This is a genomic window from Isoptericola sp. NPDC055063 (genome assembly GCF_053608125.1).
Map to the genome: position 1 here is coordinate 273,094 of NZ_JBSGUW010000003.1, position 54,125 is coordinate 327,218.

The window sequence follows — 54,125 nt, forward strand, 5'->3', positions numbered from 1 at the left end:
GCGTGCGCGCCGTGTGCGTCGATTATTCCCACTATCTCGCGCGACACCCGTCCGGTTAAGACCATACCCACCCCCTCCACCGCCCGGCCCCCCCCCCCCCCCCGCTCCCGGGTTCCGACCGGTCATCGTCGGGTCCGACATCGGCGTGTACGCCCTCGCCCGGGCGTTCCACGAGCGGTACGGCGTGCGCACCACCGTGGTCGCGTTCGCCGAGCCCGGCCCGATCGCGCACTCCCGCATCATCGACGTCGTCCTGTCCGGCAGCGAGCCCGAGCAGATCGTCGCGACCCTGCGCGACCTCGCCGCCGCGCAGGCGGGCTCCGGCGACCGGCTCGTCGCGCTCACCAACATGGACTGGGCCGTCCGCACGCTCGTGCACCACCGCGCGGAGCTCGAGGGCGCGGGGTACGTCGTGCCCTTCGCCGACGTCGCGCTCATCGACCGCATCTCCGACAAGGCGGAGTTCGCGGCCGCGTGCGCCGAGCTCGGCATCCCCACGCCGGCCACCGTGATCCAGGACTTCGCGCGGGCCGACGACGCGGGCTGGCAGCCGGCGCCCGTCGCCTTCGACTTCCCGGTGATCGCGAAGCCGGCGAGCAGCGCCGACTACCACGGCGTGACGTTCCCCGGGAAGAAGAAGATCTTCGAGATCGCCACCCCGGCCGAGCTCGACCGGCTGATGATCTCGCTGCGCGAGGCCGGCTTCCGCGGCCGGTTCCTCGTCCAGGAGATGATCCCGGGCGACGACACGCAGATGCGCTCGGTCACCGCGTACGCGGACAGCAGCGGGCGGGTGACGCTGCGCGCGTCGGCCCACGTGCTCCTCGAGGAGCGCACCCCGGCCACCCGCGGCAACCCGTCGGCGATGATCGTCGAGCGGATCGACCCGATCCTCGACGCCGCGCAGCGGCTGCTCGAGCACACCGGCTGGCGCGGCTTCGCGAACTTCGACGTGAAGCTCGACCCGCGCGACGGCGTGTTCAAGTTCTTCGAGCAGAACCCTCGCATCGGTCGGAACAACTACTACGTCACCGCGGGCGGCCAGAACGTGGCCGAGGTGCTCGTGGACGACGTGGTGCACGGCGTGCGCCGCGAGCCGGTGACGGCCGAGCGCGAGATGCTCTACGCCGTCGTGCCGCACCGCCTGCTGCGCCAGTACGTGCTGGACCCGGCGCTGCGCGCCCGGGTGGTCGGGCTCATGCGGGCACGCCGCACCGTGCACCCGCTGCGCTACTCCGCGGACGCCTCACCCCGCCGCCGGCTGTACGTGCTCACCGCGCTGGTCAACCACTGGCGCAAGTACCGCCAGCACTACCCGCTGGACGAGCTGCGGCGCGTGCACGCCACCAACACGCCGGATGGTGCGCCCGGCCGGGTGAGTGCATGAGCCGCTCCACCGCGCCCGAGCCCCGGCCCGAGCTCGCCCCGGTCATCCTCGGCGGCGACATCGGCGTGTACGCCCTCGGGCGGGCCTTCCACGAGCTGTACGGCGTGACGTCGACGGTGATCTCGGGCCTCGTGCCCGGGCCCATCGCCGACTCCCGCATCCTGCGCACCGTGCAGGTCGAGGACAGCCACGACGCGCGCGGGCTCGTGGACGCCGCGCTCAAGGTGGCCGCCGAGACGCTGGCGGCCGACCCCGGCCGCCGCCTGCTGCTCCTGGCCAACTCCGACTGGCTCGTGCGCACGGTGGTGCGCCACCGTGGTGAGCTCGAGGCCGCGGGGTACGTCGTGCCGTTCCTCGACGAGGAGCTGCTGGACGACATCAGCGACAAGGCGACCTTCGCCGAGCTCGCCGAGAAGGTCGGCATCGCCGTGCCGCGCACGATCGTGCAGGACTTCGCCGGCGCCGACGACCCGTCGTGGCAGCCCGTGCCGGTCGACGTCGGCTGGCCGCTCATCGCCAAGGCGGCGAGCAGCGCGGACTACCAGGACGTCGAGTTCCCCGGCAAGCGCAAAGTGTTCGAGATCGGCACGCAGGCCGAGCTCGACGACCTGTGGCGCCGCCTGCGAGAGGCCGGGTTCCGCGGCCGGTTCGTGGCCCAGGAGCTGGTGCCCGGCGACGACACGCAGATGCGTTCCATCACCGCGTACGTCGACGGGCGGGGCGTCGCCACCCTCATGGCCGGCGCGCACGTGCTGCTCGAGGAGCACACCCCGAACGGCCTCGGGAACCCGGCGGCCATGATCACCGGCGACCTCGGCACGATGTTCGACCAGGCGCGCGCGTTCCTGGCGGCCACCGGCTACCGCGGCTTCGCCAACTTCGACATCAAGGTGGACCCGCGCGACGGGAGCTTCGCCTTCTTCGAGGTGAACCCCCGCATCGGCCGCAACAACTACTACGTGACCGCGGCGGGCGCGAACGTCGCGCGGTTCGTCGTGGCCGACCACGTGGACGGGGTGGCCCTCGAGCCGGTCGTCGTGACCCGCGAGGTGCTCTACTCCATCCTGCCGACCAGCCTGCTGCTGCGGTACGTCCGCGAGGACGGGCTGCGGGCGAAGGTGCGCCGGCTCGCCCCGGACACCGCGCACCCCCTGGCCTACTGGGCTGCCGACGGCGGCGCCAAGCGACGCGCGTACGTCGCGGCCGCGAAGGTCAACCAGGTGCGCAAGTTCCGGCAGTGGTACCCGGAGCCCACCGGCACGGGCTTCTGAGGCAGCACCCGTCCTGACACGGCCCGGTCCTGGCGCGCCGACGGGCCCGCACCCCCATGGGTGCGGGCCCGTCGTGCGTCGTCAGTCGCCGATCTCGCTGGTGCCGGCGTACAGGTGCAGCACCGGCGCCCGCAGCTTCTGCCGGGCGCGCGACGCCCAGTCCCTGCGCAGCGTGTCCGCGACCACGTGGGGGTACGTGACCACGACGACCCCCTGCACGCCGTCCGGCCCTCCCTCGGCGGTGACCGCCGCGGCGAGCGCGGGCACGGGGTCCTCCGCGGTCACCTCGCCGTCGGCGGCGACCCCGGTGGCGCGCAGCAGCGCGAGCGACCGCTCGAGCCGGTCGGCCGCGGTGACCTTCGCCTCGTCCTGCGTGGGCTCCCGGCCGACGAGGTCCTCGCCGGCCTCGCGCAGCTCGCCGCTCCACAGGTGGTCGATGATCGCGGAGACGACGTCGGAGTCGGTGTCCTCGGGCACGAGGACCCGGTACCTCTCCGGCTGCTCGGCCTGCAGGTCCGCGATGTGCTGCACATCGGCGTCGGTGAGCGCGTCCTCGGTGAGGATGATGGTCGTCGGCATGCCAGCACCGTAGTCATCCGGGGCCCCGTCCGCGAGGTCAGGACGGCCCTTCCCGTGCGGTGGTGACGAGCGCCTCAGCGCAGCAGCCAGCGCGCCACCAGCGTGCCCGTGCCCGGCGCGTGCAGCAGGTGCGCGAGACGTGCGGGCACGGGCGGCGTCGACGGGATCCCGGCTGGCGGCGGCGGCTCGCCGGATGCCCCGGCAGGGGAGGCGGCGACGATGCGCGACGGGCCCGGCCCGACGACGCTCGGGCTGGTGGTGACGCAGAGCTCGTCGACGAGGCTGTCCGCGAGCATCGCGGCGAGCAGCGTCGGGCCGCCCTCGCACAGCACGCGGGCCAGCCCGCGCCCCGCGAGGGCGGCGAGCCCGGCGCGCACGTCGACGTCGTCCGGGTCGCCGGCGGCCGGCACCTCGACCACGCGGTCGGCGGGCACCATGCGCGCGGCCGTCCGGGCGCCGGCGGCACCCGTGAGGATCAGGGGCGGCCGGTCGCCGTCGGCGAGCAGCTGGGGCACGCGGCCCGACCGCGAGACGAGCGCGAGCTCCAGGGGCCGGTCGCTCGCGGCGGGCAGCCCCGGCGGCCGGTCGAGGGCGGTGTAACCCTCGTGCCGGGCGGTGCCGGCGCCGATCAGCACGACGTCCGCCGCGGCGCGCAGCACGCGGAAGACGCGCCAGTCCGCGTCGTCGTTGATGGAGCCGGAGCGGTGGTCGGAGCCCCAGGCCGCACCGTCGACGGTGGCGACCATGTTGGCCCGGACGTGCGGCACGCCGGCGGGCAGCGCGTGGAGGGCGGTGAGCCGCGGCTCGGCCGGGTCCGCGGGCAGGTGCTCGGGTCCGGGGACGAGCAGGTCGAGCGGCGTCGTGGCAGATCTCACAGCGGCCAGCGTACTGACGCGGCGTAGCCTTGACGGTCGTGACGCTCACGCAGGACACCCCCGCGACGCCCCCGACCTCCGACGCCCGGGAGGGCGCGGTGCCCTCCCTGTCGGCCGTGCGTCCGACCGTCTCGCCGGACCGGCTGCTCGCCGACCTCGTGCCCCCGCGCCACTTCGCGCAGGCCCGGTTCTCGACCTACCGCGCCGACCCGGCGCACCCGAGCCAGACGACGGTGCCCGCCCGGCTGCAGGAGGTGGCGGGGGAGATCACGGCGGCGCGCGCGTCCGGCCTCAAGGCGCTGTTCGGCCGGCGCAAGGCCGTCCCCGCGGTGTACATGGACGGCGGCTTCGGCGTCGGCAAGACGCACCTGCTCACCTCCCTGGCGCACGAGGTCACGGCCGCGCTCGGCGAGGAGTCGGTCGCGTACGGCACGTTCGTGGAGTACACGAACCTCGTGGGCGCCCTCGGCTTCCTGCCCACCGTGGAGGCGCTCGCCACCCGCCGGCTCGTGTGCATCGACGAGTTCGAGCTGGACGACCCGGGCGACACGGTGCTGATGTCCCGGCTGCTGCGCGAGCTCGCGGACCGCGACGTCGCCCTCGCCGCGACGTCGAACACCCTGCCCGAGGCCCTCGGCGAGGGCCGGTTCGCCGCCGAGGACTTCCTCCGCGAGATCCAGGCGCTCTCCTCGCGGTTCGAGGTGCTGCGGGTGGACGGCGAGGACTACCGGCACCGCGCGGTCGTCACCGAGGCCGCCCCGCTGGCCGAGGACGTGGTGGCCCGTGCGGCGGCCGCGCACCCGGGCGCCGTCCTCGACGGGTTCGAGGACCTGCTCGCCCACCTGGCCACCGTGCACCCGAGCCGGTACGGCGCCCTGCTCGACGGCGTCGAGCTCGTGGCGCTCACCGGCGTGCGGCCCGTGCTGCGCCAGGAGGTGGCGCTGCGCCTCGTCGTGCTGGTGGACCGGCTCTACGACCGCGACGTGCCGGTGCTGCTGGCTGGCGACTCCGCGCAGCACCTGTTCACCGACGAGATGCTCCGCGGCGGCTACCGCAAGAAGTACTTCCGGGCGTTGTCGCGCCTGGGAGCCCTCGCCGAGGAGGGGCGCCGCCTCGCCGCGTAGCACCACCGCGTAGCGTCCCGGGCGCCGTCCGCCCGGGCTACCGGTCGACCGGCCCCGTGTGCAGCACGGCCGGCGACCGCGGCGGCAGCGTCAGCGTGCCGTCCTCGTAGGTGGTCCCGGCCGGGTCCCACGCGGCGACGAGCCGGGTGCCGTCGGGCAGCCCGGAGACGTCGACGGTGGCCCGCTCCGTCCCGGTGACCAGCGCGACGGCGGTGCGGCCGCGGTGACCCAGCAGCGTGGTGCCGTCGGTGCGCACCTCCACGGGCAGGTCCCGGTCCGCCGACGCGGCGGGGCGGAGGCCGGCCAGCGTCCTGGTCCACGCGACGAGGCGGCGCGACCGGGCGTCCCGCGCCGGGACGGGGACGTGCTCGGTGTCGAGCACGGGCGGCGTGCCGGCGAGGATCGCGAACGTGAGCAGGCAGGCGCGGTCGTCGTCGGTGACGGCCGCCTCGGCACCGCCGCTCGCGTCGGTCGCGTCGGGGGTCCAGGGCACGGAGCGGTTCGCCGCGGGCAGCCGCGTGAGGTCGCGCACCAGCACCGAGGACGCGCGCTGGGTGGCGCGGTGGGCGCGCCGGAGGCTCGGCGGGCGCCAGGGCGCCGTCGTGGGCGGGAAGACCTCGTTCGCCAGGCGACGCAGGTCCTGGGCGCGGTCGTCGTCGCCGGGGGCGGCGAGGATGTGGTGCACGACGGTGGTCAGCCGGTCGCTGCGACCGGGCCCGTCCACGAGGAGCGCGACGCGGCGCCCGAGCTGCTCGCCGAGCCGGTGGACGTCCTCGGCGAGCTCCCCCAGGAAGGGCATCGCGGACCGGTCCACGAGGGCCTCGACGTCGAGGAGCAGCCCGTCGACGTGGAAGTCCCGCAGCCACCGCTCGGCGTCCGCGACGAGGAAGTCGCGCGGGCCGCGGCTGCCGCTGCCGTCGAGGTTGAGCCGGGGGCTGTCCGAGCCGGCGGGCCCGGGCCGGGCCCCGGTGCGCGGGCCGATCCGCGAGCCCGTCGCGTAGGGGCCGAACGCGTGCAGGCCGAGCCGGTCGGCGACGGCCCACCGGTGGGGGGCGTCGAGCACGACGGCGAGGCCGTGCGCGTGCGCACGGTCGACGAAGCGCTGCAGCGCCCGGGGGCCGCCGTACGGCTCGTGGACGGCGAACAGCCGGACGCCCGCGGCGGGCCCGAGGGCCGGGTCGAAGGCGGCGACGGGGGAGAGCTCCACGCCGACGACGCCGGCGTCCGCGACCGCGGCCAGGCGGTCGGCGGCGGCGTCGAGCGTGCCCTCGGGGGTGAACGTGGGGACGTCGACGCGCAGAAGGGCGCCGACGTCGAGGTCCGCGCCGTGCCACGCATCGTCGGTCCAGGGGAAGTCGGGGTCGAGCACGCGGGAGGGCCCGTCCAGGCCGCCGGGGAGGGAGGTGCTGCACGGGTCGGGCACCGGGTCCGCGCCGTCGATCGAGAACGCGTAGTCCGTGCCCGCGGAGAGCTCGGCGTCCGCGCGCCAGTAGCCGGGCTCGTGCGCGCCCACGAGGCGCAGCGGGAGCCGGTCGCCCGTGGCGGGCAGGACGACCTCGACGGTGTGCGCCCGCGGCGCCCACACGAACGGGCGCGGCCCCGGCCACCGGTCCCGGGTCCGCGGGAGCGGGGGAGGAGGGCCGGTCGCCGCCCTGTCGGCAAGACCTGGATCGGCAGCGGTCACGGCGGACACTCTAGCCACGGGCACCGACCTTCGCGGCCTCAGTCCAGCGGGCCGGACGTGACGTCGCCGACGGGTCGCGCGGTGCGGGACCGACGCCCGCCGCGATGGTGGTGAAGCCGTGCCGACACGGTGCGCGGCACGGAAAAATACTGTGCCAAGCACGGGCACCCAGCGACGGCTGCTGCTAGACCTGGGCCTATGAGCACGCACGACACGGAGGCGCACACCCCGGCGCCGGTGGACATGCTGGACGAGTCGAACGCCTCGCAGGCGAGGCTGGCACCCCGGCGCCGCCCGCTGGACGAGCGACCCGGTGACCCGCGGGCGGGCGGGGACGCGGCGAAGGCGCCGGCGTCCCTCTCGGCCGCCGAGATCGGCCCGATCGAGGGGGCCTCGAGCGGGGTGTCCTGGGACGACCCCGACGAGCTCTGATCGCGACCGTCGTCCCGCGGCCGGTCGGGCCCGTCGGCCCGCCCGGCTCAGCGGGGGAGGCGGTCCGCCCCGACCGGCACGAGGCGGGGCATCCCGGCGGGGGCGACGCGGCTCACCGCCAGGTAGCGGGCCTCGGCGCGGTGCAGGCGGATGTGCTCGTCGAGGGACCAGTCGGGCCCGTTGGTGAGCACCATCCCGCACGAGCAGTCGATCTCGACGATGCCGCCGGCCGCGTGCCGCACCTGCCCCACCGTGACGTGCGACGCCCTGGCCCGCGCCTTGGCCCGGTGCATCGTCGCGGAGACGGGGTCGGCCGGGCCGTCGAGGGGGTCGTCGACAGGGGCGGGGGAGGCGTGATCCACGCGGGCGAGCCTAGTGGCTGTGCGCGATGCCGAGCTCGTGCATCCGCTCGTGCTCCTCGCGGGCGGCCTGGCGCGCGGCGATCCGTGTCTGCACCTCCTCGCGGCGCAGCGGGGGCACGGTCTTCGGCGGCTGGCGACGGGCGGGGAGCTCGCCGAGCAGGCGGGTGACGATCTCGGCGATCTGGTCGGTGGCCTCCTCGCACGGCTCGCGCGTGGCGGCGACGGCGGAGCGCTGGACCCCGGTGACCTTGCGGACGAACTGCTCCGCCGCGGCCCGGATCTCGTCATCGGTGGCGGGCGGCTCGAGCCCCCGCAGGGTCGTGATGTTGCGGCACATGGTCTCGACGCTACGCCGCGGGGGTGACGAGGGCGACGGGTCGGGCGTACGAGAGAGGCCGCCCCGGTGTTCCGGGACGGCCTCGTTCTGGTGGGCGATACTGGGATCGAACCAGTGACCTCTTCCGTGTCAGGGAAGCGCGCTACCGCTGCGCCAATCGCCCAAACGGCTGCTGCGCCCCCGTCAGGGAATGCAGAGCTCGGAGCGGATGACGGGACTCGAACCCGCGACCCTCACCTTGGCAAGGTGATGCTCTACCAACTGAGCCACATCCGCACGACCGAGTCTTCCGGGGCTTCCCCCGGGCCTCTCGGCGCCAGAGGAACATTACCCGGCCGGGGCCGCGTTGGTCCAATCGCGGCCGTGTGACCTGCGACGCCGCCCGGGCCTCCATGCCGCGACCTCATCCTGCGGCCGGCGGATCCGGGACGGGTGACGAGAGGAACGCGGCGCCCACGGCGGCGCCGTCGCGGTGCCGAGCACCGGGAGGGCGAGCAACGCGCCGAACAGCAGGCCCCAGAGCGTGCCCCAGCCCGCGCCGAGCGCCGGGTCGCGCCGGCGGTGCCAGGTGGTGGGGGCCTCGCTGGCCGGCCACGGCCGTCGTCCGTGCGGGGATCGCTGTCGCGGGGAGGGGACGACGAAGCCCCCTGACCGGGACCCGGTCAGGGGGCTTCGTCGTGCTGGTGGGCGATACTGGGATCGAACCAGTGACCTCTTCCGTGTCAGGGAAGCGCGCTACCGCTGCGCCAATCGCCCGTGCTGCGAGGTGGGTACGGGATTCGAACCCGTGTATACGGCTTTGCAGGCCGCTGCCTCGCCTCTCGGCCAACCCACCTTGAGACGTGCTCTCCCGACGCTCATGGTGAGTCGATCAGAGAGTGGGCCTCCGAGCGGATGACGGGACTCGAACCCGCGACCCTCACCTTGGCAAGGTGATGCTCTACCAACTGAGCCACATCCGCGCGACCAGGACCAGGACACCCTGCGGTGCCCGCCGTTCTGGCGCGCCCCAAACATTAGTGGACCCTCGACGGTCCGTCCAATCGCCCCCGCCGGGGTGTGCCGGGAAGCCGTTAGCGTGCTCCTGTGACCGCGCCGACCTCCTGGGCCACGTTCGCCGGACGCCGCGCCACCCGCGCCGTCGAGTGCGTCGACCTCGCCGAGCAGCCCGAGCGGCTGGACGACGGGCTGTGGTTCGTCGTCGTCGACTTCGAGGCCGACCTCGGCCGTGACGGTGCCTCCCGCCCGGGTGGCCGGGCGCGCGCGTGGCGGTTCGCCGAGGTGGCCCCGGAGCCTTCTGCTCCGCCCGGCGGCGGCGACGCCTGGCGGGGCCCCGAGCCGTCCTCTTGGCGGACGTCGATGACGCGGCAGGAGTACGTGCGCGCGGTCGGCACGGTCCGCGAGCGGGTGCGCCGGGGCGACGTCTACCAGGTGAACGTCTGCCGGGTGCTGTCCGCGCCGCTGCCCGCCGGCACGTCGGGCGGCGGCGCGTCCGAGCCCGACGCCTCGGCCCTCGCCGCCCGGCTCGCGGCCGGGAACCCCGCCCCGTACGCGGCCGCCGTGCACGTCCCCGCGGCGAGCGGGCTCGACCCCGTGTGGGTGGTGAGCGCGTCGCCGGAGCTCTACCTGTCGCTCGACGACGCGCGGGGTGCCGTGGGAGACGGCGCGGCGGTGCTCGGCTCGGGCCCGATCAAGGGGACGGCGCGCACGCCGGACGGGCTCACCGCCAAGGATCGCGCCGAGAACGTCATGATCACCGACCTCGTGCGCAACGACCTGCAGCGCGTGTGCCGTCCCGGCACCGTGGACGTCACCGACCTCCTCGCCGTCGAGGAGCACCCGGGCCTCGCCCACCTCGTCTCCCGGGTGCGCGGCGAGCTGGACCCCGCCGCGGCCGGGCCCGGTCGCTGGGGACGGGTGCTGGAGGCCACGTTCCCGCCGGGGTCCGTGTCGGGGGCGCCCAAGTCGTCGGCGCTGCGGCTCGTCGCCGAGCTCGAGACCGCGCCGCGCGGCCCCTACTGCGGCGCCGTCGGCTGGGTGGACGGCGCCGCCGGTCGGGCCGAGCTGGCCGTCGGGATCCGCACCTTCTGGTGGGCCGACGAGCCCGGCGGCGGCGTGCTGCGGTTCGGCACAGGCGCCGGGATCACGTGGGGGAGCGACCCCGAGCGGGAGTGGGAGGAGACCGAGCTCAAGGCCGCGCGGCTCGTCGGCCTGGCGTCGTCCGGCGGGGGTCGGGCGAGCGTCGACCGATGAGTCCGGCGCCTCGCCGCCGTCGGACCGGCATGACACAGGTGACGTGCGACATCGGGATCTCCCTGGACGGGTACTCGGCGGGGATCAACCAGCGGGAGGACCAGCCCTTCGGGGACGGGGTCGGAGACGGCGAGCAGATCCACGCGTGGATGTTCGAGCACGCCGACGCGCACCGCGCCGAGCTCGACGCGATCACGGCGGCGGGCGCGTTCGTCATGGGGCGCAACATGTTCACCCCCGGCCGCGGGGAGTGGGACCTGGCCTGGCGCGGCTGGTGGGGCGACGACCCGCCGTACCACGCACCCGTCTTCGTGCTCACCCATCACGAGCGCGAGCCGCTGGAGATGGACGGCGGCACCACGTTCCACTTCGTCACCGGCGGCCCGCAGGAGGCGCTCGCGCGGGCGCGCGAGGCCGCGGGCGCCCGGGACGTCTCCGTCGCGGGCGGGGCCACGACCGTCAACCAGTTCCTCGCCGCCGACCTCGTCGACGAGCTGCGGCTGCACATCGCGCCGGTCGTCCTCGACGTCGAGGGCGTGCGCCTGTTCGACGGCGTCGGGAACCACGCGCTGCGCGCCGTCGGGGGCCGGGTCACGCCCGAGGTGACGCACGTGGTGCTGCGCCGCTGACCGGCCGCCCCCGGGGGCAGGGTCAGGGCGTCACTCGGGCACGTTGCCCGAGTCGTGGCCCAGCAGGTACGGCGTGGTGACCCCCTCGTACATGAGGTGCGCGACGAGGCCCTCGGTCGCGTGGGGGAGGTTGTGGCAGTGGTCCATCCAGATCCCGGGGTTGTCGGCGACGAAGGCCACGTCGTAGACCTCGCCGTCGCCGACCTCGAGGGAGTCCACCCACCACGGGCTGCCGGTGGCGGGCACGCCGTCGCGGGACAGCACGACGACGTGGTGGCCGTGCAGGTGCATCGGGTGCGGCTCGCCGCTGCGGTTGTCGATCCGCATCCGCACGACGTCGCCCTCCGCGACCGTGAACATCGGCACGTCCGGGTAGGTGTGCCCGTTGACCGTCCAGTGCATGCCCGGCTTGCCGTCCAGGAACCCCGGCGCGCGCCCGATGACGTAGTCGAACGACCGGTCGGCGTCGGCCGGGTCGAACGCGAGCGGTGCCGGCGTGCCGTAGGAGAGCGCGTCCAGCGAGGTCGCGGGGCGCCGTGTGCGGGGAGCGTCGGCGCCGCGCGGCCCGAGGACGACCGCCGCCGACCCGCCCAGCTCGACGCGCGCGGCCGACCCGTCGGGCGGTGCGACGACGAGGAGGTCCGCGCGGCCGCCGGCCGGGACGGTCACGGCCTGGCCGGTCACCTCGGCGGGTGCGTGCACGTCCGTGCCGTCGATCGCCAGGAGGCGGAACGGGGCCCCGCTCACCCACACCGACAGGGTGCCGTTGTCGGTGTTGACGACGCGCACGCGCGCCGCGCGGCCGGGCGACAGCTCGACCGGAAGGTCCCCGACGACGCCCTGCACTGTCCGCCGCGAGCCGTACTGGTGCACGACCGCGGGCACGTCCACGGCGTCGTCGAGCAGCCGGGCCACGGCCGGCCCACCCGCGGGCCGGGCTCCCGGGGCCGGCTCGACCACCAGCGCCCCCAGCAGCCCTCTGCGGACCTGCTCGTGCGACACCTGGTGCGAGTGGTACCAGTACGTGCCCGCGTCCTTCGTGACGAACCGGTAGCTGAACGACCCGCCGACCGGCACCGCGTCCTGCGTCACTCCCGCCACGCCGTCCGCGGCGCCCGGCACGTCCACGCCATGCCAGTGCAGCGTGGCGCCGCCGGGCACGCCGGCGTTGACGAACCGCACCTCGACGAGGTCGCCCTGGACGGCGCGGACCGTCGGGCCGGGCGTCGTGCCGTTCACGGTGTACGCGTCCGTGGTGGCGCCCGGCGCGATCTCGACGCGCTCGGCGCGGGCGGTGAGCGTGACGCTCACGTCCGGTGGGCCGGGAGGGGCCACCAGGGAGTCGACGCTCATCCCGGCGGCGGCGTGCGCGCCCTGCCCGCCGTGCCCCGCGTGGCCGTCGAGGCTCGTCACGCGAGGCCCGCTGCCCGCGGGAAAGCCCCGCTCGGCGGTGCTCGCCCCGGTCACGGAGAACTGCCCTGGCACCCGGCTCGTCTGCCACAGCAGCAGCACGGGGACGAGGACGGCCGCCGCCACCACGCCCGCGACCACGCGGCGCAGCACCGGCGACGTGCGTCCGGTCATCGAACGACTCCTCGGGACGCCCCGGGACGCCTCAGGACGCCAGGCCCTCGGCGGGCGTCGCGCCGACCGACGCCGTCGTGCTGACCGCGCGGCCCCGCGCCGCGACCCGCCAGCCCGTGTACAGCGAGACGCCGAACAGCAGGAGCGCGTTGACGCCGTGCAGGCCGCCGAGGAAGGGGACGCTGTGCCCGGCGATGCCGAGGGTGGCCTGGAGGGCCACGAGCAGCAGGATCGCCAGCCCCCACCGCCACGCACCGCGCACGCCGGCGAAGAAGGAGGCGACGAAGGTCAGGAGGGCGACGATCGGCAGGACCATCATCCCGTTCATCCCGTGCAGGACCATCCCGTTCTGCTCGGGGAACACCTGCTCGCCGGCGAACACCTGCTCCATCGCCGCCTGGTCGAGCACACCGCCGTCGTCGATGTAGAGGCCCATGCCCGCGACCGCGTAGACGATCACGGCGGCCTGGACGACGACGCCCGCGGCGACGACGTAGGCGAGCGTGCGGAAGACCTGTCTCATCGGGATCACCTCGAGAACGTGGGGCCGCGCCGTCGCGGCCCGTCTTCCGATGGTGAGCCGCCCGCGGCCCGCGCTGCTACGCACCGCCGGGGTGAACACGGGGGTGAAGTCGGCGGGGCGCGCGGCCCGTGAGGTCGGGCACACTGGCCCCATGAGTCTGGTGATCTGGGCGGAGGGCCGCCTCGTCGGTCAGGGAGAGGCGGCGCTCAGCGCCGTCGACCACGGCATCACGGTGGGGGACGGTGTCTTCGAGACGTGCACCGTCTTCGACGGGCAGGCGTTCGCGCTGACGCGACACCTGCGCCGCCTCGCGCGGTCGGCGCAGGGCCTCGGCCTCGCCGCCCCCGACGAGGAGAAGGTGCGCGACGGCGTCGCCGCCGTGCTCGCCGAGGCCGTGCGGGCCGACGGGCCCTTCGACGGCCGCTTGCGCATCACCGTGACCGGCGGGATCGGCCCGCTCGGCTCCGGCCGCGTCGACGCCCCGGAGACCGTCGTCGTCGCCGTGCAGGACTCGACCATGGCCCCGACCTCGCGATCCGCACGCTCGCCGTGGCCCCGTAACGAGCGGTCCGCCGTCGCCGGCCTCAAGACCACCTCGTACGCCGAGAACGTGGTGGCGCTCGCGGACGCGGTGCGCAAGGGCGGCGACGAGTCGATCCTGCCCAACACGGTCGGCGACCTGTGCGAGGGCACCGGGTCCAACGTCTTCGTCGAGCGCGACGGCGAGCTGGTCACGCCCACCCTCGAGTCCGGGTGCCTCGCCGGCATCACCCGCGCCCTCGCGCTCGAGTGGGCCGCGGAGGAAGGGCTGCCCGTCCGCGAGGCCAAGGAGGGCGAGCTGCCGTTCACCGTGCTCGACGAGGTGACGCAGGGCCGCGCCCAGCTCACCCTCACGTCGTCGGGACGCAACGTGCAGCCCGTCGTCTGGCTCGACGGCGCGGACGTCGCCGTGGGCGAGGTCTCGCGCGCGGTGCGCGAGGTGTTCGAGCGCAACTGCCGCGAGCGCCTCGACCCCTGACACGCCTGCGGCGCCGGTTTGGTCAGCCGCCCGATCTGTGGCTAATATCGTCCACGCACCGGGCGATTGGCGCAGTGGTAGCGCGCTTCGTTCACACCGAAGAGGTCACTGGTTCGAACCCAGTATCGCCCACCCGTGAGCAAAGGCCCCTGACCAGCGGAAGCGCTGGTCAGGGGCCTTTGTCATGCGCTGCGCGCGAGCGGGGGATGATGGCCCGGTGTCCCGTGACCTGTGCCCCGGCCTCCGGGTGAGCTCTGCGCTCGTCGTGCCCGAGGCGGAGCTGTCGTGGCGGTTCTCGCGGTCGTCGGGGCCGGGCGGCCAGGGCGTGAACACGGCGGACTCGCGGGTCGAGCTGTCGTGGGACGTCGCCGCGTCGGCGGTGCTGTCCGACGCGCAGCGCGCACGGCTGGTCGAGCGGCTGGGCGGCCGCCTGGTGGACGGCGTGCTCACGGTGGCGGCGTCGGAGCACCGGGCGCAGCTGCGGAACCGGGAGGCCGCGCGGGTGCGGCTGGCCGCGCTCGTCGCGGACGCGCTCGCACCGCCCGGGCCGCGCCGTCGGGCGACCCGGCCCACCCGCGGCTCCGTGACGCGCCGGCTCGACGCGAAGAAGCAGCGGTCGGGCGTCAAGAAGCTGCGCCGGCCGCCGTCGGACTGACCGCTCGGGCCGGTCGACCCGCCCAGCGAGTTGTCAGGGGCAGGGCGCGGTACACCCGGCGCGCGTCCTGACAGCTGTTCGGGACTACCGGGGCGCGGGGCCGCTGCTCTGCCGCACGGCCAGGCGCACGGGCACGGTCTCGTGCGTGCCGCTGAGGTCGACGCCGTCGCGCACCTGGCGCAGCAGCAGGTCGACCAGGCTGCTGCCGATGCGCGCGAAGTCCTGCTCCACGGTGGTGAGCGGGGGCCACAGGTGCTCGGCGAGCGTGATGCCGTCGAAGCCGACGACGGACACGTCCTCGGGCACGCGGCGGCCCGCCTCGTGCAGGGCGTGCAGCACGCCGGCGGCGGTCTCGTCGTTGGCGCAGAACACGGCGGTGACGTCGGGGTCGGCGGCGAGGAGGGCGCCGGCGGCGCACCCGGCGCGGGCGCTCCAGTCGCCGTGCAGCGGGTCGGGGACGGGGCGCCCGGCCGCCTCGAGCGTGGCCCGCCAGGCGTCGATGCGGCTCCGGGCGGGCAGCGAGTCGTCGGGGCCGGCGACGTGGTGCACGGTGTGGTGGCCGAGGTCGAGCAGGTGCTGCACGGCCAGGCGCGCGCCCTCGGTCTGGTCGGCGCGGACGGCGGGGTGCGTCCCGACGAACCGCGAGTCCGACACGACGACGGGCAGCTGCGCGGGCAGCGCCAGGGTGTCCGGCGTGGCGGACTCGGCGCGCACGATGACGAGGCCGTCGATGGCCTGGTGGGACAGCCGGGCGACGGCGGCGGAGACGTCGTCGGGGGAGGGGCTCTCGACGTCGACGATCGTCACGGTGTAGCCCTCGGCGCGGGCCGCCTCGACGACGGCCTCGACGGTGCGGGACTCGCCGGTGCGCGCCAGGCGGTGGGCGATGACGCCGATGGTGCGGAAGCTGCCGTAGCGCAGGGCCCGGGCCGCGGTGTTGGGCGCGTACCCGAGCTCCGCCATCGCCGCGAGGACACGCTCCCGGGTGGCGGGCCTGACGTTGTCCAGCCCCATGGAGACACGCGAGACGGTCTGCGAGGAGACCCCGGCCAACGCCGCGACCTCCGCCATCGACGGCGCCGTCCGCGAGCGCCCGCGTCCCTGGGGGCGCGCCTGCGGCGCACCGTTCGTCTCGACCATCCCTGCCCTCTCGTGACCTCGGCCGTCGGCCCGCGACGGCGACGTCGCGGGCCGGGTGCGACGGCGGGGCTTGACATCTCCCGCCGCCTCGCGACACTCTAATGCCGCCAGGATGTTTACGTAAACATTCGGCCTGTCCCCTGGGAGTTGATCCGTGACCGCTGTCGCTCCGGCATCCTCGCCGCCCACCGTGCCCGCGCTGCGCCGCAGCGGCCGGCGCTGGACCGGGTGGGCGTTCGTCGGCCCGTTCATGCTGGTGTTCGCGCTGGTGTTCCTGGCGCCGATCGCCTACTCGCTGTACCTGTCCGTGTTCCGCACGCAGATGGTGGGCGGCACCACGTTCGTCGGCCTCGAGAACTACTCGCAGGCCCTCGCCGACCCGCAGTTCTGGGAGGGGCTGGGCCGCGTCGCCCTGTTCCTCGTGGTGCAGGTGCCGATCATGCTCGGCATCGCGCTGCTCGTGGCCCTCGCGATCGACAGCGGCCGGCTCTACGGCAAGAGCTTCTTCCGCATCTCGATCTTCATGCCCTACGCGGTGCCCGCCGTCGTCGCCTCGCTCATGTGGGGCTTCATGTACGGCACGCGCTTCGGCCTGGTCGGCAACATCAACGACGCGCTCGGCATCAGCCTGCCGAACCCGCTGTCGCCGGACCTCGTCCTGGCCTCGATCGGCAACATCGTGACCTGGGAGTTCGTCGGCTACAACATGCTGATCTTCTACGCCGCGCTGCGCGTGGTGCCGCACTCGCTGTACGAGGCGGCGGAGATCGACGGTGCCGGCCAGTGGCGCGTCATCGGCGCCATCAAGCTGCCCGCCATCCGCGGCGCGCTCGTCATCGCCACGATCTTCTCGATCATCGGCAGCTTCCAGCTCTTCAACGAGCCCAGCATCCTCAAGTCGCTCGCTCCGAACGCCATCACGACGTCGTACACGCCCAACCTGTACGCCTACTCGCTGTCGTTCTCCGGGCAGCAGTACAACTACTCCGCGACCGTCGCCATCATCATGGGCCTGATCACCATGGTGATCGCCTACGTGGTGCAGCTGCGCGGCATGCGCAAGGAGCCGTGACCCGTGTCGACGCTGACCGCCACCCCCGCCCGCCCCGCCGTGCGCCTGCGGACCCCGCGCCACCACTCCGTGGCCCAGCCCCGCCGCAGCACCCTGCTCACCGTGCTCACCACGGTGGTGCTCGTCTACTCGCTGGTGCCGCTCGCGTGGCTGCTCATCAACACCACCAAGACGCAGGCCGACCTGTTCTCCTCGTTCGGCCTCTGGTTCGGCGACTCGTTCTCCCTGTGGGACAACATCACCGCCACGCTGACCTACGACGGCGGCGTCTTCGTGCGGTGGTTCGCCAACACCGTGCTGTACGTCGTGGTGGGCGCCGGCGGGGCGACGTTCCTCGCCGTGCTCGGCGGCTACGCCCTGGCGAAGTTCGACTTCCCCGGCAGGCGCGGCGTGTTCGCGCTCGTCATCGGCGCCGTCGCCGTGCCCGGCACGGCGCTCGCCGTCCCGACGTTCCTCATGTTCAGCCAGATGGGCCTGACCAACACGCCGTGGGCGGTGATCATCCCGTCGCTCATCTCGCCGTTCGGGCTCTACCTCATGTGGACGTTCGCGTCCGAGGCGGTGCCCGGCGAGCTCCTCGAGGCCGCGCGGATCGACGGCGCGGGGGAGTTCCGCACCTTCTTCCGGGTGAGCCTGCCGCTGCTCGGCCCCGGCATCGTCACCGTGCTGCTCTTCACGATGGTCGCGACGTGGAACAACTACTTCCTGCCGCTGATCATGCTGCGCGACTCGTCCTGGTACCCGCTGACGCTCGGCCTCAACGCGTGGAACGCGCAGGCCGCCACCGCCGGCGGCGAGGCGATCTTCAACCTCGTGATCACCGGAGCCCTGCTCACCATCCTGCCGCTCGTGGCCGCCTTCCTGCTGCTGCAGCGCTACTGGCAGTCCGGCCTCGCGGCCGGGTCCGTCAAGGAGTGACCGGGAGCGACCCCGCACTCCCGAACCTGCACTCCCACCCGCAGTCCCCGACACGCTCCACCCCGTCTGACGATGAAGTGAGGACACCCATGAACGCACGACCCCGCCACCTGGTGCGCGGCACCGCCCTCGCCGGCGTGCTGGCGCTCGGCCTGGCCGCCTGCGGCTCCGCCGACGACAGTGGCTCCGGCGGCGGCGACGCCGCGCCCGTCGACACCGCCTCCGTCCTCGACAAGGGCGGCGAGATCACCGTCTGGGCGTGGGAGCCCACGCTCGAGGGCGTCGTGAAGGACTTCGAGTCGACGTACCCGAACGTCACGGTGAACCTGGAGAACGTCGGCACGGCCAACGACGAGTACACCGCGCTGCAGAACGCGATCGCCGCCGGCGACGGCGTCCCCGACGTCGCGCAGATCGAGTACTACGCGGTGCCGCAGTTCGCCATCTCCGAGGCCCTGACCGACCTGGGCCCGCTCGGTGCCGCCGACCTGGACGGCACGTTCAGCACCGGCCCGTGGAACGCGGTGCACAGCGGCGACGGCGTGTACGGCCTGCCGATGGACTCCGGCCCGATGGCCCTCTTCTACAACAAGGACGTCTTCGACAAGTACGGCGTCGACGTGCCCACGACGTGGCAGGAGTACCTCGAGGCCGCGCGGACCATCCACGAGAAGGACCCGAAGGCGTACATCGCCAACGACATCGGCGACGCCGGGTTCACCACCAGCATGATCTGGCAGGCCGGCGGCCACCCCTACCAGGTGGACGGCACGGACGTGACGATCGACTTCGCCGGAGACCAGGGCACGAAGGCGTTCACCGACGTCTGGCAGCAGCTCGTCGACGAGGACCTCCTCGCGCCCGTGGGCTCGTGGAGCGACGAGTGGTACCAGGGCCTCGGCAACGGCACCATCGCGTCGCTGACCATCGGCGCCTGGATGCCGGCCAACCTCGAGTCCGGCGTCCCGCAGGGCAAGGGCAAGTGGCGCGTCGCCGAGATGCCGCAGTGGGAGGCCGGGCAGCACGCCTCGGCCGAGAACGGCGGCTCGTCGCTGACCGTGCCCGCCGCGAGCACGAACGCCGAGCTCGCCTACGCGTTCGTCGACTTCGCCACGCACGGGGACGGCGTGCAGACGCGCATCGACGGCGGCGCGTTCCCCGCGACGACGGCCGACCTCGAGTCGGACGACTTCCGCGGCACGGAGTCGGAGTACTTCGGGGACCAGAAGATCAACGAGGTGCTCGCCGACTCCGCCGCGAACGTCGTGGAAGGCTGGCAGTACCTGCCGTTCCAGGTCTACGCGAACTCGATCTTCAACGACACGGTGGGCCAGGCGTACGTGTCCGGCACCACGCTGACCGACGGCCTCGGTGCGTGGCAGGAGCAGTCCGTCACGTACGGCAACGGCCAGGGCTTCACCGTCAACAAGTGAGCGCGGCCGCGTGACGCGGCGGCGGGGCGTACCGCCCAGCCGCCCGTCGCGCGCCGTCCCGCGCCCACGACTCCCCGCACCACATCGCGACCGAAAGGCCCGACACCCCATGCCCACGTTCGAGATCGGCGAGCGGGACTTCCTGCTCGACGGCCGCCCCGTCCAGGTGATCAGCGGAGCGCTGCACTACTTCCGCGTGCACCCCGACCAGTGGGCCGACCGGATCCGCAAGGCGCGGCTGATGGGGCTCACCACGATCGAGACGTACGTGCCGTGGAACTTCCACGCCCCCGAGCCGGACGTCTTCGACCTCACCGGGCGGCGCGACCTCGGCCGGTTCCTCGACCTCGTCGCCGCCGAGGGCCTGCACGCGATCGTGCGCCCCGGCCCGTACATCTGCGCGGAGTGGGACGGCGGCGGGCTGCCGGCGTGGCTGTTCGCCGACGGACGCGCCGCGGTGCGCCGGCACGACCCGGCGTTCCTCGACGCGATCGGCACCTACTTCGCGCACCTGCTGCCCGTCGTGGCCGAGCGCCAGGTGACCCGCGGCGGACCGGTGCTCATGGTCCAGGTCGAGAACGAGTACGGCGCGTACCCGGGCGTCCCCGCCGACGAGCGCGAGCGGTACCTGCGCGCGCTGGTCGACCTCACGCGCGCCCAGGGCATCGACGTGCCGCTGTTCACGTGCGACCAGGCCGACGACGAGCACCTGTCCCTCGGCGGCCTGCCCGAGATGCACAGGACGGCGAACTTCGGGTCCCGCTCCCTGGAGCGGCTCGCCGTGCTGCGCCGCCACCAGCCGACCGGGCCGCTGATGTGCATGGAGTTCTGGGACGGCTGGTTCGACTCCTGGGGGCTGGAGCACCACGTCACCACCCCGGAGGCCACGGCGGCCGACCTCGACGAGCTGCTCGGCGCCGGCGCGTCGGTCAACCTCTACATGTTCCACGGCGGCACGAACCTCGGCCTGACCAACGGGGCGAACGACAAGGGCACCTACCTGCCCATCACCACCTCGTACGACTACGACGCCCCGCTGTCCGAGCACGGCGCCCCGACGGCCAAGTTCCAGGCGCTGCGGGCCGTCATCGCCAAGCACGCGCCGGTGCCCGACGAGGTGCCGGCCGAGCCGGCTCCCGCGCCCGAGCTCGACGTCGTCCTCGACCGGCGCGTGGCGCTCGACGGCGTCCTGGACCTGGTGGCCGGGCGGAGGTGGCGGACGTCGGCCCCGCAGCCCCCGACGATGGACGACCTGCGCCAGTGGTCCGGCTTCGTGCTGTACGGCACGCGGGTCGACGCCGACGACGTGGTGCTCGTGGCCGACGAGGTGCGCGACCGCGCCGTCGTGGCGCTCGACGGCGACCCGGTGGGTGTGCTCGACCGGAGCACCCACGTCCGGACGCTGCCCCTGCCCCGGCGGGCGGGCACGCTGACCCTGCTGGTCGAGGACCGCGGCCGCGTGAACTACGGCGCCCGCATCGGCGAGCCCAAGGGGCTCGTCGGGACGGTCCGCACCGCCACCCGTGAGCTCACCGACTGGGAGGCCGTCCCGCTGCGGCTCGAGGACGCCCCGGCGCGCCTGCCCGACGCCGTGTGGGGGACCGGCGGCGCCCACACGGCACCGGTCGGCGGGCCGTCGTTCCACCGCGGCACGTTCGCCTCCGTCGCGGGCGCCGACCACTTCCTGCGCCTGGACGGCTGGACCCGCGGCCTCGCGTGGGTGAACGGCGAGCTGCTCGGTCGGTACTCCAGCCAGGGCCCCACCGGCACGCTCTACGTGCCCGGCCCGCTGGTCCGCGCCGAGGGCAACGAGCTGGTGCTGCTCGAGCTGCACGGGGCGGCCGCCCCGCGCGCGCGGTTCGTGGCGGGCCCCGACCTCGGGCCGACGGAGGCCTGACCGCCACTCGCTCCGGCCGTCACAGGCGGAGCGGGGGGGGGCGGGCCGGAGCGGAGCCGGCCGGGCCCGCCGCAGCGAAGGCGTCGACGAGGTCGGGGTCCGCGAACACCGTGATGCCCGCGATGCCGTCGCGGCGCGCGTCGAGCACGGCGACCCCGTACGGCTTGCCGCGGCGGTGCACCACGGCCGCGGGCTGACCGTTCGCGACGGCGCGGCCCATCCGCCATCCGCCGGGCTCGCGCGCCGCGGCGTGGAGGACGGCAGCGCACCTGGCCTTCCCCTCGAACCGGGCGCCCACCGGCCGGAGCTCGAGGGTCGCGTCGGTGCGCAGCGTGGCGACGAGCTCCGTGACGTCGCCTGTCTCGAACGCGCGCAGGTAGACCCCGAGCTGGTGCGCGGCCACGGCGCCGCGCGGCTCGACGACGTCGTAGGGGACCAGGGCGGCGCTGCCGAGCCGGGCCCGGGCGCGCTGCAGGCTGCTTTTCACCGCGGGGACCGACGTGCCGAGCATCCGCGCCACCTCGGCCGCGCGGAAGCCGAGCACCTCACGCAGCAGCAGCGCGGCGCGCTGCGTGGGCGGCAGCAGGCGCAGACCCGCGACGAGGGCGAGGCGCACGTCGGCGCGGTCGTCCGGGAAGGGCTGCACAGGGTGTCCGCCGAGGGCCTCGGCGGGGGACCCGGCGTCGGCGTCGACGGGCACGGGTGTGTGACGCCGCGTACGCGCGGCGTCGATGCAGGCGCGCGTCGCGACCGTGTACAGCCACGTGCGTACGGACGAGCGCCCCTCGAAGCCCTCCCAGCCGCGCCAGGCGTGCAGCAGCGCCTCCTGCAGGGCGTCCTCGCCGTCCTGGCGCGAGCCGAGCATGCGGGAGCAGTGCGCCAACAGCTCGCCGCGCAGGGGTGCCACCTCGTCCTCGAAGCGGGTCATGGTGCCATTGTCGCCGTGGCCGCCAGGGTCGACCGCAGCCAGGCCGCCCCGCCGCGCACGGCCCGGTCGGCCGCGGGCGACCGGCCCACGGCCTGCTGGAACGTATGGAGGGCGCCCGCCGTCTCCTCCAGCCGCACGGCGACACCCGCCGCGCGCAGCCGGGTGACGAGGGCACGGGCGTCGTCGAGCAGGGCTTCGTCCCCGCCGACCTGCACCAGCGTGGACGGCAGGCCGTCGAGCCGCGCGTGCAGCGGCGCGGCACGCGGGTCCCAGGGGTCGGTGCCCGCGAGGTAGCCGGCCGCGAGCGAGCGCACCAGCTCCCGGGTGAAGAACGGGTCGCGGCCCGAGTCGTACGACGCGCCGTGGGCCTCCAGGTCCGCCCACGGCGACATCAGCAGCAGGGCGGCCGGGCCCGGGGCGCCCGCGTCGCGCAGCCGCACTGCGAGGGTCAGGGCCAGCGTGGCACCGCACGAATCGCCCACGACGGCCACGGTGCGGTGGCGACGCCGCAGCCACCGGAACGCCTCCACCGCCTCCTCGACCTGGCTCGGGTAGACGTGGTCCGGCACGAGGCCGTACTCGAGCGCGAAGACGGGCACGCGGGTCGCGAGCGCCAGGTGGCCGAACAAGCGCCGGTGCGTCGCGACGTACCCGCTGACGAACCCGCCCCCGTGGATCGCCAGGACCGCCCCGGAACCGTGGACCGGCGACCGCAGCCACCGCCCCGGGGGCGCCGCCGACGGTTCCTCCTCGACGCCCGGGGCCTCGGTGGCGAGGTCACCCCAGGTCGTCGGACCCCCGGCGCGGGCGCCCTCCTCCCACCACCAGCGGTTCGGGTCGGTCGTGGCAGCCGAAGGCAGCGGCGTCGTGCGTGCGGGCGGGCGCGGTGCGGTCGTCATACCTGGTGAGACGTACCGGGGAACGCGAAGGAATCGGTGGTGTGCAGCGGTGAGGCCAGGGCGCTCTCGGGGTCGTACCGGGCCGCTGTCGCGCGCAGGTCGTCGAGCGCTGCGGGCGGGAAGCAGTCGGCGAGGGCGCTCGTGCCTCCGGTGAGGTCGGCCTCGCCGACGTACCGGCCGGTCCGGACGTCGTCGAGGGCCGCGATCGTGCCCCGGGCCCAGGCCACGGGGCTCCCCGGGCGCTGGTGCGCGGGGTCCCAGTGTGCGTACGCCGACACGCTCAGCGTGCCGCCGGGAGCGTAGAGCGCAGCGTCGGGGGCCGTGCCGTCGGCACGACGGGCCGCGGGCGTCACCAGCACGCTGGAGCACGGCGACAGGTCGGGGTCGCGGCGGGGGAGCAGCGGCAGCACCTCGGCGAACCCGGCCCGGGTCCAGGCGTGGTCGGAGAACATCGCCTCGCCCGGGTGCCGGGGGATCGGCCCGAGCAGCGCCGCGAGCGAACCGGCGACGGCGACGTCCGCAGGCATGCCGGAGGGGACGGCGCGCAGCAGGTCCGGCGCGTCGGCGTCGTCGAGCCCGAACGCGGTCGCCGAGACGACGGCGTGCGGCGGGTCGCCGGCCCCGCGCGCCGGACGCCAGAACACCGTGAGCTCGAGATGCGGGGGCGACGCTGCGACGACGTCGTCGAGGGCGGCGCCGAGCGCGGCGGGGTCGCGCGCGTCGACGACGACCGTGACCCGCGTCGACGGGGCGTCACCCGGCACGAGGGCCAGGCGGAAGGCGGTGACGATCCCGGGGAACGCCGGCCCGGCCCCGCGCAGCGCGCGGAACAGGTCCGGGTGCGAGCCGGCGTCGACGCGCAGCGCGGTCGCGTCGGGCAGGACGACGTCGGCGGCCAGCACGCGCTCGCACGCATGGCCCCACACCGGCGTGTTCCAGCCGTTCCCGCCGGCGAGGAGGTAGCCGCCGAGGCCGACGGTGGGCGCGTGTCCCAGCGGGAAGGAGAACCCCGCGGCCCCGAGGGCGCGGGCAGCCCGCTCCACCGTGGCGCCCGGGCCGACCCACGCGGTCGCCGTCTCCGGGTCGACCGCGACGTGGTGCAGGGCGCCGAGGTCGACGGTCACGGCGCCGTCGAGCAGGTGCGTGGCGCTGAGGGAGTGCCCGCCGCTGCGCACGGCGACGCGCCGGCCCTCCTCCCGGGCGCGCGCCAGGGCGGCGCGCACCCCGGCGGCGTCGCGCGGCCGCGCCACTGCCGCGGGCGACCGGTCGGGCTGCCACGCCGAGGCGGACAGCGCGGCGACCGCCTCCCCGAACGCGGGGGAGCCGCGACCCACCCACGCGACGGGCGCCGGTTTCACGCGGGGCTCACGCGAGGATCGCGGCGTCGATGGCGGCCGGGTCGTAGACGAGGTCGACGACCTTGCGCGTCAGCCCGACGACGGCGCCGTCCGCTCCGAGGTGGGCGGCGCCGACGCTCAGGTGGTGCCGGGCGCGCTCGGTGACGTCCTCGCGGATCGCGGCGTCGATCCGCGACACGACGCGGGGGATCCGGCCCAGGGCGCCGCCCAGCACCAAGTCGTCGGGGTTGGCGACCGCCACGACGGTGGCGAGCACGCGCGAGAGGCGCGCAGTGGCGTCGTCGACGGCGTCGCAGACCGCGGGGTCGCCCGCCGCGACGCGGTCGACGATGTCTTGCAGGTGCCGCACGCCCGTGTCCGCGAGCCGGCGGATCAGGGCGTGTCCCGACGCCCAGGCGGCCAGGCAGCCACGCCGCCCGCACGTGCACACCGGCCCGTCGTCGGTGATGCGCACGTGCCCGATGTCGCCCGCGGCGCCGTCGGCTCCCTCCAGCACGTGCCCGGCGTCGACGATGCCGGCGCCGATCCCCGTCGCGTACTTCACGGCGAGCACCGTGCGGTCCGCGCCGATCACGCTGGACTCGCCGAGGGCGAAGGCGCGGGCGTCGTTCTCGATGACGGTCGGAACCTGCCAGCGGTCGCGGACGGCCTCGAGGACCGGGTAGGCCTCCCAGCGCGGCATCGTCGTCGACGTGCCGAGGACGCCGGTGGCCGGGTCGACCGGCCCGGGGATGCCGAGGGCGACGCCGATGAGGGTCTCGTCCTGGCCGGCGTCCACGAGCCGCTGCGAGATCTCGGACATCTCGGCGAGGTAGGCGGGTGCCTCGGTGTCGATGTCGACCGCGACGTCGCGCATGCGCAGGATGCGACCGTCGACGCCCGTGACGCAGAGGCGTGCGTGGGTCTGGCCGAGGTCGAGCACGAGCACCACCCGGCCGCGGGTGTCCCAGCGCAGCAGCTCCGAGCGCCGGCCCGGCCCGCGGCCGCCCGTCCCCGGTGGCGCGGAGCCGTCCTGGTACACGTACCCGTGCTGGAACAGGGCCTCGAGGCGCTCGAACAGGGTGGTGCGGGACATGCCCGTCGCGGCCAGGAGCTGCTGGCGCGTCATCCCGGGCCGCGAGCGGATGAAGCTCACCAGCGCGCCGTAGGAGGCCGCGGGGAGCACCGCGGGGAGCGTGGTGCGCACGGGCGGGAGCGGCACCGCGACGGGGGGCCCGCCGCCGTCGTCGCGCGCGTCGCGGGTCCGGGCCGTCTCGGTCACCACAGGTCGTCCTCCTCGACTCGGCGCTGCGGGTGACGTTTCACGCCACCGGGCGCAGCAGTCCGCGGCTGGTTCGTCCGGGCTCATCTTGACACGTTGACGGGCGTCGCACTAGCCGTTACGTTCAGCCATTGGACGCAAAAGCCCAACGACGGGCGACGGGACCTAAGGACGAAGATGACCGAAGTCGCGATCTCGCTGCCGCAGGCGGCCGCCGAGGTGCTGCGCGCCAACGACCGTGGCCGCCGCACCGTCGCGGCCCCCGCGCTGTACCCGCACCAGTGGTCCTGGGACGCCGCGTTCGTGGCCATCGGCTGGGCGACGATCTCGGTGCCGCGGGCGCTCGAGGAGATGCGTCACCTGCTGCGCGGGCAGTGGGCGACGGGCATGATCCCGCACATCGTGTTCTCCGCGGAGCCGGGGTACTTCCCCGGCCCCGACCGGTGGCGCACGGAGGGGCTGGCCCAGGCGCCGGACGTGCCGACCTCGGGAATATGTCAACCAGCCATACACAGTCTGGCGCTCTTCGTGATCGGGGAGCAGGCCCGCCGCAACGGCGGCGCGGACGCCGAGCTCTTCCGCGACTTCCTCGCCGAGACGTTCGACGGCTGGCTCGCCTGGCACCGGTGGCTGGAGACCACCCGCAGCACCCATCCCACCGGGCTCGTGGAGATCCACCACCCGTGGGAGTCGGGGATGGACAACTCGCCCCGCTGGGACGCGCCCTGCGCGCGCATCCGGGTCGGGGCGATGGCGCCGTACCAGCGCGAGGACGTCCGGCACGTCGCGGGCGCGGACGAGCGCCCGGCGGACGCCGACTACGACCGGTACCTGTGGCTGGTCGAGCAGCTCGTGTCCGTCGGGTACGACGACGCCACCGCCCGGGGCACCGTGGACTTCCGCGTCGGGGACGTGTTCTTCACCGCGACCCACGCGATGTCGGCCGGCCTCCTCGCCGAGCTCGGCGACCAGATCGGCCGCGCCGCCGAGGCGGGGGAGCTGCGGGCGATGGCGGCGCGCGCGCGCGACGCGGTGGGCCGCACGGCCGACCCGGTCACCGGGCGGTCACGCGACTACGACATGCTCGCGGGCGAGTGGCTCGACTCCGCGACGGTGGGTGGCTTCGCCCCGCTGGTCTGCGGCGCCGCCGCTGACGCGTACGACTCCCTGGTGGAGCAGCTCCTCGGGCCGTCGTGGTGCGGGCACCCCGCCCTCGCGCACCCCGTGCCGCCGACCGTGACGCCCGACAGCGTGGCGTTCGCCGGCCGCACCTACTGGCGGGGCCCGCAGTGGCCGGTGCTCGTGTGGCTCCTGTCCTGGTCCCTGCGCCACCACGGGCGCGTCGAGGCCGCGGAGTCGATCGGCCGCGCCGGGCGGGAGCAGCTCGGCGACCACACCTTCGCCGAGTACTACGACAGCCTCACCGGGCAGGCGCTCGGCAGCCAGAACCAGTCGTGGACGGCGGCCGTCGCCCTCGCCTGGACGTGGGGGGAGGGACGATGAGCGCGCCCACGGCCTGGGTGGGGCGGTCGCGTCCCGCGGTCGAGGGCGGCGACATCGTCACCGGCGACCTCGTGTACGTCACCGACCGCCGCGCGCCCGGGATGCTGTACGGGCACGTGCTGCGCTCCGCCGTCCCGCACGCCCGCATCGACGCGCTCGACACCGCGGACGCCCTCGCCCTGCCGGGGGTGGAGGTCGTCCTGACCGCGGCGGACGTGCCGGTGAACGCGCTGGGCCCCCGAGACGTCGACGGACCCGTGCTGGCCGACGGCGTCGTCCGGCAGGTGGGCGAGGCGATCGCCCTCGTCGCGGCGCGCGACGCGCGCACGGCGGAGCGGGCCGCCGCGCTCGTGCGCGTAGAGCTCACCCCGCTGCCCGTGGTCGACGGCCCGGAGGCCGCGGCCGCCGAGGGCGCGCCCGCGCTGCACGCGGGCGGCAACGTCTCCGGCCGCATCGCGTTCGCCTCCGGCGACGTGGCGCCGGCCCTGGACGCCGCGCACCTGGTGCTGCGCCGCCAGGTGCGCACCCCCGCGCAGGAGCACGTCGCGATCGAGACTCCGGGCGGCGTCGCGGAGGCCGACGAGGACGGCGTGACGATCTGGTGCGGCTCCCAGAACCCCGGTCTGCACCAGCGCAAGGTGGCGCGCGCCCTCGGCGTCGACCCCGCCGCCGTGCGGATGGTCGCGGGCCCGGTGGGCGGCGCCTTCGGGTCCCGCAACGACGACCCGATGCCCGTGTACCTGGCGCTGCTCGCCCGGGCCACCGGGCGGCCGGTCCACCTGCACATGACGCGCGAGGACGTGATGGCCGCGGGCGCGAAGCGGCACCCCTTCGTCACGGACATCGAGATCGGCTTCGACCGCGACGGCCGGATCCTCGGGTCCGCCGTACGGGCCGTGGCCGACACCGGGCCGGTGATCACCTCGGGCCCCAACGTCATGAAGACGTCCGCCGAGATGTCGACCGGCCCCTACCGGTTCGACTTGGCGTCGTTCAACGGCACCGTCTACTACACGAACAACGCGAACGCGGGCGCGTTCCGCGGGTACGGGGTGCCGCAGGTCGCGTTCGCCGTCGAGAACGCCATGACCGAGGCCGCGCACCGGCTCGGGATCGACCCGATCGAGATCCGGCTGCGCAACGCGCTCGACGGCGGCGACCGGCACAGCCTGTACCGGCACGCCACGACCCGGAGCCTCGCCGTGCGCGAGACGCTCCGCACTGCCGCCGCGCATCCCCTGTGGGCTGACCGCGAGCACTGGCGTGCGGGCGCGACCGGGCCCTGGCGCCGTGGCACGGGCGTCGCGACCGCGATGAAGGGCGTGGGGATGGGCAGCGGCACGGGCGACACGGCCCGGGCGCGCCTGCGGATCGACACCGACGGGCACGTGACGATCTGGGCCGGGCCGAACCACACCGGGCAGTCCATCCAGACCACCTACGAGCAGGTCGCCGCCGACGCGCTCGGGCTGCCGATCGAGCAGGTCGAGGTGCGCGTCGGGGACACGGGCGAGGTGCCCGAGTCCGGGCCGACCGCGGCGAGCCGCTCCACCTACGCCGGCGGGAACGCCGTGCGGGCCGTGTGCGCCGAGCTGCTCGGCCGGTGCGAGCGCCTCTCGCTGCCGCTCGCGACCGACGCCCCCGGGGCGGGGACCAAGCTGGTCGACCTGGGCGAGGCCGAGATGGTCGCGGAGTTCCGCCTCCCGGACACCGAGGACATCGGCCTGGTGCCGCCCGAGCAGCTCGCCACCTTCGCGCCCCACCGCGTGTACGGCACCTGCACCCAGGTGGTGCGGGTGGAGGTCAACGTGCACACGGGGGAGCTGCGCGTGCCCGAGCTGCTGTGCGTGCTCGACTGCGGCACGCCCATCAACCCGGCGGCCACGGTCGGACAGGCGGAGGGCGGCATCCTCCAGGGTCTCGGGCTCGCCGTCATGGAGGACCACCAGGTGGTGGGCGGCGTGCCCCGGACCACGAGCCTGGAGAACTACCTCGCGCCGACCATCGCGGACACGCCGGCCATGACGACGCTCTTCGTCCCGGGCAGCGAGGCCTCCGGGCCGTTCGGCGCCAAGGGGATGTCCGAGGTCGTCGTCGTGCCGACCCCGCCCGCAATCACCGCCGCCGTGCTCGACGCCGTCGGCGTCCTGCCACGTCGGCTGCCCGTCACGCCCGAGCGGCTCCTCGACCTGCTCGACGAGCCCGGCACCGGCGACGGGGACCAGGGCCAGGACGACCGCGGACAGCGGGAGGCGTCGTGCGACTGAACGGCACGGAGACGGGCGCCGTCCCCGAGGAGCTCCACGGCCTGCGCCTGCTCGACTACCTGCGCGACGTCGCCGGGCTCACCGGCGCCAAGGAGGGCTGCGGCATGGGGGAGTGCGGCAGCTGCACCGTCACGGTGGACGGGCGCGCGACGACGTCGTGCCTCGTCCTGGTGGGGCAGGTGCTCGACGCCGACGTCCGCACCGTGGAGGGTCTGGCCGCGGCGGGGCACGGCGCGCTGCAGGCGGCGTTCGTGGAGCGGCAGGCCGTGCAGTGCGGCTACTGCATCCCCGGGGTGCTCAACTCGTGCGCCGCGCTGCTGGACCGCGACCCCGACCCGGACGACGCCGCCGTGCGGCGGGCGCTGGACGGCAACCTGTGCCGCTGCACGGGCTACCAGCGCTTCGTCGACGCCGTGCACGACGCCGCCTGCGCCCGCCGCGGAGCCGGCGCGGGGACGGAGGGCGACGCATGATCACCGCACCCCCGCGCCTGCTGCGCCCGGCGAGCGTCGCCGCCGTGTCCGCGCTGCTCACGAGCGAGAGGCCCGCGCGACCGGTCGCCGGCGGCACGGACCTCCTCGTGCAGCGCCGCGCCGGTCTCGACGTGCCCGTGCTGGTGGACCTCACGGCGCTCGCGGGCGCCGCTCCTGCGGCGGCTCGAACGACCGACGGTGGCGCGCTGCGCGTGTCCGCGCTGCGCCCGCTGAGCGACGTGTCCGCGGCGCTGGGCGACGACGTGCCGCCCCTGGCCGCGGCGATCCGCGAGTTCGCGTCGACCACGATCCGCCACCGCGCGACGATCGGCGGCAACCTCGTCACCGGGTCGCCCGCCGCGGACACCGTGCCGGCACTGTTGGCGGCGGACGCGGTCGTGGAGGTCGTGACGCCCGACGGCTCCGGCCGGGCGGTGCCCCTCGCCGCGTTCCTGCTCGGGCCGCGCCGCGTGGACCTCGCGCCCGGCGAGTGGGTCGCGTCCGTCACCGTGCCCGACCCGCGACCCGGGGTTGGCGCCCTGGAGGGCGGCTTCCGCAAGATCGGCGGTCGTCGCGCCCAGGCGATCTCGCTGCTCAGCCTCGCCTGGCAGTGGCGCCGCGACGTCGACGGCCGCCTCGCGGACGTGCGGCTCGCCGCGGGTGCGGTCGCCCCCACCGTGGTGCGGCTGGCGCGGGCCGAGGCGCTCCTCGAGGGCGCGGTGCCGACGCCGGCCCTCGTCGAGGAGGCCACGCGGGCCGTGGCCACCGACATCAGCCCCATCGACGACCTGCGCGCGACCGCCGCCTACCGGCGGCGGTGCGCGGCGGGCCTGCTCCGCGAGGTGGTCCCCGTCCCGGGACGGGCCCCGACACCGATCTCCAGCACGACCTCCAGCACGACCACGAGAGGGAACGACCAGTGAACGTAGGCGTCACCGTGCGGCTGGACCAGCCGATCACCGAGGCGGCCCGCTGGGCCCGTCGGGCCGAGGACCTGGGCTTCTCCAGCGTCTGGCTGGCCGACCACTACTTCCACCGCGACGCGTCGGCGGCCCTGGCCCTGATGATGACCGCGACGCGGCACGTCCGGCTGGGCACCGCCGTGGTGTCGCCGTTCCTGCGGCACCCGACGCTGCTGGCGAGCCTCGCGGCGACCCTGCGCGAGATCGGCCCGGGCCGCTTCGTGCTGGGCCTCGGCGCCGGCGGCTACGAGATCGCGGGCGAGATGGGCATCGCGATGCGCCGCCCGCTGCGGCTCACGGCCGAGGCGGTCGACATCGTGCGCGAGCTCACCGCGGGCACCGCGCACGTGACCGGCGAGACGTTCAGCGCCGAGGGCTCGGCCCTGCGGTGGCAGGCGGAGGACGGGCCGCTGTACCTGGCGGCGCGGGGCCCGAAGATGCTCGAGCTCGCGGGCCGGTGCGCCGACGGGGTCATCACCCACGGCATCGCGGACAGCCACATCGCCTTCGTCCAGGAGCGGGTGGCGGCCGGCGCCGTCGGCCGCGAGAGCGGCAGCGCCGCCGTCTGCCTCATGCTCGACGTCGAGATCGGCGACGACGCCGACGCCTCGCTGCGCGCCCTTGCCCCGCGCTGCGTCACCATGGCCGGCGGCGCCTACGCCGACGAGCTCATCGAGGTCTACGGCCTCGACCGCGACGAGGTCGCATCCCTGCGCGCCACCGTCCGCAGCGGCGACCGCGCGCTGGCCGCGCGCCAGGTCACCCCGGACATGGCCCGCGCGTTCGGCCTCGCCGGGCCCGCGGCCGAGGTGGCCGACGGCCTGCGCCGGCTCGCCGACCAGGGCGTCGACGAGGTCATCGTGTCCGTGGGCGGCGCCGACCCCGACGCCGTCGACCGCCAGCTGTCCGCCCTCGCCCAGGAGGTCTTCGCATGAGCCCGCTCCCGTCCGCCGTCACCGTCCTCGGCTCCGGGGCCGGCGCGCTGTCCAGCGCGACGGAGCTGTCGCTGGCCGGGGTCGACGTCACCGTCGCCGACTTCGAGCGGTTCCGTGCCAGCATCGACGCGATCGCCGAGACCGGCGTCGTGCGGCTGCGGTCCCCGTGGCACGGGGTCACGGAGACGCCCGCCCGCGCGAGCCTGGACCCCGCGGCGGCCGCCGCCGCGGCCGACGTCGTCGTCGTGTCGGTGCCCGCGTTCGGGCACGACACCTTCGCGACCCTCCTGGCCGAGCACCTCCGCCCGGGGACGCAGGTGATCTTCGCGGGGGAGGGCGGCGGCAGCCTCGCCCTGGTCGCCGCGATGCGCCACGCGGGGCGCCCGCTGGACGTGGACGTCGCGGAGCTGAACAGCCTCCCGTACGGCGCGCGGGTACGGGCCCCCGGGCTCATCACGGCGTCCCGCAAGGTGGGCGGCACGGTCGCGGCGGGGATGCCCGCCGGCAACGCCGCCGTCGAGACCGCCTGCGCGATCTGGCCCTCGGTGACCGCGGGCGAGAGCGTGCTCGAGACCGTGCTGCTCAACTTCAACGCCATCGACCACGTGCCGCCGATCCTGGCGAACCTCGGCGCGATCGAGGGCGGCCCCGGCAAGTTCCTGCTGTGGGGCGTGGGCGCCAGCCCCGCCGTGGCGCGCTTCATCGGCGCGATCGACGCCGAGCTGGTCTCGATCCGCCGCGCGCTGGGGTTCGCGAACCTCCAGGGCTACGAGGAGTACCTGGTGGAGCAGGGGTTCGCCCCCGAGGTGAAAGGGGACCTGCACGCCACCCTCGCGTCGTCGGCGTTCGCGGACTCGACCTTCGCGACCGGTCCGACGGCGCTCGAGAGCCGCTACATCACCGAGGACGTGCCCTACGCGCTGTGCCTCATGGCGTCGATCGGCCGGGAGGTGGGCGTCGCGACGCCGACGATCGACGCGATGATCCACCTCGCGGGCGTGGCCACGGGCACCGACTACCGCGCCCGCGGCCGCACCCTGGAGACCTTCGGCCTCGCCGGCCTGGGGCGCGACGGGCTGCTCGAGGCGACGAGGACGGGCCGATGGTGACCGACCCCGCCGCGCCGGGCGCGGTGACCGTGCCCGGCCTCGTGAACATGCACGACCACCTGCGGTCGTTCGTGCCCGGCTCCACGGCGTCGGAGGGCGCGTCGCTCGCCCAGGCGATCAGCGCGGGCAACGCGCGCCAGGCGGTCGCGGGCCCGGCCGAGTACCGCGCCCTCACCGCGCTCGGGGCGGCCCGCCAGGTCGTGGCCGGGACCACCACCGTGGTGGACCACGTCTACCCGCTGCACCGCCCGGGGCTGCTGGACGCCGTGGTCGCGGGGCACGCCGCCGTCGGGGTCCGGGGCTATGTCGCGCTCGGCATCATGACCCGCGGGGCGCCCGGCCTCGCGACGTCCGTCGCGGACGTCGTCGCCCTCGCCGAGCGGGCCGCGGACGTCCTGCTCCCGCGCGACCGGCTCTTCCTGGCGCCGGTGTCCGTGCGGCAGAACGTGCCGGCGGACTACGCCGAGGCGGCGGCCGCCGCGGACCGGCTCGGGCTGCGCCTGTACACCCACGTCTCCGAGAACGCTGCCGAGGTGGACGCGTGCCTCGCGGAGCACGGGGTGCGCCCGATCGGCCTGCTCGACCGGGCGGGCTTCCTGCGGCCCGGGACCGTCCTGGTGCACGGCGTCGAGCTCATCGACGACGAGATCGACCTGCTGGCCCGGCGCGGGGCCGCACTCGTGTACTGCCCGACGAACCACCTGCGGTTCGCGAAGGGCGTCGCCCGCGTCCTCGACCTCCTGGAGGCCGGGGTGCCCGTCACGCTCGGCGTGGACGGGATGGAGAGCCTGTTCCACGAGATGCGGCAGGCCGTCTACACCCAGGGGCAGGCGGCCGGCGACCCCGCCGCCCTCTCCTCCGAGGCCGCGTACGCGATGGCGACGACGACCGCGTCGGCCGTCCTCGGGCTGCCCGCCGACGCAGGCGACGTCGTCCGGCTCGACACCGGCGGGCCGGCGTGGCAGCCGCTGGTCGACCCGCGGTGGGCCCTCGTCCACCGTGCGGGCCCCGCCCACGTGCGCGACGTGGTCGCGGCGGGCCGCACCCTCCTGCGCGACGGGGAGCTGGTGTCGGCCGACGCCGCCGAGCTCGCCGCCGACGCCGACTCCGCCCTCCGTGCGCTCGCCGCACGGTCCGGCCACCGCCCACCCGCCCCGGTGGGCCCCCTTCCCTGAGCTGTTCCGCCTCGATGCAGAGACCTCGATGAAGAGACAAGGAACCGACATGGCTGCACGTACTCCCTCCCTCACCCGGCGTCAGATGCTCGCCCTCACCGGCGGGCTCTCGGCGGGGTTCGTCCTGTCCGCGTGCGGCACGGGCACCGGTGGCGGCGCGGCGCCGACCGGCGGCTCGTCCGGCGGCGGGGGCGGCACCCTCGAGCTGTGGGCCAACGCCGCGACGGCCGGCGACACCGGCTCGCCCCTGCACCAGGCCGCCGAGGCCTTCGGCAAGGCGAACGGCGTCACGATCAACATCCAGGGCATCCCGACCGAGGACCTCGTGCCCAAGCTGACCACCACGAGCAGCGGCGGCGAGGGGCCCGACGTCGCGATCGTGGACGTCTCCTCGGTGCCGCAGCTCGCGGCGGCGCAGGTGCTGGCCGACGTCACGTCCCAGAGCAAGGAGGTGGCCGACGCCTTCGGCACCGAGCTGCTCGCAGGCGCCGGCTACGACGGCAAGCAGTACGGCCTGCCGTACACGACCAACAACGTGGCGCTCTACTACAACAAGGGCATGCTCTCGAAGGCCGGGATCGAGGTCCCGACCACGTGGGACGACCTGCGCTCCGCGGCCGTCGAGCTCACCGGCGGTGACCAGTACGGCTACATGATGGGCGCCTCGGGCTTCGGGTCGTTCCTGTTCTGGCCGTGGCTGTGGCAGAACGGCGGCGAGATCCTCAGCGACGACCTCACGAAGGCGACGTTCGCCGACGGCCCGGGCATGGAGGCCTGGGAGTTCTACGCGAACCTCGCGGTCAAGGACAAGGTGGCGCCGCAGGAGTTCGTCGCCGCGAACTCGTCGTGGGACCAGTACGTGGCGCCGTTCGTCCAGGGCAGGGTCGCGATGATGGCGATCGGCCCCTGGGGCACCGGGCCGATCACGGACGGCAACCCGGACCTCGACTGGGCGGCCGCGCCGCTGCCCGGCAGGACGGCGAAGGGGACGGTGCTCGGCGGCACCGCGGTCGGCGTCGGGGCCAACAGCGCCCACGCCGACGTCGCCTGGGACTTCGTCAGGTGGGTCACGGACTCGGCGCAGATGCCGTACATCCAGGACACCGGCAACATCCCCGCGCGCCTCGACGTCGTCGAGTCCGACTGGGCCGCCGAGGACCCGGTGCGGAAGGTCTTCATCGACCAGATCGCCGTCACCCGCGCCCGCCCGGCGCTGCCGAGCTGGGGCGACATCGAGTGGGGCGTCATGGCGGACGCGTGGGACTCCGTCATCCAGGGCCAGAAGGAGCCCGCCGCCGCTCTCACCGCCGCCGCGAAGGCGGCGGACGCGAAGCTCTCCAGCTAGTCCGGACCGACCGGCGGGGCGCCACCGTGGCGGCCCGCCGCAGGACACGAGCCAGGGACCACCATGTCAACCATCACCTCCACCCGCCCCGAGACCGCTCCCGCGGCTCCCGCGGCCCGGCGCCCCCGGCGGCGCCTCGCCCGGCGCCTCGAGCCGGTCGCGTACATCGCGCCCGCCTTCGTCGCGCTCGCGCTCATCGTGGGCTACCCGGTGTTCAACGCCATCGGCACGAGCTTCCTGCACGCCAACCTGACGCGGCCGGGGCAGGACACGTTCGCCGGGCTGGCGAACTACACCGACCTGTTCACGAGCGCCACGTTCTGGACGGTCACCGCGCGCACGCTCCTGTGGGCGGCGTCGGCGCTCGTCGTGCAGGTCGGGCTCGGCCTGGTCATCGCGACCACGCTGAACAAGCGCCTCGTCGCGCGGGGCGCGATCCGCACCACCCTGATCGTCCCGTGGGTCGTGCCCACGGTGCTCGTGGCCCTCATCTGGCGGTTCCTGCTGGACCCCGTCTCCGGCCCGATCAACGGCCTGCTGCGCAGCAGCGGCCTGCTGGAGAACCCGCCGATCTGGCTCGCCGACCCCACGTGGGCCATGCCCGTGCTGGTGCTGATCAGCGCGTGGAAGTGGACGCCGTTCACCGCGGTCATCCTCCTCGCCGGCATGCAGCAGATCCCCGGCGAGCAGTACGAGGCGGCGATGGTCGACGGCGCCAGCGCGTGGCAGCGGTTCCTCCACGTGACGATCCCCGGCATCCGCGCGTCGCTGGCGCTCGTCGCTCTCACGACGATCTCCGGCGCGATCAACAACTTCAACGGGATCTGGATGTTCACGCGCGGCGGCCCCGTCGGCGCCACCGAGATCCTCACCACCTACGCCTACAGGACGGCCTTCATGGAGTTCGACTTCGGCAAGGCGTCGGCCATCTCGGTCGTCATCTTCGCGATCATGATGGTCCTCGCCGTCACGTACTTCTACGTCGTCGAGGGCCGCAAGGGGGACCGGCGATGAGGCGCTCCCGCACCCGCGCGTCGGTCGGCGCGCACGTCGTGGCCACGGTCCTCGTGCTCGGCACGGTGCTGCCGTTCCTGTGGATGCTCGTGTCGTCGTTCAAGACGCCGGCGGAGCTCAACGGCGTCGACAAGCGGCTCCTGCCGTCGGCGCTGTTCCTCGGCAACTACGCCAGCCTGCTCGACACGAACTTCGTGACCTACTTCCGCAACTCCGTCGTGGTGGCGGCGGCGACCACGACGGTCGCCCTGCTGCTCGCGATCCTCGCCGGCTACGGCTTCGCGCGGTTCACGTTCGTGGGCAACCGGGGGATGCTGCTCATCGTCGTGGCGGCGCAGATGTTCCCCGCCGTGATGCTCGCGACGCCCCTGTTCGTCACAGTGAAGACCCTGGGGCTGCTCGACTCGCTCACCGGCCTCGTGGTCGTCTACGTCTCCTTCGCGCTGCCGTTCTGCATCTGGCTGATGCGCAACTACTTCCTGGCGGTGCCGGTCGAGACGGAGGAGGCCGCGCTCATCGACGGCTGCACCCGGTTCCGGGCCCTGTGGCGGGTGGTGCTGCCGCCGGCGCTGCCGGGCGTCATGGCCGCCGCCGTGTTCACGATCATCCAGGTGTGGGAGGAGTTCTTGTACGCGAACACGTTCATCGACACGGACGCCAAGCGGACGCTGTCGGTGGGCCTGAACTCCCTCATCGGCGAGTTCACGACCGACTGGGGGCGGCTGCTCGCCGCGGGCGTGCTCGTCATGATCCCGGTGCTGCTCGTGTTCGGGTACCTGCAGCGGTACGTCACCCAGATCGCCGGGGGCGGGGTGAAGGGCTGAATGTCCGCCCAGATCCTGCGCGGCGCGCGCCTGGCCGGCGGCGAGGTCGTGGACGTCCGGCTCGACGGCGCCGTGGTGGCCGCCGTCGAGCCGGCGGGCGGCCCGCCCCGACCCGGTGACGCCGGCCTGCCGGAGACCGACCTGACCGGCTACCTGCTGTGCGGGGCGTTCGTCGAACCGCACACCCACCTCGACAAGGCGTTCACCGCGGACCGTGTCACCGGCGCGGACGGCACCCTGCGCGGCGCCATGGAGCGCTACGGCGCGGTGCTGGCGGACATGGACGAGGAGGACGTGCACCGTCGCGCCGCCCGGGCCCTGGGGCTCCTGGTGGCGCACGGCGCGACGGCCGTGCGCACCCACGTCGGCTGCGGGAGGCTGCTCGGGGTGCGGGCCGTGCGCGCCCTCGCGCGGCTGCGCCACGAGCTGGCCGACGTCGTCGACCTCCAGGTCGTCGCGCACGTCGGCGGGCCCGGGCCGGGCGAGACGTGGCGCACCCACCGGACGCGCCTGGTCGACGCTCTCGACGCCGGGGCCGACGTCGTGGGCGGCAACCCGTCGATCGAGCAGGACCCGGTGGCCGCGATGGAGGAGTGCGTCGGCGTCGCCGTCGAGCGCGGCGTCCCGGTGGACCTGCACGTCGACGAGACCACCGACCCGGCCGTGCTCACGCTGCGCCACCTCGCGCGCCTCGCCGCCGGGGCGGGCGTGCCGGTCACGGCGAGCCACTGCGTGTCGCTCGGCCAGCAGGATGCCGGGCTCGCGGCCGAGGTGGCGGCCGAGGTGGCGGCGGCAGGCGTGCGCGTGGTCGCCCTGCCGGCCACCAACCTGTACCTCCAGGGCCGCGGGGCCGTGCCCCGGACCCGTGGCCTCACGGCGCTCGACGCGCTGCGGGACGCCGGAGTGCGGGTCGCCGCCGGGGGCGACAACGTCCGCGACCCGTTCAACCCCGCCGGGAGGCTGGACCCGCTGGAGACGGCCTCGCTCGCGGTGACCGCCGGGCACCAGCCGCCGCGGGTCGCCTGGGACCTGGTCGGCCCGGACGCCCGGGACGTCCTCGGCCTGCCGCCGGCCGGCCCCGTGCCCGGGGCGCGGGCGGACCTCGTGGCCGTGCGGGCGGGCTCCCTGGAGGACGCCCTCGCGCTCGCCCCCGCCGACCGGAGGGTGTGGCGCGCAGGCCGGCTCGTGTCCCGGACGCTCGTCGAGCGCCACGGGCCCCTCGCGGGCCTCGTGACCGGGCTGACCCCGGAGGCGGTCCGATGAGCGTCGCCGCCGCGCCCCGCGCCGGCTCCCTGTGGCGGGTTCGCCAGATCCGGGCCGTGTTCGTCCTGAGCTTCGCCGGTCTCACCAGCTTCTCGGTGACCCTGGCGGCGCTGCCCGCCTGGGCCCGGCAGCTCGGGCACCCCGAGGGGGTCGTCGGGACCATCACGGGCGTGATGCTCGCCGCCACCGTGGTCACCCAGCTCCTGACCGCGGGCCTCCTGCGCCGGTGGAGCGTGCGGACGCTGCTCGTGGCGGGCTCGTTGCTGCTCGGCCTCCCGACGCCGCTGTACCTGCTCGCGCACGACCTCTGGGCCTTCTACGCGCTCTCCGCGGTGCGGGGCGTCGGCTTCGCCGTCGTCACGGTGGTCGCGGCGCTCGCGATCCCGCGCGCCGCGCCGCCCGAACGCCGCGGTGAGGCGATCGGGCTCTTCGGCCTGTCCGCGGCCGTGCCGATGATGGTCGGGATCTCCGGCGGCGCCGCGCTCACCCTCGGCGGCTCGTTCGCCGCCGTCGCGGTGCTCGGAGCGCTGCCGGTGGTCGCGCTGGTCTTGGTGCCCGGGGTGCCTGCCGAGATCGTGGGGACGACCGGCTCGACCGCGATCACGCGCGTCCTGTCGACGCTCGCGCTGCCCGCCGGTCTCCTGCTGGTGACCACGGCCGCCGGCGGCGGGCTCGTCACGCTCCTGCCGCTGCAGCGCCCCGACGGGTCCGTCGCGGCCGCGGCCCTGCTCGCGTTCGGGGCCGTGGGCATGGTGACGCGGTGGAAGGTGGGTCCGGTGCTCGACCGGGCCGGACCCCGCGTGGTGCTGCCCGTGCTCGTGGCGTGCGGGGTCGCGGGCCTGGCCGTCGTGGCCGCGGGCCTCGCCGGGACGGCGGGGGTGCTCGTCGCCGGGGCCGCGCTGTTCGGCGTCGCTTACGGCGGCCTCCAGACGGTGACGCTCGACCTGAGCTACCGCGCCGTCCCCGACCGCGACGCGCCCGCCGCGAGCGCCGTCTGGAACGCGGCTTTCGACGCCGGCACCGGCGCGGGCTCGGCGATGCTGGGCTTCGTGGGCGGCACCGCCTGGGGCGGCGCGGGGGCGCTGGTGGCCGGGGCGGTCGCCGTGGCGCTCGTGGGCGCGGCCGCCGCGCTCACGGCGCGCCGCGCGCCCGCCCGCGGTGGGGCCCACGACCTGGTGGCAGAGGACACGACCGCCCGCACGACCGACCGCACGACCGACCGCACGACCGACCGCACTGCCGACCCGGAGGGGACCGCATGAGGATCACCGACGTCACGTGCGTGGAGTACGTGGGCCACGTCGACGCGCCGGAGCCGATCTTCGCCGACCGGCTGCGTCGCCCCACCGACGTCTACCCGGAGCTGCGCGCGCAGGGGCCGCAGGTGTTCCCCGAGGTGACGCCCGGAGTGGCCGAGGTGCGCTCGGTGTTCCTGCACGTCGACACCGACACGGGGCTGCGGGGCAGCACCGCGCAGCTCTCGCCCGAGCAGGCCTTCATCGTGACCAGCGTGCTGCGGCCGCTGCTGCTGGGCGCGGACCCGCTGGCGACCGAGCGGCTGTGGGACGTGCTGTACCGCTCGGCGATCCACGGCCGCGCGGGCGCCGGGATGACGGCGCTGTCCGCCGTCGACTGCGCGTTGTGGGACCTCCGCGCCCAGCACCTCGGCGTCCCGGCGCACGTGCTGCTCGGCGGGCCCACGCGGGACGCGGTGCCCGCGTACGCCTCGACGCTCGGGGACAGCCTGGAGCCGGCGGCCGTCGCGGCGCGCACCCGCGAGCTCGTGGCCCGCGGCTTCCGCGGGCTGAAGTGGTTCCCGCGCTGGGGGCCCGAGGACGGCGCGGCGGGGGTGGACCGCGTGGTCGAGCTGGTCGGCACCGTGCGCGACGCGGCCGGGCCGGGTGTCGCGATCATGCTCGACGCGTGGAGCGGGTGGGACGTGCCCTTCACCCTGGACGTCGCACTGGCCACCCGGGACCTCGGCGTGGCGTGGATCGAGGAGCCGCTGCTGGCCGACCAGGCCGAGGGCTACCGGGCGCTGCGGCGCCGCCTGCCCGACGGCGTGCGGATCGCGGGCGGCGAGCACGAGTACACCCGGTGGGGCTACCGGGAGCTCCTCGCGGCGGACGTGCTCGACCTGTACCAGCCCGACCCGCACTGGGCCGGCGGGATCTCCGAGCTGACCAAGGTCATGGCGCTCGTCAGCGCGGCCGGCGCCCAGCTCGTGCCGCACGGGCAGTCGCTCCAGTGCAACGCCGCCCTGACCTTCGCGGCGTCCCCGGCGCTCGTCCCGCAGATGGAGTACCTCACGCGGCTCATGCCGATGTACCAGCACTTCCTCGCCGAGGCGATCGTGCCCGCCGACGGGGCGATCCACGCCCCGACGGGCCCGGGTCTGGGCATGGCGGTGGACCCCGCGAAGGTCGTGGCGACGCGGGTGCTCGGGGGCGGGGGAGCCGCGTGAGTGCCGTCCTGCTGTGCCTGTCGGACTACCCGCGCGACCTCGTCGAGGGCTGGGTCGCCGGCGCGGACGTCGAGGTGGTCCTCGCCCCGGGCGGCGCGGGCGTGCCCGACCTGCCCGGCGCGCTGGCCCGCGCCGACGTGGTGGTCGGCGACGCCGCGCGCCGGGTCCCGCTCGACGCCGCCGCCCTCGCGGGCATGGGCCGGTGCCGGCTGGTCGTCCACCCCGCCGTCGGGCTGGACGGCGTCGTCGACCTCGACGCCGCCCGCGCCCGCGGGATCCGCGTCGTCAACGCGCCCGGGTACAACGCCGACGCGGTCGCCGACTGGGCGCTGATGGCCATGCTCCTGCTGCTGCGCGACGGCGTCGCCGCCGACCGCGACCTGCGCGCCCGTGGCTGGCACCCGAGGCCGCTGGGCCGGGAGCTCGGGGCGCTGACGGTCGGGATCGTCGGCTACGGCGCGATCGGCCGGGCCGTGCACCGCCGGCTCCGCGGGTTCGGCGCCCGGGTGGTCGTGACCAGCGGGCACCCCACCGACGACGTCGCCGCCGCGGGCGGGACGCAGACGGACCTCCCCACGCTGCTCGAGGGGTCCGACGTCGTCACCCTGCACGCCCCCCTGACCGCCGCCACGCGTCACCTGCTGGACGCGCCCCGCCTGGCCGCCATGCGGCCCGGCAGCGTGCTCGTGAACGCCGCCCGCGGCGAGCTCGTGGACGAGGCGGCCCTCGTCGCCGCGCTGCGCGCGGGCCGACCGGCCGCCGCCGCGCTCGACGTGTTCGCCACCGAGCCGTTGTTGCCGGACAGCCCGCTGCTCGCGCTGGACAACGCGTACCTCTCGCCGCACGTGGCCGCCGGCACCGTGCAGGCGCGCGAGCGCGTGCGGGCCCTCGTGGGGCAGGCCGTCCGCGCGGCGCTCGCGGACGCGGGCGCCCCCGCCCCGCGACCCCACCCGCCCGCGCGGGCCTGACCGGCCCGCGCACGTCACGTCACGTGACGTGACGTGGAAACGTTCGAGGAAGGACACCATGCTGCAGCTCGGCTACAAGGCGTCGGCGGAGCAGTTCTCGCCGCGCGACCTGCTCGCCTCCACCGTCCTGGCCGAGGAGGCCGGGTTCGACTCCGTCTTCGTCAGCGACCACCTGCAGCCCTGGCGGCACACCGGCGGGCACGCGCCCGCAGCCCTGCCGTGGCTGGGCGCCGCCGCGGCGAGCACGTCCCGCGTGCGGCTGGGCACGAGCGTGCTCACCCCCACGCTGCGCTACCACCCCGGCGTGGTGGCCCAGGCGTTCGCCACGCTCGGCTGCCTCGCGCCCGGTCGCGTCATCCTCGGCGTCGGCTCGGGGGAGTCCCTCAACGAGGCGCCGCTCGGGCTGCCGTGGCCCGACGGCAAGGAGCGGTACGCCCGGTTCCGGGAGGCGATCTCCCTCATCCAGGCGCTGTGGGCCGGGGAGCGGGTCACGATCGACGGCACGTACTACAGCGCCCGCGACGCGACGATCTACGACCGCCCGGACACGCCCGTGCCGCTCTACGTCGCCGCGTCGGGGCCGTCCGCCACCCGCCTGGCGGGGCGCGTCGGCGACGGCTTCATCTGCACCAGCGGCAAGGGGCGCGAGCTGTACACCGAGACGCTGCTCCCGGCCCTCGCCGAGGGCGCCGCGAAGGGCGGGCGCACGCTCGCCGACCTCGACCTCATGATCGAGATGAAGGTCTCCTACGACCCGGACCTCGACCGGGCGCGGCAGGCCACCCGGGCGTGGGGTGCGTTGGCCCTGACCCCGGAGGAGAAGGTCGGCGTCGAGGACCCGGTCGAGATGGAGCGGCTGGCCGACGCGCTGCCCGTGGAGCGCACCGCGAGCCGGTGGATCGTGTCCGACGACCCGGACGAGCACGTCGAGCGCATCTGGTCGTACGTCGAGATGGGCTTCACCCACCTCGTCTTCCACGACCCGCGCGCCGACCAGCAGGCGTTCCTCGAGCGGTACGCCGAGGAGATCCTGCCGCGCCTGCGGGCCCGGGAGCGGGAGCGGCAGGAGGCCTGATGGATCCCGTCCTCGACGCCGTGCTCGCCGGGTCGTCCACCGGGTCGTCCACCGGGTCGTCCACCGGGTCGTCCACCGGGTCGTCCACCGCGCCGTTCGCGCTCGCGACGGTCGTGGCGACGTGGAGCTCGGCTCCCCGCGGCCCGGGCGCCCGCATGCTGGTGCGCGCGGACGGGACCGCCGTCGGGTCGCTCACCGGCGGGTGCGTGGAGGCCGACGTCCACGCCCGCGCCCTCGAGGTGCTGGGCGACGGCGTGCCCCAGCTCGTGCGCTACGGCGTGAGCGACGACGTCGCGGGCGCGGTCGGCCTGACCTGCGGCGGCACCGTCGAGATCCTCGTGCAGCGGGTGGACGACGCGGCGGCGCTGCGGGCGTTCGCGCGCCGCGTCGCGCACGGGGACCCGGCGGCCCTCGCGACGGTGGTCGCGCACGACGGCGGCGTCCCCGGGGCCTCCGTCGCCGTTGGTCCCGCCGGGGTGGTCGCGGGCCGGACCGGGTCGGCGCGGCTCGACGACGCCCTCGCGCACGACGCCGCCGCGCTCGTCGCGGCCGGCCGCACCGGGGAGTTGACGTACGGGCCCGACGGCAGCCGCCAGGGCGTGGGCATGCGCGTGCTGGTCGACGTCGCCGCACCCCCGCCGCGGATGATCGTCGCGGGCGTCACGGACTTCGCGGCCGCCGTCACCTCCCTGGCGGTCTTCCTGGGCTACCGGGTCACGCTGTGCGACGCGCGCCCCGCGTTCGCCACCCGTGAGCGGTTCCCGGACGCGCACGAGATCGTCGTGGACCGGCCGGACCGGTACCTGGCCGCGGAGCTCGCGGCCGGCCGGGCGGACGGGCGCACCGCCGTCCTCGTCCTCACGCACGACCCGAAGTTCGACGAGCCGCTGCTCGAGGTCGCGCTCGGCGCCGACCTCGCCTTCGTGGGCGCGATGGGGTCGCGCCGCACGCACGCCGACCGGCTGGACCGGTTGCGGGACCGGGGCGTGCCCGCGGAGGCGCTGGCCCGGCTGCGCTCGCCCGTCGGTCTCGACCTCGGCGGGCGCAGCCCCCGCGAGACCGCGCTGTCCGTGCTCGCCGAGGTGGTCGCCGTCCGCGCCCGCGGCACCGGTGCACCGCTCACGGCGACGGCCGGGCCGCTGCACCACGACCGCCGCCCCGACGAGGTGGCGCACCGCGGGTACTCCCGCCGGCCCTGACCCCCCCTGCCCTGACCCCCTGCCCTGACCGCTGCCCCGGTCCGTCGCCCGGGGTCGGCCGGGCCCCGTCCCGCGAGCCCCGCGGCGCGGACGTACGCTCTCGACGCCGGGAGGCGCCCGGCGAGCCCGGCCTCGACGTGGGGTGGTGCGCGATGGGGACCAGCACGCAGGGCACCCGCGAGCGCCGCCTGCGCCGCGAGGCGTGGGGCTTCGCCGCGGGGTCGGTGTGCTTCCTCGTCGGCGCGCTGCCCGCCTACGCGGCGTGGGCGGGCCCGGTCGGCACGGGCATCACGTTCGTGGTGGGGGCGGTGCTGTTCACCGCGGCGGCGGTGGTGCAGCTCGCGCTGAGCGGCCGCCGTCCGCCCGGCCCCGGGGCGGTGGTGGCGGACCGATGGGACTGGTGGTCGGCGGCGGTGCAGCTGCTCGGCACGCTGCTGTTCAACGTGAGCACCACCGTGGCGCTGACCGCCGCCGTGGTGGACCCGGGCGACGTGGGCGCGGGGTGGCGGCCGGACGCCTACGGCTCGGCCGCGTTCCTCGTGTCGAGCGCGCTGGCGCTGGTCGCGACGGCGGACCGGGGGCGGCTGTGGGACACGGACGCCCGGACCTGGCACGGCACCTGGCTGAACATGGCGGGCTCGGTCGCCTTCGCCGCCTCAGCCGTCGGCGCCTACGTCGCGCCGGGCACCGACGCCGACCTCAGCCCGTGGTGGTCGACGGTGGGGACGCTGGTCGGCGCGGCCTGCTTCCTCGTCGCGGCGCTCCTGTCCCGGCGGGCGGTCGAGGCGGCGCCCTGACCGGGTCGCTCGGGGTCCGTCGCCGGCTCGGTGTCGCCGGCTCAGTCGTCGCGGGCCGAGCGCATCGCGATGCCCTCGGCGCGGGCCGCGCCCCAGAAGTTGTGGAACAGCTCCTCGGGGGTGAGTCGGTCGTCGCGGTGCTCGACGGGATCGGCCTCGCCGGCGATCGCCTTGACCTCCTCGTGGATGCGCTCCATGGAGCTGTCGAGGGAGGAGGCGACGTCGGCGGCGAGCTTGAGCGAGTCGGTGAGGTGGCGCGGCACGTCGCGCGCGTACTTGTAGTAGATCTTGTGCTCGAGGCTCGCCCAGAAGTCCATCGCGATGGTGCGCAGCTGGATCTCGACGACGACGTCCTCCACCCGGTCGGACAGGTAGACCGGCACCTGCACGATGAGGTGCAGCGACTTGTACCCGTTCGCCTTGGGATGGGCGATGTAGTCGCGCTCCTCCAGGATCGTGAGGTCGGTCTGGCCGACGATCATGTCGCGCACCTTGTAGATGTCGGAGACGAAGCTGCAGGTGACGCGGACGCCTGCGACGTCGAACATCTGCCCGCGGACGCCCTCGGGCGTGAGCGGGATGCCCTTGCGGCGGCACTTCGCCACGATCGACTCGAACGACTTCAGGCGCGAGCTCACGTGCTCCACGGGGTTGTAGTTCTGCATGTGGCGGAACTCGTCGCGCAGGATCGAGATCTTGGTCATGACCTCGTCGATGCCGAACTTGTAGGTGAGCACGAGCCGGCGCAGCTGGTCCACGAGCTCGCGGATCTCGGCGGCGTCGGGGGACAGGTGCGGGGGTTCGTGCTCGGCGTACGTGCTCACGACGTCCACGGTAGACGGCCCGCACGTCCCCGCGTGCCTGCGCCGGGCGGCCTCCGCAGCACCTCCCCGAACGGTGTCCGGCATCCGGCCACTCGTTGTCCGCGGGGTGAGAGGCGAGGAGGATGGGCGTGCACCGTACCGCCGGAGTCGAGGGGGGACCATGACCACCCAGTTCGTCGTCCTGGTCGCGCTCGTGCTGCTCACCGTCGTGCTCGGCACGCTGTGGCGCGCACGGCAGGGCCGGGTCCGCACCGCTCCCGCGCGCGCCGACCTCGCGGTCGACTGGGCCGCGCGGGGCGTCGTCCTGGGGGAGCGCGCGACGTTCGTCCAGCTCTCGGCGCAGGTCTGCGCCCCCTGCCGGGCCACCGCCCGCGTGCTGCGCGACGTCGCCGCGCGGGAGCCGGGGGTGGTGCACCACGAGCTCGACGTCGAGGAGCACCTCGACCTGGTGCGCGAGCTCGGGGTCCTGAAGACCCCCACCGTCCTCGTGCTCGACGCGACGGGCGCGCAGGCCGCGCGCAGCAGCGGCGGCATGAACCCCGCCCAGGCCGGCCGGGCCCTGGAGGCGGCGCTGCCCGCCCCGGCCGCCCGCGCCTGACGGGCACGCCGCGCCCGCCGACTGCCGCCCGACGCCCGACGCCCGACGAGGACCGTCCACCGCACCTCTCGGCCCCACCATCGCAGGAGCACCCATGAGCCACGAGACCTCCGCCCCGCCGGCCCCGGCCGGCATCGACCCCCGCGGCCCGCGCGTGGGCGCCGGCATCACCGCCTTCCTGCTCGCGGTCGTGGTGCTCCTGGGCGCGACGACGGCCGGCCTCGTGCTGCTCGCCGTCGTCGCGGCGGGCTTCGCCCTGGGCGCGGTGCGCGGTGCCCAGGGCACGGTGCAGGGCTGGCTCTTCCGCACGCTCGTGCGCCCGCGGCTCGCGCCGCCCGAGGAGCTGGAGGACCCGCGGCCGCCGCGGTTCGCGCAGCTCGTCGGCCTGGTCGTGACCGGCGTGGGCGTCGTCCTCGGGCTCGCCGGCGTGCTGACCGCCGTTCCGTGGGCAGCGGGCGTCGCCTTCGTCGCTGCCGCGCTCAACGCCGTCGTCGGGCTGTGCCTGGGGTGTGAGCTGTATCTCCTGGGCCTGCGCCTGCGGCCGGCCACCCGGACCGCGGACCGCGCGCCCCGGTAGGGTCCGAGGCATGGTGACGGTGCTCCCCTTCGACGGCCACACTCCCGAGATCCACCCCACGGCGTGGGTCGCCCCGACGGCGACGATCGTCGGCAACGTCCGCATCGAGGCGCGCGCCAGCGTGTTCTACGGTGCGGTGCTGCGCGGCGACATGGACGCGATCGTGCTCGGCGAGGGGTCCAACATCCAGGACAACTGCGTGGTGCACACCGACACCGGCGTGCCCGCGACGATCGGCGCGGGCGTGGGCGTCGGGCACGGCGCCATCATCCACGGCGCCACCGTGGGCGACGGCAGTCTCATCGGCATGGGCGCCACCCTGCTCAACGACGCCGTCGTCGGCGCGGGGGCGCTCGTGGCCGCCGGCGCCCTCGTGCGCGAGGGGCAGGAGATCCCCGCCGGGCACCTGGCCGTCGGCGTGCCCGCCAAGGACCGCGGCCCGCTCGACGCCGAGGGCGCCGAGCGGGTGCGCCGCAACGCGATCGAGTACCAGGAGCTGGCCGAGCGGCACCGGCGCTCGGTGGGCTGACGCGCCCGATGTGCTGACGGCGGGCGCTCAGGCCTCCGGCGTGCGCACCGTCCCGAAGATGGTGTGGCCGCGCAGCCGGAACCCGAGGTTCTCGTAGAGCCGGATGGCGTTCGTGTTGTTCCCCGCCGCGTGCAGCATCGGCCGGGCGCCGCGCTCGCGGACGTGGTGGGCGACGTCGAGCACCAGCCGGGTCGCGAGGCCCTGGCCGCGGTGGTCGGGGTCGGTCGTCACGGCGCTGATCTCGGTCCAGCCGTCCGGCTGGAGCCGCTCGCCCGCCATCGCGACGAGCCGCCCCTCCCGGCGGACGCCCACGTAGCGCCCCATGAGGTACGTGCGGGGCAGGAACGGGCCGGGGCGCGAGCGCTCCACCAGGGCGAGCATGTCGGGCACGTCGTCGGCGCCGAGCACCACGGCCTCGTCGTCGGGGCGCGCCCGCAGCCGGGCCGTGTCGACGAGCTGGACGCCCTCGTGGAGGGCGACCCGCTCCCAGCCCGCGGGCAGCGCGACCGTGGCCGGCGGCGTCGGGAACTCGGCGCCGTGGCCCACGACGTCGACGATCGCGTCCCAGACGCCGGGGTCGTCCCACGACCGCACGGCGGCGAACGGGGAGACGTCGGCGGGGTAGCGCAGCACCAGGTCGTTCCCCTCGGCCAGGTGCGCGTGCGCCCCGGTGAGCGACGACCAGCGCGGGTTGTCGAGGACGGCCTCGGACGCGTCGGGCCCCGATGACGGGGTCGGGGTCGCGTCCGGCGGGGTGGTCGTGGTGGTCATGGGTCCTCCTGTCGGCCGTCGCAGCCTAAGCGTCGGCCCTCCGCGGGAGGGCGCGCTTTTCGCTCTCGGCGTGCTGTGACGTGCGCCCGGCGCGACGGGCCCCCGGTCCGGGGTGGGCCGGGGGCCAGGTCGCTCGTCGCGCGTGGTCGTCGCGCGTGGTCGTCGCGCGTGGTCGTCGCTCGTGGTCGTCGCTCGTCGAGGATCGTGCCGGTCAGGCGTCGAGCCGCAGCCGCGCGCCGAGGGCGACGGCGGCGACGACGGTCGCGCCGGCCACCAGGACGACGTCCTTCAGCACGTACTGGCCGAGGAGCGTCATGCCGTGGCCGAACAGCTCGTCGCCGAAGAGGGCGACGGGGGACAGGATGCCGACCATCGCGACGGCGAGGACGACCAGGCCCGTCCGCAGCAGGCGGCCGGACAGGAGCGTCAGGCCGATGAAGGTCTCCATGACGGCCGTCAGCAGCACGGCGGCCGTGGCGGGCACCAGCCCGAACGTGAGGGTCTCCACCGTGCGGGCGGCGATCTCCTCGGCGGGGCTGGCACCGGGGAAGAACTTCAGGGCGCCGAAGCCGAGGAAGACGAGCCCGAGGGCGACGCGCAGGGCGGGGACCGACCATCGGGTCAGGAACCGGGCCAGCGCGGTCACCGCGAGATCGGCGCGCAGCGCGATCCGCTCGGCGAGGCGGCGAGGGGCCCGGGTGGACGGGCGGGGCGGCGTCGTGCGCGGTCGCCAGGGCGTGGCCGCGGGGGCGGCGGGGGCGGGGTTGTCCTGGGACGGCGGGACCGTGCCGGTGGCGGTGCGGTGCGCCGGGGTGGAGACGGACATCGTGGTGCTCACTTCCGGGGAGGGGTCACGGCCGGGTGTGGCCGCCCCAGGAGAGAGGTCCCGTCGTGCGGGGCGATGCGGGGGGCGGGGCGTTTTCGCCCGGTCCTCACCCGGGGGCCCGCTAGCGTCGGACCATGGATCACGAGCCGATGCGGCGGGTCGCCGAGTTCCGCGAGACGTTCGACCTGGAGACCGACGCCGCGCGCCCGGAGCTGGCGACCCACCGCCGGGCGCTGCTGGACGAGGAGGCCGCCGAGGCGGCCGAGGCCCTCACCGAGCTCGCGGCGACGCTGGCCGCCGGCGAGGACGCGGACGCCGCCTACCGGGCCGTGGCCAAGGAGCTCGCCGACGTCCTGTACGTCACGTACGGCGCCGCGGACGCGCTGGGAATCGACCTGCCCGCGGTCTTCGTCGAGGTGCACCGGTCCAACATGAGCAAGGTCGACGACGATGGTCGGGTGCTGCGCCGGGCCGACGGCAAGGTCCTCAAGGGGCCCGGCTACCGGCCACCGTCGCTCGAGGGTCTCGTCGCGGCGCCCCGGGAGCGTCCCTGACCTGAACCACCTCGGGCGGCGCTCCCGGGGCGCGCGACGCCGTCCCGGCGCCTTGACACCTGCGCGGCGCGGGTGTCACAGTGGCGCTCATCCGGAAACGTTTCCAGCGATGCCGCGGAGACGGATCTGGAAACGTTTCCAATCGCCGTTCGACGCTGAAGGTGGAGCGACAGTGACGTCATCACGCGCCACGTTGATCGAGGTGGCCCGGCACGCCGGGGTCTCCCTCGCGTCGACGTCGCGGGCACTGCACGGCACCGGGGCCAGCCCGGCCATGGTGGAGCGCGTGCGCGCCGCCGCCGACGAGCTCGGCTACAGCCCTGACGTGACCGGCCGGTCGCTGCGGATGCGCAAGACCTTCCAGGTCGCGTTCGCCGTCGCCGACATCGGCAACCCGGTGTACGTCGAGATGCTCGCCGCCATCCACGAGGTCCTGGCGCCGCACGGCTACCGGGTCGTGGTCATGTCCACGGGGGACACGGCGGGCGCCACCGCCGAGCTCGTGCGCAGCCTCGGGGGCGGGTTCGTCGACGCCCTGGTCGTGAGCCCGCTGCGCGCCGACGACGCCCTCGCCGAGGAGATCCGGCGGGCCCCGGTCCCGGTGGTCGTCATCGGCCGCGCGCTCGACGCCGCCGGCGACTCCGTCTCGACCGACTCCGCGGGCGGCATCGGCCTCGCCGTCGACCACCTGGTCGCCGCCGGCCGTCGCCGGATCGGCTTCCTCAACGGCCCCCTGGACACCACGCCGGGCACGGCGCGCCAGCGCGGCTTCGACGCCGCGACGGGCGCGGGCGGCTTCCCGGCCGAGCGCGTCGCCGTCGAGGTCGCCGACGACTTCACCGTCGCCGCGGGGCTGCGCGCCGCGCGCACCCTGCTGGCGCCCGCCGCCGACGGGACGCGCCTGGACGCCGTCGTCGCCGCGAACGACCTGCTCGCCATCGGCGCGGTCCGCGCCGCCCGCGAGGCCGGGCTCGCCGTCCCGGGCGACGTCGCGGTCACCGGCATGGACGACACCGAGCTCGGCCGCGTCTACGAGCCCACCCTGACGAGCGTCTCGCTCGGCACCGCGGAGCGCGGGGCCGCCGCCGCGCGCGCCGTGCTCGCCCGCCTCGAGGACGACGAGGCCACCGCCCAGCACGTCGTGATCGGCCCGCGCCTGCTGGTGCGCGAGTCGTCCGGCGTCGCCACCACCCCCGAGGAGGGCACGCGATGAGCGCCCCGACCACGCCGACCGCGCCCGCGGCCGGCCCCTCGAGCCGGTCCTCCGCGCGGGGCCCGCAGCAGGTCCGCCGCCGCGGCGGGCTGGAGCGAGGCCGCCGCCGCGAGGCCGCCGCCCTGGTGATGCCGTCGCTCCTGCCGATCCTGGTGCTCAGCGTCGCGCCGCTCGTCATGGGCATCGCGCTGGCCTTCACCGACGCGCGGCTCGTGCGCCACCCGGACTACGAGTTCGTGGGCGTCGACAACTTCGTGCGCCTGGCGGGCAACTCGTTCTTCTGGGACTCGTTCCGCATCGGCCTGATCTGGGCCGTGTCCGTGACGCTGCTGCAGCTCGTGCTCGCCCTCGGGCTCGCGCAGCTGCTCAACTCCGGCCTGCGGCTCCAGGGCCTCACGCGCGTGCTCGCGCTGATCCCGTGGGCGATGCCGCCGGTCGTCGTGGCGATCATGTGGAAGATGATCTACTCGCCCAACGCGGGGCCGCTCAACGCGTTCCTCGGGGCGCTGGGCCTGCCGGACGACATCAACTGGCTGGCGGACTTCTCCACCGCGCTGCCCGCCGTCATCGTCGTGGGCGTGTGGGTCGGCATGCCGCAGACCACGGTCACGCTGCTCGCCGGCCTCCAGCAGATCCCCGACGAGCTGCACGAGGCCGCGTCCATGGACGGCGCGGGCGCCTGGCGCCGGTTCACCGCCGTCACGTGGCCGAGCCTGCGGCCCATCGTCGCGTCGATCACGTCGCTGAACTTCATCTGGAACTTCAACTCGTTCTCGCTGGTCTACGTCCTCACCGAGGGCGGGCCCGGCGGCCGCACGATGCTGCCGATGCTGTTCACCTACCTCGAGGCGTTCAAGAACCGGAACATCGGGTACGCCGCCGCGATGGGCGTCGTCCTCGTCGTGGTCGTGGTCCTGCTCCTCGCCGTCTACCTGCGGTCGCAGTTCCGCGACGACCGCGCCGTGAAGAAGGGCTGAGCCGATGCGCGTCCTCGTCCGCCCCGCCCAGTACGTGGCGCTGGCCTGCTACATCGTCTTCCTCGGCTTCCCGCTGCTGTGGCTGATCTCGGCCTCGGTGAAGTCGTCCGCCGAGCTCAACTCGCTCACCGTGAGCCTGCTGCCCTCGCAGTGGCACTGGGAGAACTACGCCCAGGCGCTGGCGCGGCAGGGGCTGGTCCACTCCGCGGTGAACAGCGTCATGGTGGCGCTCGCCTCGACCGCGCTCGTCATCCTCATCGCGATGCCGGCGGCCTACGTGCTCGCCCGCCTCAAGGGCGCGATCCGGGTGGCCGGCGTCGGGTGGATCCTCGTGAGCCAGGTGTTCCCGGTGATCCTCATCATCCTGCCGCTGTTCCTCATCCTGCGGACCATGAACCTCACGGACAGCCTGGTAGGGCTCACGCTGGTGCACACCACGTACACGCTGCCGTTCGCGCTGTGGATGCTGCAGGGCTACGTGGCCGGCATCCCCACCGAGCTCGAGGAGGCCGGCTCCATGGACGGCGCCAGCCGCCTGTCCGTGCTCCGCCGGATCGTGTTCCCGCTGCTCGCTCCCGGGATCGTCGCCACAGCGATGTTCAGCTTCGTCTCCTCCTGGAACGAGTTCTTCTTCGCCCTGGTCCTGCTCCAGTCGCCGGAGAACTACACGCTGCCGATCACGCTCACGTCGTTCATCGGCGGCGAGGGCAAGGTCGCGCTCGGGCCGCTGGCGGCCGGGTCGTTCCTCGCGGCCATCCCGAGCATCGTCTTCTTCTCGATCATGCAGAAGAAGCTCACCGGCGGGCTCATGGCCGGCGCCGTCAAGGGCTGACGACCCGCCCTCCTGTTCTTCCGCACCCCTGACGACCACCCGAAAGGAAGTCCCATGAAGACTCGTGGAGTGTCCATCGCCGCATGCCTCACGGTCAGCGCCCTGGCCCTCGCCGCGTGCAGCGGCGGTGGCGGCGACGACGGCGGTGACGGCCCCGTGACCCTGAAGTTCCAGTCGCTGTCCGACCAGCCGGCCGCCATCGCGGCGACCAAGAAGATCGTCGACGAGTGGAACACCGACCACCCCGACGTGCAGGTCCAGATCGTGCCGGCGGGGTGGGACGGCGTCTACGACAAGCTCATCACCCAGTTCAACGGCGGTGCCGCGCCCGACATCATCCACTACGAGGCCGCGAGCATCGTGCCGTTCGCCCGCGACGGCTACCTCGCCGACCTCTCGGAGTACATGTCCGACGAGCGCAAGGCCGACATCCCCGAGGGCGTGCTGTCCTCGGTGACGGTCGACGACCAGGTCGTGGCCTACCCGACCGAGCTGCAGTCCTACATGGTCTTCGCGAACAAGAAGCTCCTGCAGGACGCGGGCGTCGAGATCCCGACCGGCGACACCATGACGTGGGACCAGCTGCGCGACATCGCCAAGGCGACCACGAAGGGCAAGACCTACGGCCTCGGCTGGGGCCTGTCGAGCCCGACCGCCGCGTTCATGACGCTGGCGCCGGCCTTCGGCGGCCAGTACTTCACCGGCACGGGCACCGACGCGAAGATCACGATCGGCGACGGCGAGATGGCCGTGCCCGAGCTGGTGGACGCGATGGCGCACCAGGACAAGTCGATCCTCCCGGTCACCCTGACGCAGTCGGGCTCCGAGGCGATCGCGTCGTTCTACGCCGGTCAGACGGCGATGACGGTGCAGGGCTCCTACCAGGCCGCGAACATCGCCAAGGACGCTCCGAAGGACCTCGACTGGGTGGTGCTGCCGCCGCTCGCCGGGCCGGAGGGCGCCGGGCAGGCCGCGAACCCGCAGACCCTGTCCGTCAACGTCGACTCGGAGCACGTCGAGGACTCGGCCCAGTTCATCGAGTTCTTCACCGAGCCGGACAACCTGGCCGCCCTCAACGAGGCGGACGCGCTGATCCCGGCGACGACGTCGGCCCAGAAGGTCATGGCCGACAAGCTCGGCGACGAGAACGGCTGGAGCACCATCCTGGCCTCGGGCCAGCACTTCGTCTCCGCGCCGTACCTGTTCGTCGACGCGTACGCGCAGTGGAAGGACACCGTGGCCACGCCGGCCTACCAGCGGTTCCTGGCGCAGGAGACGGACGCCGACGAGCTGTCCGCGCAGCTCACCGACGGCTGGGACGAGATCACGAAGTGACGGTCGTGGGGGGGGGGGGGGGGGCGCGCTAGCCACCCCCCCCCCGCGTGGGGGGGCCGCCCCACCCCCCCCGTCCAAAAAGCAGGAGGGAAGAAAA

The 54,125-nt window shown here is 75.0% G+C and carries 52 protein-coding genes and 6 tRNA genes; 38 read left to right on the forward strand and 20 right to left on the reverse strand.

The features are described 5' to 3' along the window. The first annotated feature begins 145 nt into the window (after positions 1-145). Positions 146-1,387 carry a carboxylate--amine ligase gene (locus tag ACWF41_RS05245; protein ID WP_452182134.1) on the forward strand — a complete coding sequence of 414 codons (1,242 nt, stop codon included), beginning with the start codon at positions 146-148 and terminating at the stop codon, positions 1,385-1,387. Further along, positions 1,384-2,658, forward strand: a complete 1,275-nt coding sequence (locus ACWF41_RS05250) for a carboxylate--amine ligase (RefSeq protein ID WP_380324999.1) — start codon at positions 1,384-1,386, stop codon at positions 2,656-2,658. Before ACWF41_RS05245 ends, ACWF41_RS05250 begins: the two co-directional genes overlap by 4 nt. Before the next feature lie 81 nt (positions 2,659-2,739). Here the strand turns inward: ACWF41_RS05250 and ACWF41_RS05255 are convergent, their stop codons facing one another. After that, complete coding sequence (locus tag ACWF41_RS05255) at positions 2,740-3,237, reverse strand: hypothetical protein (protein ID WP_380326303.1); 498 nt, start codon at positions 3,235-3,237, stop codon at positions 2,740-2,742. 74 nt (positions 3,238-3,311) lie between these two features. Next, positions 3,312-4,112, reverse strand: coding sequence for a dihydrofolate reductase family protein (locus ACWF41_RS05260; RefSeq protein ID WP_380326300.1), 801 nt, complete (start codon positions 4,110-4,112; stop codon positions 3,312-3,314). Between the two features lie 38 nt (positions 4,113-4,150). Between ACWF41_RS05260 and zapE the strand changes: the two genes are divergently transcribed. Then, positions 4,151-5,236, forward strand: a complete 1,086-nt coding sequence (gene zapE / locus ACWF41_RS05265) for a cell division protein ZapE (protein WP_380326297.1) — start codon at positions 4,151-4,153, stop codon at positions 5,234-5,236. 37 nt (positions 5,237-5,273) lie between these two features. On the opposite strand, the gene ACWF41_RS05270 is transcribed toward zapE, so the two are convergent. Then, positions 5,274-6,920 (reverse strand): hypothetical protein, encoded by a 1,647-nt coding sequence (locus ACWF41_RS05270; protein ID WP_380326294.1) that lies wholly within the window; start codon positions 6,918-6,920, stop codon positions 5,274-5,276. A 198-nt stretch (positions 6,921-7,118) separates the two neighbouring features. Between ACWF41_RS05270 and ACWF41_RS05275 the strand changes: the two genes are divergently transcribed. After that, positions 7,119-7,352 carry a hypothetical protein gene (locus ACWF41_RS05275; RefSeq protein ID WP_380326291.1) on the forward strand — a complete coding sequence of 78 codons (234 nt, stop codon included), beginning with the start codon at positions 7,119-7,121 and terminating at the stop codon, positions 7,350-7,352. Between the two features lie 47 nt (positions 7,353-7,399). On the opposite strand, the gene ACWF41_RS05280 is transcribed toward ACWF41_RS05275, so the two are convergent. The 7 genes from ACWF41_RS05280 to ACWF41_RS05310 all read right to left on the reverse strand — a co-directional run bounded on the left by ACWF41_RS05280 (position 7,400) and on the right by ACWF41_RS05310 (position 9,013). Next, complete coding sequence (locus ACWF41_RS05280; RefSeq protein WP_380326306.1) at positions 7,400-7,645, reverse strand: hypothetical protein; 246 nt, start codon at positions 7,643-7,645, stop codon at positions 7,400-7,402. 79 nt (positions 7,646-7,724) lie between these two features. Further along, on the reverse strand, positions 7,725-8,051 hold the full coding sequence (locus tag ACWF41_RS05285) for a DUF2277 domain-containing protein (protein WP_380326288.1): 327 nt from the start codon (positions 8,049-8,051) through the stop codon (positions 7,725-7,727). A gap of 88 nt (positions 8,052-8,139) precedes the next feature. Continuing rightward, a tRNA-Val gene (locus ACWF41_RS05290) sits at positions 8,140-8,214 on the reverse strand. 40 nt (positions 8,215-8,254) lie between these two features. After that, positions 8,255-8,327: transfer RNA gene (locus ACWF41_RS05295), tRNA-Gly, on the reverse strand. 405 nt (positions 8,328-8,732) lie between these two features. Continuing rightward, positions 8,733-8,807 (reverse strand) — tRNA-Val (locus ACWF41_RS05300). An 8-nt stretch (positions 8,808-8,815) separates the two neighbouring features. Beyond that, a tRNA-Cys gene (locus tag ACWF41_RS05305) sits at positions 8,816-8,886 on the reverse strand. A 54-nt stretch (positions 8,887-8,940) separates the two neighbouring features. Continuing rightward, a tRNA-Gly gene (locus tag ACWF41_RS05310) sits at positions 8,941-9,013 on the reverse strand. A 124-nt stretch (positions 9,014-9,137) separates the two neighbouring features. Between ACWF41_RS05310 and ACWF41_RS05315 the strand changes: the two genes are divergently transcribed. Together ACWF41_RS05315 and ACWF41_RS05320 are read left to right on the forward strand one after the other, a co-directional pair. Then, on the forward strand, positions 9,138-10,304 hold the full coding sequence (locus ACWF41_RS05315; RefSeq protein ID WP_380326411.1) for a chorismate-binding protein: 1,167 nt from the start codon (positions 9,138-9,140) through the stop codon (positions 10,302-10,304). Positions 10,305-10,333: 29 nt separating this feature from the next. Next, complete coding sequence (locus tag ACWF41_RS05320) at positions 10,334-10,933, forward strand: dihydrofolate reductase family protein (RefSeq protein ID WP_380326408.1); 600 nt, start codon at positions 10,334-10,336, stop codon at positions 10,931-10,933. A 30-nt stretch (positions 10,934-10,963) separates the two neighbouring features. Here ACWF41_RS05320 and ACWF41_RS05325 read toward each other — a convergent pair whose 3' ends face one another. Continuing rightward, complete coding sequence (locus ACWF41_RS05325; RefSeq protein WP_380326406.1) at positions 10,964-12,517, reverse strand: multicopper oxidase family protein; 1,554 nt, start codon at positions 12,515-12,517, stop codon at positions 10,964-10,966. A 31-nt stretch (positions 12,518-12,548) separates the two neighbouring features. Continuing rightward, entirely contained in the window at positions 12,549-13,040 is a 492-nt protein-coding gene (locus ACWF41_RS05330) for a COX15/CtaA family protein (RefSeq protein ID WP_380326403.1), read from the reverse strand. Between the two features lie 151 nt (positions 13,041-13,191). Here ACWF41_RS05330 and ACWF41_RS05335 point away from each other — a divergent pair, with 151 nt between their 5' ends. The 3 genes from ACWF41_RS05335 (at position 13,192) to arfB (ending at position 14,713) form a co-directional block, all read left to right on the forward strand. Further along, positions 13,192-14,058: an aminotransferase class IV gene (locus ACWF41_RS05335; RefSeq protein ID WP_380326400.1), complete on the forward strand. Its 867-nt coding sequence runs from the start codon at positions 13,192-13,194 to the stop codon at positions 14,056-14,058. A 60-nt stretch (positions 14,059-14,118) separates the two neighbouring features. After that, positions 14,119-14,190, forward strand: a tRNA-Val gene (locus tag ACWF41_RS05340). A gap of 85 nt (positions 14,191-14,275) precedes the next feature. After that, positions 14,276-14,713: an alternative ribosome rescue aminoacyl-tRNA hydrolase ArfB gene (gene arfB, locus ACWF41_RS05345; RefSeq protein WP_380321148.1), complete on the forward strand. Its 438-nt coding sequence runs from the start codon at positions 14,276-14,278 to the stop codon at positions 14,711-14,713. An 84-nt stretch (positions 14,714-14,797) separates the two neighbouring features. Here the strand turns inward: arfB and ACWF41_RS05350 are convergent, their stop codons facing one another. Continuing rightward, positions 14,798-15,853 (reverse strand): LacI family DNA-binding transcriptional regulator, encoded by a 1,056-nt coding sequence (locus tag ACWF41_RS05350; protein ID WP_380321151.1) that lies wholly within the window; start codon positions 15,851-15,853, stop codon positions 14,798-14,800. A gap of 154 nt (positions 15,854-16,007) precedes the next feature. Between ACWF41_RS05350 and ACWF41_RS05355 the strand changes: the two genes are divergently transcribed. The 4 genes from ACWF41_RS05355 to ACWF41_RS05370 all read left to right on the forward strand — a co-directional run bounded on the left by ACWF41_RS05355 (position 16,008) and on the right by ACWF41_RS05370 (position 21,173). Then, on the forward strand, positions 16,008-16,925 hold the full coding sequence (locus ACWF41_RS05355; protein ID WP_380321154.1) for a carbohydrate ABC transporter permease: 918 nt from the start codon (positions 16,008-16,010) through the stop codon (positions 16,923-16,925). A 3-nt stretch (positions 16,926-16,928) separates the two neighbouring features. Further along, positions 16,929-17,843: a carbohydrate ABC transporter permease gene (locus ACWF41_RS05360; RefSeq protein ID WP_380321157.1), complete on the forward strand. Its 915-nt coding sequence runs from the start codon at positions 16,929-16,931 to the stop codon at positions 17,841-17,843. An 89-nt stretch (positions 17,844-17,932) separates the two neighbouring features. Beyond that, positions 17,933-19,276 carry an ABC transporter substrate-binding protein gene (locus tag ACWF41_RS05365; protein ID WP_380321160.1) on the forward strand — a complete coding sequence of 448 codons (1,344 nt, stop codon included), beginning with the start codon at positions 17,933-17,935 and terminating at the stop codon, positions 19,274-19,276. Positions 19,277-19,385: 109 nt separating this feature from the next. Beyond that, positions 19,386-21,173, forward strand: coding sequence for a glycoside hydrolase family 35 protein (locus ACWF41_RS05370; RefSeq protein WP_380321163.1), 1,788 nt, complete (start codon positions 19,386-19,388; stop codon positions 21,171-21,173). Between the two features lie 19 nt (positions 21,174-21,192). Here ACWF41_RS05370 and ACWF41_RS05375 read toward each other — a convergent pair whose 3' ends face one another. Genes ACWF41_RS05375 through ACWF41_RS05390 form a run of 4 tightly spaced genes read right to left on the reverse strand, consistent with a single transcriptional unit; the run spans position 21,193 to position 25,619 of the window. Further along, positions 21,193-22,101 carry an RNA polymerase subunit sigma-70 gene (locus tag ACWF41_RS05375; protein ID WP_380321166.1) on the reverse strand — a complete coding sequence of 303 codons (909 nt, stop codon included), beginning with the start codon at positions 22,099-22,101 and terminating at the stop codon, positions 21,193-21,195. After that, a complete protein-coding gene (locus ACWF41_RS05380; protein WP_380321169.1) occupies positions 22,098-23,000 on the reverse strand; it encodes an alpha/beta hydrolase in 903 nt (300 codons plus the stop codon). The genes ACWF41_RS05375 and ACWF41_RS05380 overlap by 4 nt, the downstream gene beginning before the upstream one ends. Next, the gene (locus ACWF41_RS05385) at positions 22,997-24,358 is read right to left on the reverse strand and encodes an FAD-binding oxidoreductase (protein WP_380321172.1); all 1,362 of its coding nucleotides are present in this window, start codon (positions 24,356-24,358) and stop codon (positions 22,997-22,999) included. Before ACWF41_RS05385 ends, ACWF41_RS05380 begins: the two co-directional genes overlap by 4 nt. A 7-nt stretch (positions 24,359-24,365) precedes the next feature. After that, positions 24,366-25,619: an ROK family transcriptional regulator gene (locus tag ACWF41_RS05390; protein WP_380321175.1), complete on the reverse strand. Its 1,254-nt coding sequence runs from the start codon at positions 25,617-25,619 to the stop codon at positions 24,366-24,368. A gap of 177 nt (positions 25,620-25,796) precedes the next feature. Between ACWF41_RS05390 and ggh the strand changes: the two genes are divergently transcribed. The 17 genes from ggh (at position 25,797) to ACWF41_RS05475 (ending at position 44,992) form a co-directional block, all read left to right on the forward strand. Beyond that, complete coding sequence (ggh, locus tag ACWF41_RS05395) at positions 25,797-27,122, forward strand: glucosylglycerate hydrolase (protein ID WP_380321178.1); 1,326 nt, start codon at positions 25,797-25,799, stop codon at positions 27,120-27,122. Then, positions 27,119-29,389, forward strand: a complete 2,271-nt coding sequence (locus tag ACWF41_RS05400; RefSeq protein WP_380321181.1) for a xanthine dehydrogenase family protein molybdopterin-binding subunit — start codon at positions 27,119-27,121, stop codon at positions 29,387-29,389. Before ggh ends, ACWF41_RS05400 begins: the two co-directional genes overlap by 4 nt. Then, positions 29,380-29,862, forward strand: a complete 483-nt coding sequence (locus ACWF41_RS05405; protein WP_380321184.1) for a (2Fe-2S)-binding protein — start codon at positions 29,380-29,382, stop codon at positions 29,860-29,862. The genes ACWF41_RS05400 and ACWF41_RS05405 overlap by 10 nt, the downstream gene beginning before the upstream one ends. Next, entirely contained in the window at positions 29,859-30,785 is a 927-nt protein-coding gene (locus ACWF41_RS05410; protein ID WP_380321187.1) for an FAD binding domain-containing protein, read from the forward strand. The genes ACWF41_RS05405 and ACWF41_RS05410 overlap by 4 nt, the downstream gene beginning before the upstream one ends. Further along, positions 30,782-31,759 (forward strand): LLM class flavin-dependent oxidoreductase, encoded by a 978-nt coding sequence (locus ACWF41_RS05415; RefSeq protein WP_380321190.1) that lies wholly within the window; start codon positions 30,782-30,784, stop codon positions 31,757-31,759. Before ACWF41_RS05410 ends, ACWF41_RS05415 begins: the two co-directional genes overlap by 4 nt. Beyond that, a complete protein-coding gene (locus ACWF41_RS05420; RefSeq protein ID WP_380321193.1) occupies positions 31,756-32,868 on the forward strand; it encodes an NAD/NADP octopine/nopaline dehydrogenase family protein in 1,113 nt (370 codons plus the stop codon). Before ACWF41_RS05415 ends, ACWF41_RS05420 begins: the two co-directional genes overlap by 4 nt. After that, on the forward strand, positions 32,862-34,043 hold the full coding sequence (locus ACWF41_RS05425) for an amidohydrolase family protein (protein ID WP_380321196.1): 1,182 nt from the start codon (positions 32,862-32,864) through the stop codon (positions 34,041-34,043). The genes ACWF41_RS05420 and ACWF41_RS05425 overlap by 7 nt, the downstream gene beginning before the upstream one ends. A 49-nt stretch (positions 34,044-34,092) precedes the next feature. Further along, positions 34,093-35,388 (forward strand): ABC transporter substrate-binding protein, encoded by a 1,296-nt coding sequence (locus tag ACWF41_RS05430; RefSeq protein ID WP_380346756.1) that lies wholly within the window; start codon positions 34,093-34,095, stop codon positions 35,386-35,388. A 63-nt stretch (positions 35,389-35,451) separates the two neighbouring features. After that, positions 35,452-36,402, forward strand: a complete 951-nt coding sequence (locus tag ACWF41_RS05435; protein ID WP_380327123.1) for a carbohydrate ABC transporter permease — start codon at positions 35,452-35,454, stop codon at positions 36,400-36,402. Continuing rightward, complete coding sequence (locus tag ACWF41_RS05440; RefSeq protein WP_380327120.1) at positions 36,399-37,226, forward strand: carbohydrate ABC transporter permease; 828 nt, start codon at positions 36,399-36,401, stop codon at positions 37,224-37,226. The genes ACWF41_RS05435 and ACWF41_RS05440 overlap by 4 nt, the downstream gene beginning before the upstream one ends. Next, positions 37,227-38,489: an amidohydrolase family protein gene (locus tag ACWF41_RS05445; protein ID WP_380346754.1), complete on the forward strand. Its 1,263-nt coding sequence runs from the start codon at positions 37,227-37,229 to the stop codon at positions 38,487-38,489. Then, complete coding sequence (locus tag ACWF41_RS05450; RefSeq protein ID WP_380322923.1) at positions 38,486-39,751, forward strand: MFS transporter; 1,266 nt, start codon at positions 38,486-38,488, stop codon at positions 39,749-39,751. Before ACWF41_RS05445 ends, ACWF41_RS05450 begins: the two co-directional genes overlap by 4 nt. Next, positions 39,748-40,953: an enolase C-terminal domain-like protein gene (locus ACWF41_RS05455; RefSeq protein WP_380322926.1), complete on the forward strand. Its 1,206-nt coding sequence runs from the start codon at positions 39,748-39,750 to the stop codon at positions 40,951-40,953. The genes ACWF41_RS05450 and ACWF41_RS05455 overlap by 4 nt, the downstream gene beginning before the upstream one ends. Then, positions 40,950-41,921: an NAD(P)-dependent oxidoreductase gene (locus ACWF41_RS05460; RefSeq protein ID WP_380322929.1), complete on the forward strand. Its 972-nt coding sequence runs from the start codon at positions 40,950-40,952 to the stop codon at positions 41,919-41,921. The genes ACWF41_RS05455 and ACWF41_RS05460 overlap by 4 nt, the downstream gene beginning before the upstream one ends. A gap of 58 nt (positions 41,922-41,979) precedes the next feature. Then, complete coding sequence (gene fgd / locus ACWF41_RS05465; RefSeq protein ID WP_380322932.1) at positions 41,980-42,996, forward strand: glucose-6-phosphate dehydrogenase (coenzyme-F420); 1,017 nt, start codon at positions 41,980-41,982, stop codon at positions 42,994-42,996. Continuing rightward, complete coding sequence (locus tag ACWF41_RS05470; protein ID WP_380322935.1) at positions 42,996-44,195, forward strand: XdhC family protein; 1,200 nt, start codon at positions 42,996-42,998, stop codon at positions 44,193-44,195. Before fgd ends, ACWF41_RS05470 begins: the two co-directional genes overlap by 1 nt. A 152-nt stretch (positions 44,196-44,347) precedes the next feature. After that, the gene (locus ACWF41_RS05475; RefSeq protein ID WP_380322938.1) at positions 44,348-44,992 is read left to right on the forward strand and encodes a hypothetical protein; all 645 of its coding nucleotides are present in this window, start codon (positions 44,348-44,350) and stop codon (positions 44,990-44,992) included. Positions 44,993-45,033: 41 nt separating this feature from the next. Here ACWF41_RS05475 and ACWF41_RS05480 read toward each other — a convergent pair whose 3' ends face one another. Further along, the gene (locus ACWF41_RS05480; protein ID WP_380322941.1) at positions 45,034-45,816 is read right to left on the reverse strand and encodes a GTP pyrophosphokinase; all 783 of its coding nucleotides are present in this window, start codon (positions 45,814-45,816) and stop codon (positions 45,034-45,036) included. A gap of 160 nt (positions 45,817-45,976) precedes the next feature. On the opposite strand from ACWF41_RS05480, the gene ACWF41_RS05485 reads away from it, so the two are divergent. From ACWF41_RS05485 to ACWF41_RS05495, 3 genes are all read left to right on the forward strand, one after another. Next, positions 45,977-46,414: a thioredoxin family protein gene (locus ACWF41_RS05485; RefSeq protein ID WP_380322944.1), complete on the forward strand. Its 438-nt coding sequence runs from the start codon at positions 45,977-45,979 to the stop codon at positions 46,412-46,414. Positions 46,415-46,508: 94 nt separating this feature from the next. Beyond that, positions 46,509-46,991, forward strand: coding sequence for a DUF4395 domain-containing protein (locus tag ACWF41_RS05490; RefSeq protein ID WP_380322947.1), 483 nt, complete (start codon positions 46,509-46,511; stop codon positions 46,989-46,991). Positions 46,992-47,001: 10 nt separating this feature from the next. Continuing rightward, positions 47,002-47,520, forward strand: a complete 519-nt coding sequence (locus ACWF41_RS05495; protein WP_380322950.1) for a gamma carbonic anhydrase family protein — start codon at positions 47,002-47,004, stop codon at positions 47,518-47,520. 27 nt (positions 47,521-47,547) lie between these two features. Here ACWF41_RS05495 and ACWF41_RS05500 read toward each other — a convergent pair whose 3' ends face one another. Continuing rightward, the gene (locus ACWF41_RS05500; protein ID WP_380322952.1) at positions 47,548-48,291 is read right to left on the reverse strand and encodes a GNAT family N-acetyltransferase; all 744 of its coding nucleotides are present in this window, start codon (positions 48,289-48,291) and stop codon (positions 47,548-47,550) included. A gap of 211 nt (positions 48,292-48,502) precedes the next feature. Beyond that, positions 48,503-49,117, reverse strand: a complete 615-nt coding sequence (locus ACWF41_RS05505) for a DoxX family protein (protein ID WP_380322955.1) — start codon at positions 49,115-49,117, stop codon at positions 48,503-48,505. A 134-nt stretch (positions 49,118-49,251) separates the two neighbouring features. On the opposite strand from ACWF41_RS05505, the gene ACWF41_RS05510 reads away from it, so the two are divergent. From ACWF41_RS05510 to ACWF41_RS05530, 5 genes are all read left to right on the forward strand, one after another. Then, entirely contained in the window at positions 49,252-49,671 is a 420-nt protein-coding gene (locus ACWF41_RS05510) for a pyrophosphohydrolase domain-containing protein (RefSeq protein WP_380346752.1), read from the forward strand. 172 nt (positions 49,672-49,843) lie between these two features. Next, the gene (locus ACWF41_RS05515) at positions 49,844-50,884 is read left to right on the forward strand and encodes a LacI family DNA-binding transcriptional regulator (protein ID WP_380346750.1); all 1,041 of its coding nucleotides are present in this window, start codon (positions 49,844-49,846) and stop codon (positions 50,882-50,884) included. After that, positions 50,881-51,861: a carbohydrate ABC transporter permease gene (locus tag ACWF41_RS05520; RefSeq protein WP_380322961.1), complete on the forward strand. Its 981-nt coding sequence runs from the start codon at positions 50,881-50,883 to the stop codon at positions 51,859-51,861. Before ACWF41_RS05515 ends, ACWF41_RS05520 begins: the two co-directional genes overlap by 4 nt. A 4-nt stretch (positions 51,862-51,865) precedes the next feature. Then, complete coding sequence (locus ACWF41_RS05525) at positions 51,866-52,693, forward strand: carbohydrate ABC transporter permease (RefSeq protein WP_380322964.1); 828 nt, start codon at positions 51,866-51,868, stop codon at positions 52,691-52,693. A 54-nt stretch (positions 52,694-52,747) separates the two neighbouring features. Next, the gene (locus ACWF41_RS05530; RefSeq protein ID WP_380322967.1) at positions 52,748-54,028 is read left to right on the forward strand and encodes an ABC transporter substrate-binding protein; all 1,281 of its coding nucleotides are present in this window, start codon (positions 52,748-52,750) and stop codon (positions 54,026-54,028) included. The last annotated feature ends 97 nt before the right edge of the window (positions 54,029-54,125 follow it).

Excerpts from the sequence above, each read along its gene's own strand:
- ggh (WP_380321178.1), top strand. The coding sequence starts at position 25,797 with ATGACCGAAGTCGCGATCTCGCTGCCGCAGGCGGCCGCCGAGGTGCTG.
- ACWF41_RS05380 (WP_380321169.1), bottom strand. The coding sequence starts at position 23,000 with ATGACGACCGCACCGCGCCCGCCCGCACGCACGACGCCGCTGCCTTCG.
- ACWF41_RS05420 (WP_380321193.1), top strand. The coding sequence starts at position 31,756 with ATGAGCCCGCTCCCGTCCGCCGTCACCGTCCTCGGCTCCGGGGCCGGC.
- ACWF41_RS05435 (WP_380327123.1), top strand. The coding sequence starts at position 35,452 with ATGTCAACCATCACCTCCACCCGCCCCGAGACCGCTCCCGCGGCTCCC.
- ACWF41_RS05400 (WP_380321181.1), top strand. The coding sequence starts at position 27,119 with ATGAGCGCGCCCACGGCCTGGGTGGGGCGGTCGCGTCCCGCGGTCGAG.
- ACWF41_RS05330 (WP_380326403.1), bottom strand. The coding sequence starts at position 13,040 with ATGAGACAGGTCTTCCGCACGCTCGCCTACGTCGTCGCCGCGGGCGTC.
- ACWF41_RS05525 (WP_380322964.1), top strand. The coding sequence starts at position 51,866 with ATGCGCGTCCTCGTCCGCCCCGCCCAGTACGTGGCGCTGGCCTGCTAC.
- ACWF41_RS05250 (WP_380324999.1), top strand. The coding sequence starts at position 1,384 with ATGAGCCGCTCCACCGCGCCCGAGCCCCGGCCCGAGCTCGCCCCGGTC.
- ACWF41_RS05275 (WP_380326291.1), top strand. The coding sequence starts at position 7,119 with ATGAGCACGCACGACACGGAGGCGCACACCCCGGCGCCGGTGGACATG.
- ACWF41_RS05370 (WP_380321163.1), top strand. The coding sequence starts at position 19,386 with ATGCCCACGTTCGAGATCGGCGAGCGGGACTTCCTGCTCGACGGCCGC.
- ACWF41_RS05505 (WP_380322955.1), bottom strand. The coding sequence starts at position 49,117 with ATGTCCGTCTCCACCCCGGCGCACCGCACCGCCACCGGCACGGTCCCG.
- ACWF41_RS05255 (WP_380326303.1), bottom strand. The coding sequence starts at position 3,237 with ATGCCGACGACCATCATCCTCACCGAGGACGCGCTCACCGACGCCGAT.
- ACWF41_RS05285 (WP_380326288.1), bottom strand. The coding sequence starts at position 8,051 with ATGTGCCGCAACATCACGACCCTGCGGGGGCTCGAGCCGCCCGCCACC.
- ACWF41_RS05410 (WP_380321187.1), top strand. The coding sequence starts at position 29,859 with ATGATCACCGCACCCCCGCGCCTGCTGCGCCCGGCGAGCGTCGCCGCC.
- ACWF41_RS05440 (WP_380327120.1), top strand. The coding sequence starts at position 36,399 with ATGAGGCGCTCCCGCACCCGCGCGTCGGTCGGCGCGCACGTCGTGGCC.
- ACWF41_RS05375 (WP_380321166.1), bottom strand. The coding sequence starts at position 22,101 with ATGACCCGCTTCGAGGACGAGGTGGCACCCCTGCGCGGCGAGCTGTTG.
- ACWF41_RS05520 (WP_380322961.1), top strand. The coding sequence starts at position 50,881 with ATGAGCGCCCCGACCACGCCGACCGCGCCCGCGGCCGGCCCCTCGAGC.
- ACWF41_RS05470 (WP_380322935.1), top strand. The coding sequence starts at position 42,996 with ATGGATCCCGTCCTCGACGCCGTGCTCGCCGGGTCGTCCACCGGGTCG.
- ACWF41_RS05485 (WP_380322944.1), top strand. The coding sequence starts at position 45,977 with ATGACCACCCAGTTCGTCGTCCTGGTCGCGCTCGTGCTGCTCACCGTC.
- ACWF41_RS05475 (WP_380322938.1), top strand. The coding sequence starts at position 44,348 with ATGGGGACCAGCACGCAGGGCACCCGCGAGCGCCGCCTGCGCCGCGAG.
- ACWF41_RS05280 (WP_380326306.1), bottom strand. The coding sequence starts at position 7,645 with ATGCACCGGGCCAAGGCGCGGGCCAGGGCGTCGCACGTCACGGTGGGG.
- ACWF41_RS05530 (WP_380322967.1), top strand. The coding sequence starts at position 52,748 with ATGAAGACTCGTGGAGTGTCCATCGCCGCATGCCTCACGGTCAGCGCC.
- ACWF41_RS05495 (WP_380322950.1), top strand. The coding sequence starts at position 47,002 with ATGGTGACGGTGCTCCCCTTCGACGGCCACACTCCCGAGATCCACCCC.
- ACWF41_RS05500 (WP_380322952.1), bottom strand. The coding sequence starts at position 48,291 with ATGACCACCACGACCACCCCGCCGGACGCGACCCCGACCCCGTCATCG.
- ACWF41_RS05445 (WP_380346754.1), top strand. The coding sequence starts at position 37,227 with ATGTCCGCCCAGATCCTGCGCGGCGCGCGCCTGGCCGGCGGCGAGGTC.
- ACWF41_RS05490 (WP_380322947.1), top strand. The coding sequence starts at position 46,509 with ATGAGCCACGAGACCTCCGCCCCGCCGGCCCCGGCCGGCATCGACCCC.
- ACWF41_RS05325 (WP_380326406.1), bottom strand. The coding sequence starts at position 12,517 with ATGACCGGACGCACGTCGCCGGTGCTGCGCCGCGTGGTCGCGGGCGTG.
- ACWF41_RS05425 (WP_380321196.1), top strand. The coding sequence starts at position 32,862 with ATGGTGACCGACCCCGCCGCGCCGGGCGCGGTGACCGTGCCCGGCCTC.
- ACWF41_RS05450 (WP_380322923.1), top strand. The coding sequence starts at position 38,486 with ATGAGCGTCGCCGCCGCGCCCCGCGCCGGCTCCCTGTGGCGGGTTCGC.
- ACWF41_RS05335 (WP_380326400.1), top strand. The coding sequence starts at position 13,192 with ATGAGTCTGGTGATCTGGGCGGAGGGCCGCCTCGTCGGTCAGGGAGAG.
- ACWF41_RS05430 (WP_380346756.1), top strand. The coding sequence starts at position 34,093 with ATGGCTGCACGTACTCCCTCCCTCACCCGGCGTCAGATGCTCGCCCTC.
- ACWF41_RS05455 (WP_380322926.1), top strand. The coding sequence starts at position 39,748 with ATGAGGATCACCGACGTCACGTGCGTGGAGTACGTGGGCCACGTCGAC.
- fgd (WP_380322932.1), top strand. The coding sequence starts at position 41,980 with ATGCTGCAGCTCGGCTACAAGGCGTCGGCGGAGCAGTTCTCGCCGCGC.
- ACWF41_RS05350 (WP_380321151.1), bottom strand. The coding sequence starts at position 15,853 with ATGGTCGAGACGAACGGTGCGCCGCAGGCGCGCCCCCAGGGACGCGGG.
- ACWF41_RS05365 (WP_380321160.1), top strand. The coding sequence starts at position 17,933 with ATGAACGCACGACCCCGCCACCTGGTGCGCGGCACCGCCCTCGCCGGC.
- ACWF41_RS05320 (WP_380326408.1), top strand. The coding sequence starts at position 10,334 with ATGACACAGGTGACGTGCGACATCGGGATCTCCCTGGACGGGTACTCG.
- ACWF41_RS05510 (WP_380346752.1), top strand. The coding sequence starts at position 49,252 with ATGGATCACGAGCCGATGCGGCGGGTCGCCGAGTTCCGCGAGACGTTC.